General features: G+C 71.2%; 55 protein-coding genes. 29 read left to right on the top strand and 26 right to left on the bottom strand.

Annotation, left to right across the window (positions count from 1 at the left end; translation table 11 throughout):
• Nucleotides 1-619 precede the first annotated feature (619 nt).
• A complete protein-coding gene (locus ACIG5F_RS10670; protein WP_396517254.1) occupies nucleotides 620-1753 on the bottom strand; it encodes a DUF4192 domain-containing protein in 1134 nt (377 codons plus the stop codon).
• A 126-nt stretch (nucleotides 1754-1879) separates the two neighbouring features.
• Complete coding sequence (locus tag ACIG5F_RS10675) at nucleotides 1880-2329, bottom strand: NUDIX domain-containing protein (protein ID WP_396517256.1); 450 nt, start codon at nucleotides 2327-2329, stop codon at nucleotides 1880-1882.
• 139 nt (nucleotides 2330-2468) lie between these two features.
• Here ACIG5F_RS10675 and ACIG5F_RS10680 point away from each other — a divergent pair, with 139 nt between their 5' ends.
• From ACIG5F_RS10680 to add, 4 genes are read left to right on the top strand one after another with little or no spacing between them, the layout of a single operon-like run.
• The gene (locus ACIG5F_RS10680) at nucleotides 2469-2957 is read left to right on the top strand and encodes a hypothetical protein (RefSeq protein WP_396517258.1); all 489 of its coding nucleotides are present in this window, start codon (nucleotides 2469-2471) and stop codon (nucleotides 2955-2957) included.
• Nucleotides 2958-2977: 20 nt separating this feature from the next.
• Complete coding sequence (locus ACIG5F_RS10685; RefSeq protein ID WP_396517259.1) at nucleotides 2978-4153, top strand: sensor histidine kinase; 1176 nt, start codon at nucleotides 2978-2980, stop codon at nucleotides 4151-4153.
• A complete protein-coding gene (locus tag ACIG5F_RS10690) occupies nucleotides 4150-4803 on the top strand; it encodes a response regulator (protein WP_396517260.1) in 654 nt (217 codons plus the stop codon). Before ACIG5F_RS10685 ends, ACIG5F_RS10690 begins: the two co-directional genes overlap by 4 nt.
• A complete protein-coding gene (gene add / locus ACIG5F_RS10695) occupies nucleotides 4804-5820 on the top strand; it encodes an adenosine deaminase (protein ID WP_396517262.1) in 1017 nt (338 codons plus the stop codon).
• Here the strand turns inward: add and ACIG5F_RS10700 are convergent.
• Together ACIG5F_RS10700 and ACIG5F_RS10705 are read right to left on the bottom strand one after the other, a co-directional pair.
• Nucleotides 5808-6398 (bottom strand): DedA family protein, encoded by a 591-nt coding sequence (locus ACIG5F_RS10700; RefSeq protein ID WP_396517264.1) that lies wholly within the window; start codon nucleotides 6396-6398, stop codon nucleotides 5808-5810. The genes add and ACIG5F_RS10700 overlap by 13 nt on opposite strands.
• The gene (locus ACIG5F_RS10705) at nucleotides 6388-6999 is read right to left on the bottom strand and encodes a class I SAM-dependent methyltransferase (protein ID WP_396517266.1); all 612 of its coding nucleotides are present in this window, start codon (nucleotides 6997-6999) and stop codon (nucleotides 6388-6390) included. The genes ACIG5F_RS10700 and ACIG5F_RS10705 overlap by 11 nt, the downstream gene beginning before the upstream one ends.
• Nucleotides 7000-7135: 136 nt before the next feature.
• On the opposite strand from ACIG5F_RS10705, the gene ACIG5F_RS10710 reads away from it, so the two are divergent.
• On the top strand, nucleotides 7136-7891 hold the full coding sequence (locus tag ACIG5F_RS10710; RefSeq protein ID WP_396517267.1) for an SDR family oxidoreductase: 756 nt from the start codon (nucleotides 7136-7138) through the stop codon (nucleotides 7889-7891).
• On the opposite strand, the gene ACIG5F_RS10715 is transcribed toward ACIG5F_RS10710, so the two are convergent.
• Complete coding sequence (locus tag ACIG5F_RS10715) at nucleotides 7867-8655, bottom strand: alpha/beta hydrolase family protein (RefSeq protein WP_396517269.1); 789 nt, start codon at nucleotides 8653-8655, stop codon at nucleotides 7867-7869. The genes ACIG5F_RS10710 and ACIG5F_RS10715 overlap by 25 nt on opposite strands.
• Before the next feature lie 179 nt (nucleotides 8656-8834).
• On the opposite strand from ACIG5F_RS10715, the gene ACIG5F_RS10720 reads away from it, so the two are divergent.
• Nucleotides 8835-9755, top strand: coding sequence for a serine hydrolase (locus ACIG5F_RS10720; protein ID WP_396517271.1), 921 nt, complete (start codon nucleotides 8835-8837; stop codon nucleotides 9753-9755).
• Here ACIG5F_RS10720 and ACIG5F_RS10725 read toward each other — a convergent pair.
• The 6 genes from ACIG5F_RS10725 to ACIG5F_RS10750 all read right to left on the bottom strand — a co-directional run bounded on the left by ACIG5F_RS10725 (nucleotide 9745) and on the right by ACIG5F_RS10750 (nucleotide 15981).
• Complete coding sequence (locus ACIG5F_RS10725; protein ID WP_396517273.1) at nucleotides 9745-10557, bottom strand: ATP-binding cassette domain-containing protein; 813 nt, start codon at nucleotides 10555-10557, stop codon at nucleotides 9745-9747. The genes ACIG5F_RS10720 and ACIG5F_RS10725 overlap by 11 nt on opposite strands.
• Nucleotides 10554-11510, bottom strand: a complete 957-nt coding sequence (locus ACIG5F_RS10730) for an ABC transporter ATP-binding protein (RefSeq protein ID WP_396517274.1) — start codon at nucleotides 11508-11510, stop codon at nucleotides 10554-10556. Before ACIG5F_RS10730 ends, ACIG5F_RS10725 begins: the two co-directional genes overlap by 4 nt.
• On the bottom strand, nucleotides 11497-12312 hold the full coding sequence (locus tag ACIG5F_RS10735) for an ABC transporter permease (protein WP_396517276.1): 816 nt from the start codon (nucleotides 12310-12312) through the stop codon (nucleotides 11497-11499). Before ACIG5F_RS10735 ends, ACIG5F_RS10730 begins: the two co-directional genes overlap by 14 nt.
• Nucleotides 12309-13250 carry an ABC transporter permease gene (locus tag ACIG5F_RS10740; RefSeq protein ID WP_396517278.1) on the bottom strand — a complete coding sequence of 314 codons (942 nt, stop codon included), beginning with the start codon at nucleotides 13248-13250 and terminating at the stop codon, nucleotides 12309-12311. The genes ACIG5F_RS10735 and ACIG5F_RS10740 overlap by 4 nt, the downstream gene beginning before the upstream one ends.
• A gap of 55 nt (nucleotides 13251-13305) precedes the next feature.
• The gene (locus ACIG5F_RS10745; protein WP_396517366.1) at nucleotides 13306-14808 is read right to left on the bottom strand and encodes an ABC transporter substrate-binding protein; all 1503 of its coding nucleotides are present in this window, start codon (nucleotides 14806-14808) and stop codon (nucleotides 13306-13308) included.
• A 156-nt stretch (nucleotides 14809-14964) separates the two neighbouring features.
• Nucleotides 14965-15981, bottom strand: a complete 1017-nt coding sequence (locus ACIG5F_RS10750) for a LacI family DNA-binding transcriptional regulator (protein WP_396517280.1) — start codon at nucleotides 15979-15981, stop codon at nucleotides 14965-14967.
• Nucleotides 15982-16326: 345 nt separating this feature from the next.
• Between ACIG5F_RS10750 and ACIG5F_RS10755 the strand changes: the two genes are divergently transcribed.
• The 4 genes from ACIG5F_RS10755 to ACIG5F_RS10770 all read left to right on the top strand — a co-directional run bounded on the left by ACIG5F_RS10755 (nucleotide 16327) and on the right by ACIG5F_RS10770 (nucleotide 20774).
• Entirely contained in the window at nucleotides 16327-17529 is a 1203-nt protein-coding gene (locus ACIG5F_RS10755; protein WP_396517282.1) for an extracellular solute-binding protein, read from the top strand.
• Entirely contained in the window at nucleotides 17526-18374 is an 849-nt protein-coding gene (locus ACIG5F_RS10760; RefSeq protein WP_396517284.1) for a carbohydrate ABC transporter permease, read from the top strand. Before ACIG5F_RS10755 ends, ACIG5F_RS10760 begins: the two co-directional genes overlap by 4 nt.
• Before the next feature lie 80 nt (nucleotides 18375-18454).
• Nucleotides 18455-19261 (top strand): carbohydrate ABC transporter permease, encoded by an 807-nt coding sequence (locus ACIG5F_RS10765; RefSeq protein WP_396517285.1) that lies wholly within the window; start codon nucleotides 18455-18457, stop codon nucleotides 19259-19261.
• A 7-nt stretch (nucleotides 19262-19268) separates the two neighbouring features.
• A complete protein-coding gene (locus ACIG5F_RS10770) occupies nucleotides 19269-20774 on the top strand; it encodes an alpha-N-arabinofuranosidase (RefSeq protein ID WP_396517287.1) in 1506 nt (501 codons plus the stop codon).
• Here the strand turns inward: ACIG5F_RS10770 and ACIG5F_RS10775 are convergent.
• Both ACIG5F_RS10775 and ACIG5F_RS10780 read right to left on the bottom strand, forming a co-directional pair.
• Nucleotides 20749-21588: an aminoglycoside phosphotransferase family protein gene (locus ACIG5F_RS10775; RefSeq protein ID WP_396517289.1), complete on the bottom strand. Its 840-nt coding sequence runs from the start codon at nucleotides 21586-21588 to the stop codon at nucleotides 20749-20751. The genes ACIG5F_RS10770 and ACIG5F_RS10775 overlap by 26 nt on opposite strands.
• A complete protein-coding gene (locus ACIG5F_RS10780) occupies nucleotides 21585-22499 on the bottom strand; it encodes an amidohydrolase family protein (protein WP_396517291.1) in 915 nt (304 codons plus the stop codon). Before ACIG5F_RS10780 ends, ACIG5F_RS10775 begins: the two co-directional genes overlap by 4 nt.
• 47 nt (nucleotides 22500-22546) lie before the next feature.
• Here ACIG5F_RS10780 and ACIG5F_RS10785 point away from each other — a divergent pair, with 47 nt between their 5' ends.
• A complete protein-coding gene (locus ACIG5F_RS10785; protein WP_396517293.1) occupies nucleotides 22547-22984 on the top strand; it encodes a MarR family winged helix-turn-helix transcriptional regulator in 438 nt (145 codons plus the stop codon).
• 39 nt (nucleotides 22985-23023) lie between these two features.
• Entirely contained in the window at nucleotides 23024-23935 is a 912-nt protein-coding gene (locus tag ACIG5F_RS10790) for a nitrilase-related carbon-nitrogen hydrolase (RefSeq protein WP_396517295.1), read from the top strand.
• 199 nt (nucleotides 23936-24134) lie between these two features.
• On the opposite strand, the gene ACIG5F_RS10795 is transcribed toward ACIG5F_RS10790, so the two are convergent.
• Nucleotides 24135-25379, bottom strand: coding sequence for a class I SAM-dependent methyltransferase (locus ACIG5F_RS10795; RefSeq protein WP_396517297.1), 1245 nt, complete (start codon nucleotides 25377-25379; stop codon nucleotides 24135-24137).
• A gap of 34 nt (nucleotides 25380-25413) precedes the next feature.
• Entirely contained in the window at nucleotides 25414-26799 is a 1386-nt protein-coding gene (locus ACIG5F_RS10800; RefSeq protein WP_396517299.1) for an FAD-dependent oxidoreductase, read from the bottom strand.
• Nucleotides 26800-26926: 127 nt separating this feature from the next.
• On the opposite strand from ACIG5F_RS10800, the gene ACIG5F_RS10805 reads away from it, so the two are divergent.
• From ACIG5F_RS10805 to ACIG5F_RS10825, 5 genes are all read left to right on the top strand, one after another.
• The gene (locus ACIG5F_RS10805; RefSeq protein WP_396517301.1) at nucleotides 26927-27409 is read left to right on the top strand and encodes a pyridoxamine 5'-phosphate oxidase family protein; all 483 of its coding nucleotides are present in this window, start codon (nucleotides 26927-26929) and stop codon (nucleotides 27407-27409) included.
• On the top strand, nucleotides 27397-27873 hold the full coding sequence (locus ACIG5F_RS10810) for a DUF3558 family protein (protein WP_396517302.1): 477 nt from the start codon (nucleotides 27397-27399) through the stop codon (nucleotides 27871-27873). Before ACIG5F_RS10805 ends, ACIG5F_RS10810 begins: the two co-directional genes overlap by 13 nt.
• A 27-nt stretch (nucleotides 27874-27900) precedes the next feature.
• Nucleotides 27901-28614 (top strand): hypothetical protein, encoded by a 714-nt coding sequence (locus ACIG5F_RS10815; RefSeq protein WP_396517303.1) that lies wholly within the window; start codon nucleotides 27901-27903, stop codon nucleotides 28612-28614.
• Nucleotides 28615-28755: 141 nt separating this feature from the next.
• Nucleotides 28756-29676 (top strand): thiopeptide-type bacteriocin biosynthesis protein, encoded by a 921-nt coding sequence (locus tag ACIG5F_RS10820; protein WP_396517305.1) that lies wholly within the window; start codon nucleotides 28756-28758, stop codon nucleotides 29674-29676.
• Nucleotides 29666-32152 (top strand): hypothetical protein, encoded by a 2487-nt coding sequence (locus ACIG5F_RS10825; protein ID WP_396517306.1) that lies wholly within the window; start codon nucleotides 29666-29668, stop codon nucleotides 32150-32152. The genes ACIG5F_RS10820 and ACIG5F_RS10825 overlap by 11 nt, the downstream gene beginning before the upstream one ends.
• Nucleotides 32153-32606: 454 nt before the next feature.
• On the opposite strand, the gene ACIG5F_RS10830 is transcribed toward ACIG5F_RS10825, so the two are convergent.
• Complete coding sequence (locus ACIG5F_RS10830; RefSeq protein WP_396517308.1) at nucleotides 32607-33884, bottom strand: diguanylate cyclase; 1278 nt, start codon at nucleotides 33882-33884, stop codon at nucleotides 32607-32609.
• A 260-nt stretch (nucleotides 33885-34144) separates the two neighbouring features.
• Between ACIG5F_RS10830 and ACIG5F_RS10835 the strand changes: the two genes are divergently transcribed.
• Entirely contained in the window at nucleotides 34145-34585 is a 441-nt protein-coding gene (locus ACIG5F_RS10835; protein ID WP_396517310.1) for a winged helix-turn-helix transcriptional regulator, read from the top strand.
• Between the two features lie 4 nt (nucleotides 34586-34589).
• Nucleotides 34590-35492: an LLM class flavin-dependent oxidoreductase gene (locus tag ACIG5F_RS10840; protein ID WP_396517312.1), complete on the top strand. Its 903-nt coding sequence runs from the start codon at nucleotides 34590-34592 to the stop codon at nucleotides 35490-35492.
• A gap of 163 nt (nucleotides 35493-35655) precedes the next feature.
• Here the strand turns inward: ACIG5F_RS10840 and ACIG5F_RS10845 are convergent, their stop codons facing one another.
• Together ACIG5F_RS10845 and ACIG5F_RS10850 are read right to left on the bottom strand one after the other, a co-directional pair.
• On the bottom strand, nucleotides 35656-36771 hold the full coding sequence (locus ACIG5F_RS10845; protein WP_396517314.1) for a CaiB/BaiF CoA transferase family protein: 1116 nt from the start codon (nucleotides 36769-36771) through the stop codon (nucleotides 35656-35658).
• On the bottom strand, nucleotides 36768-37892 hold the full coding sequence (locus tag ACIG5F_RS10850) for an acyl-CoA dehydrogenase family protein (RefSeq protein ID WP_396517368.1): 1125 nt from the start codon (nucleotides 37890-37892) through the stop codon (nucleotides 36768-36770). Before ACIG5F_RS10850 ends, ACIG5F_RS10845 begins: the two co-directional genes overlap by 4 nt.
• A gap of 101 nt (nucleotides 37893-37993) precedes the next feature.
• Here ACIG5F_RS10850 and ACIG5F_RS10855 point away from each other — a divergent pair, with 101 nt between their 5' ends.
• Nucleotides 37994-38602 carry a TetR/AcrR family transcriptional regulator gene (locus ACIG5F_RS10855; RefSeq protein ID WP_396517370.1) on the top strand — a complete coding sequence of 203 codons (609 nt, stop codon included), beginning with the start codon at nucleotides 37994-37996 and terminating at the stop codon, nucleotides 38600-38602.
• On the opposite strand, the gene ACIG5F_RS10860 is transcribed toward ACIG5F_RS10855, so the two are convergent.
• The 4 genes from ACIG5F_RS10860 to ACIG5F_RS10875 all read right to left on the bottom strand — a co-directional run bounded on the left by ACIG5F_RS10860 (nucleotide 38583) and on the right by ACIG5F_RS10875 (nucleotide 43126).
• Nucleotides 38583-39527, bottom strand: a complete 945-nt coding sequence (locus tag ACIG5F_RS10860; RefSeq protein WP_396517316.1) for an oxidoreductase — start codon at nucleotides 39525-39527, stop codon at nucleotides 38583-38585. The genes ACIG5F_RS10855 and ACIG5F_RS10860 overlap by 20 nt on opposite strands.
• 38 nt (nucleotides 39528-39565) lie before the next feature.
• Nucleotides 39566-40816, bottom strand: coding sequence for a hypothetical protein (locus tag ACIG5F_RS10865; protein ID WP_396517318.1), 1251 nt, complete (start codon nucleotides 40814-40816; stop codon nucleotides 39566-39568).
• Nucleotides 40817-40855: 39 nt separating this feature from the next.
• Entirely contained in the window at nucleotides 40856-41572 is a 717-nt protein-coding gene (locus ACIG5F_RS10870; RefSeq protein ID WP_396517320.1) for a hypothetical protein, read from the bottom strand.
• Nucleotides 41573-41701: 129 nt separating this feature from the next.
• The gene (locus ACIG5F_RS10875; RefSeq protein ID WP_396517322.1) at nucleotides 41702-43126 is read right to left on the bottom strand and encodes a PLP-dependent aminotransferase family protein; all 1425 of its coding nucleotides are present in this window, start codon (nucleotides 43124-43126) and stop codon (nucleotides 41702-41704) included.
• A gap of 128 nt (nucleotides 43127-43254) precedes the next feature.
• On the opposite strand from ACIG5F_RS10875, the gene ACIG5F_RS10880 reads away from it, so the two are divergent.
• The 3 genes from ACIG5F_RS10880 to ACIG5F_RS10890 all read left to right on the top strand — a co-directional run bounded on the left by ACIG5F_RS10880 (nucleotide 43255) and on the right by ACIG5F_RS10890 (nucleotide 46070).
• Complete coding sequence (locus ACIG5F_RS10880; RefSeq protein WP_396517324.1) at nucleotides 43255-43836, top strand: bifunctional DNA primase/polymerase; 582 nt, start codon at nucleotides 43255-43257, stop codon at nucleotides 43834-43836.
• Nucleotides 43837-44162: 326 nt separating this feature from the next.
• The gene (locus ACIG5F_RS10885; RefSeq protein ID WP_396517326.1) at nucleotides 44163-45428 is read left to right on the top strand and encodes a nitric oxide synthase oxygenase; all 1266 of its coding nucleotides are present in this window, start codon (nucleotides 44163-44165) and stop codon (nucleotides 45426-45428) included.
• A gap of 198 nt (nucleotides 45429-45626) precedes the next feature.
• Nucleotides 45627-46070, top strand: a complete 444-nt coding sequence (locus ACIG5F_RS10890) for an ANTAR domain-containing protein (RefSeq protein WP_396517328.1) — start codon at nucleotides 45627-45629, stop codon at nucleotides 46068-46070.
• On the opposite strand, the gene ACIG5F_RS10895 is transcribed toward ACIG5F_RS10890, so the two are convergent.
• The 4 genes from ACIG5F_RS10895 to ACIG5F_RS10910 are packed head-to-tail and all read right to left on the bottom strand — an operon-like array spanning nucleotide 46067 to nucleotide 50023.
• The gene (locus tag ACIG5F_RS10895; protein ID WP_396517330.1) at nucleotides 46067-46882 is read right to left on the bottom strand and encodes a serine protease; all 816 of its coding nucleotides are present in this window, start codon (nucleotides 46880-46882) and stop codon (nucleotides 46067-46069) included. The two genes, ACIG5F_RS10890 and ACIG5F_RS10895, sit on opposite strands and share 4 nt — an antisense overlap.
• Before the next feature lie 54 nt (nucleotides 46883-46936).
• Nucleotides 46937-47758, bottom strand: coding sequence for a serine hydrolase domain-containing protein (locus ACIG5F_RS10900; protein ID WP_396517332.1), 822 nt, complete (start codon nucleotides 47756-47758; stop codon nucleotides 46937-46939).
• A 31-nt stretch (nucleotides 47759-47789) separates the two neighbouring features.
• Nucleotides 47790-48449 (bottom strand): response regulator, encoded by a 660-nt coding sequence (locus tag ACIG5F_RS10905; RefSeq protein ID WP_396517334.1) that lies wholly within the window; start codon nucleotides 48447-48449, stop codon nucleotides 47790-47792.
• Entirely contained in the window at nucleotides 48446-50023 is a 1578-nt protein-coding gene (locus ACIG5F_RS10910) for an ATP-binding protein (RefSeq protein ID WP_396517336.1), read from the bottom strand. Before ACIG5F_RS10910 ends, ACIG5F_RS10905 begins: the two co-directional genes overlap by 4 nt.
• Nucleotides 50024-50166: 143 nt before the next feature.
• Between ACIG5F_RS10910 and ACIG5F_RS10915 the strand changes: the two genes are divergently transcribed.
• From ACIG5F_RS10915 to ACIG5F_RS10940, 6 genes are all read left to right on the top strand, one after another.
• Nucleotides 50167-50976 carry an ABC transporter ATP-binding protein gene (locus ACIG5F_RS10915; protein ID WP_396517338.1) on the top strand — a complete coding sequence of 270 codons (810 nt, stop codon included), beginning with the start codon at nucleotides 50167-50169 and terminating at the stop codon, nucleotides 50974-50976.
• A complete protein-coding gene (locus tag ACIG5F_RS10920) occupies nucleotides 50948-51814 on the top strand; it encodes an ABC transporter permease (RefSeq protein WP_396517340.1) in 867 nt (288 codons plus the stop codon). Before ACIG5F_RS10915 ends, ACIG5F_RS10920 begins: the two co-directional genes overlap by 29 nt.
• Nucleotides 51811-52845, top strand: coding sequence for an ABC transporter substrate-binding protein (locus tag ACIG5F_RS10925; protein WP_396517342.1), 1035 nt, complete (start codon nucleotides 51811-51813; stop codon nucleotides 52843-52845). Before ACIG5F_RS10920 ends, ACIG5F_RS10925 begins: the two co-directional genes overlap by 4 nt.
• 113 nt (nucleotides 52846-52958) lie before the next feature.
• Nucleotides 52959-53315 (top strand): hypothetical protein, encoded by a 357-nt coding sequence (locus ACIG5F_RS10930; RefSeq protein ID WP_396517344.1) that lies wholly within the window; start codon nucleotides 52959-52961, stop codon nucleotides 53313-53315.
• A 52-nt stretch (nucleotides 53316-53367) separates the two neighbouring features.
• Nucleotides 53368-54453, top strand: coding sequence for a GNAT family N-acetyltransferase (locus ACIG5F_RS10935; RefSeq protein WP_396517345.1), 1086 nt, complete (start codon nucleotides 53368-53370; stop codon nucleotides 54451-54453).
• 48 nt (nucleotides 54454-54501) lie between these two features.
• On the top strand, nucleotides 54502-55530 hold the full coding sequence (locus ACIG5F_RS10940; protein WP_396517346.1) for a LacI family DNA-binding transcriptional regulator: 1029 nt from the start codon (nucleotides 54502-54504) through the stop codon (nucleotides 55528-55530).
• The last annotated feature ends 162 nt before the right edge of the window (nucleotides 55531-55692 follow it).

The following is a 55692-nucleotide window of genomic DNA, read 5'->3' on the forward strand; positions in this document are numbered from 1 at the left end:
ACACCGTGTGCCAGACCTGGTGGCAGACAACGGCTATAGCCCGGTTCGGTCGTCAGCAGGCGATGAGCTGCCCTGACCGCGACCGGTGGATCCACCGACAGACGGTGATCCGAGGGCTGGGCAGGCGATCCGAGTGTCGATCGCCTTGGGTGGAACCTAGTCGGGCTGGACCGGTGGGCTGAACCGGTGGGCTGGGGCCCGCCTGACCAGGGCGGGTCCCAGCCCGGCCCCGCCCCCGGACGCGCCGGTGAGGGGTTGCGACGCGAGGGGGCGCGGCCACTTCTGCCGTATCCGATCGGCAGAAGGCATGGCGGCCGGACGACGAAGGTGGTGCGGGCAAGCCGATCGTCCGGCCATCCGGGTTCGGGGCCGGGACCCGGGCTGCGGGGCGGGTCCCGGCCGGCCCCGTGCCGTTCGCGCGACAGCGGGATGTCGCGGCGGGCGCGGCTCGGGGCGGCGCCTGCCGGGGGCCGTCCGGCAGGAGGTTCACCGGCCTCAGGTGGACATGTCGTGCTCCTTGCCTGTGTGGTCTCGTTCCTCGGGCGGGCCGGCGGATTTCGCCGCTACACCACCGAGTTCGCGTGCCGGGCTGGCAGGACCGCCCGCCAGCGGGGACAGGTCAGGCCGAGGGATCGTCGGCCGGCGCGCCATCGGACCCGGCCGCCTCGGCAGGTTCTCCCGAGGAATCGGCCGGCTGGTCCGAAGGACGGGCCGGGGCGGCCGTGTCAGTGGCCTCGTCGACCGTCCCGTTGCGCTCGGTGGCGATGTCGATCTGCGCGTCGACGGCGGCGTCCGTAAGGGCTTGATGGATCTGGGCGAGGGGCATGCCGTACTCGATGGCGCCCTGGAGCAGACCCGTGAGGTTGTGGTCGGCCTGCGAGTTGCGGGCCTGTTCGAGGGCGACGTTGGCCAGGGCGCCGTCGCCCCGCAGGTAGGCGGAGGCGGCGAGCAGGGAGGCGGCCTCGGCGCGTTCGGGCGGAGGAAGGTGGCGGGTGAGCTGGAGCCAGAGTTTCTCGGCGGCGGGCATGGTCGCGGGGTCGAGAGTGAAGCCGAGGCACGCGTCGCGGACCCGCGGGTCGGACAGGGCGAGGGCGAGCCGGACGAACTCCTCGTCGGCGGACGGTCGGGCGCCGGCCTCGACGGTGGCGCGAACGACGGCGAGGTGTTCGGCGCTGAGCGCGCGGCCAGCCTGGCTGGTGACGTCGAGCAGGCTGCTGAGCCTGATCATGCGCTCGGGCTCGGGCGGTTCGAGGAGCCGGGCGAGGTCGTCTCGGCTCTCGTAGGTGACGTGTCCGGCAAGCGTCATCGCGGCGGCGCACTCGGTCCCGGCCGGATCGGGCACCTCGCCCTGACAGTCCGAATGCAGGTAGCAGCGCCAGGGCGCACCGCCGATGGCGGCGGGTGTCCACAGGGCGTGCAGCACGAGTATGCCGGCGGCGGTCATGGCGGCGACCGTCCGACGCACGAGGGCCCGGTGCGCCGGATCGCGATCGGCGCACACCACCAGAAGCACCACGTGCTCGGCCTGAGCCTGCCGTACCGGCCGCATGAGGCGTCCGACGACCGCGGCGTGGATTTCGGGCGGCGGCACGTCCACTCGCACGGTGTGGCTGACGATGCTGTTCCTCAGCGACACGACGAGGAACGAGTTGGCGGGGTGGAAGCCCAACAGCGACGGGGTCGCGGCGATCAGCGCGCCGGCGTCGGCGAGCTTGACGACCTGGTCCTGGTTGGGGCGTGCGGCGGTGTCCATGCCGCCACACTGCTCGCACGCCGGACCGCGACCGGGGCCGTGAAGATCGAGATGTGGACAACTCGGGCCCTGTGGACAACTCGGCCGTTTCCGGTCGTTTTCCGCCGGGGCCGGCCGGGATGTGTGCTAATGGCCGAGGTGACCCGTGGACGGCCGGGATCTGTGCAGCTCAAGGCCGGTGTCGACGAGGTCGACCCTGGCCAGCGCGGCCACCTCCGACAGCGGAATCCAGGCCGCTTTGTCGGTCGAGCCGTCGATCTCGTCACGGAGCTCGCCACCGACGATCCGGGCCTCGTAGACGACGCGCAGGGCGTGGAAATCCGTCTCGCCGCCGAACCTGCGGGCATACCGGCGGCGCATGGTGTGCACGCCGAGCAGGCTCTGCACCTCGGCCTGGTAGCCGGTCTCCTCCTCGACCTCGCGGCGCACCGCGTGGAACGGGTCCTCACCGTGCTCGATGCCGCCGCCGGGCAACGTCCACAGCTTGCCCTCCGGCCCCACCCACCGGGCCAGCAGCACCGCGCCGTCCCGCACGCAGACCGCGTACGCGGCGACCCTCAACCGCTCGTTGGCCATCCAGCCCTCCTGTCCTCCACCCACGGGTTGATACCGCATTCAACCCCGCTCCCACCTGGGGACCGACGAAATCCGCGCCGCGCGGGACGAGTCTTGGACCCGTGCCGGAGCGGCACAAGGAGATCGAGGAGAAGGCGAAATGTCCACGCTGGTGTTCATCCTGATCGGCGCGCTGGTGGTGCTGCGGGTCCTCGGCAAGCAGCTGGTGGGGTCGGTGGTCACGGCACGGTCGCTCGTGCTGATGCCGGCGATCCTGATCGTGCTCGGACTGGGCTCGGCGGCCTCCGCGATCGGCCTCGCCCGCCCCGGCGAGATCCTGTTCTTCCTGTTCGACGCGGTGCTCGTGGTGGGCCTCGGCCTGGCCCGGGGCGCCTCCACCCGGCTCAGCCTGCGGGACGGCGCGCTGTTCCAGAAGGGCACCGCGCTGACCCTGGTGCTGTGGCTGGCGACGATCGGCGTGCGGGTCGGCGCCGCCTTCCTCGGCCAGTCCCTGGGCGTCGAGGGCACGCTGACCTCGGCGACGATCCTGCTGCTGTTCGGCGCCACCATCGCCGCCCAGAACGCGGTGATCTACCTCCGGGCGCAGCAGCAGCGGCTGCCGCTCGCGGTGGCCGCGCCGCGCCGCTAGAACCTGCGATGATGACGACCATGTTCGACGAACAGGGCTTCGTGCCGCCCGACCGGGCGCACGGGGCCTTTTCGGCGATCCGGCTGCTGCCCGCGGTGCTGGTGGTGACGCTGTTCCTGCCGCACCGGCTGGTTCTCGGCGGCGAGCCCATCCCGTCGGACGAGTTGCCGCTGCTGATCGTGCTGGCGGCGGTCGTCATCATCGGCAACGTCACGCTGCTGCCGCTGCGCTGGCCGGTGCGGATGCCGCCGGTGGCGTCGCAGATCGGCCTGGTCGCGATGGCCGCCGCAGCCGTCGGAATCCTGCTGCTGCACTCGAACGGTCTGGTCTACGGGCTGCCGTTCTGGACGGCCCGGATGGCCGTCCGCTATCGCGGCCCGGCCCCGCTCGGCTACGTCGTGATCGGACTGTCGCTGGTGGCCGCGGCGCTGCCGATGCTGTTGCAGAGCTTCAACTGGCTGGCCGCGCTGGGTCTGACGCTCGGTGTGCTGGCTCTGGTGCTGCTCACGGTCAACCGGCAGGGGCGCGAGGAACGCCTGGAGCAGGCGGAACTGCTGCTGGCCCGCCGGCAGCAGGTGGTCGAGGAGCACGCGCGCGCGGCGGCGCTGGCGGAGCGGGCGCGGATCGCCCGCGAGGTGCACGACGTGCTGGCGCACTCGCTGGCCGGCTTGTCCCTGACGTTGCAGGGCACACGGCTGATGTTGCAGCGGGACAACGCGTCGCAGGAGGTCATCGATCAGGTGACCAAGGCACAGAAGCTGGCCGCGGACGGCCTCGCCGAGGCGCGCCGGGCAGTCGCGGCGCTGCGTGATGACAAGGTGCCGGACGCACGGGCGATCGCCGACCTGGTCACCGCGTTCCGGCTGGAGACAGGCGCGCCCGCGGACCTGACCATCAACGGCGAGCCGCGCGACCTGCCGGCGGACGCGGCGTCGGCGCTGTACCGCACGGCGCAGGAGGCGCTCACCAACGCGCGCAAGCACGCCCCGGGCGCGCGGGTGGACGCGGTGCTGGACTTCAAGGACGGGCGCACGGTGCTGACCGTCACCGATCATCCGGGCAAGCCGCCCGCGCACGCCACCAGCGGCGGCTACGGTCTGCTGGGGATGCGTGAACGCGCCGAGCTGATCGGCGGAGAACTGGAGACGGGGCCGATGGAAGACGGGTGGCGCGTGCGCCTCGTGGTGCCGGCGTGAGTGCTTTGCGAGTGGTGCTCGCGGACGACCAGACGGTGGTGCGCGAGGGCCTGGTGACACTGTTGAAGCTGCTGCCGGGCGTGGAGGTCGTGGGGGCGGCGGCGGACGGGGAGCAGGCGGTGGCGCTGGTGGCGGCGCACCGACCGGACGTGCTGCTGGTGGACCTGCGTATGCCGAGGTGTGACGGGGTGGAGGCGACTCGGCGCGTGCGGGCGGAGTACCCGGACACCGAGGTCGTGGTGCTCACGACGTACACCGACGACGACAGTGTGCTGTCGGCGTTGCAGGCGGGCGCGCGGGGATTCCTCACCAAGGACGCGGACGCCGAGGCGATCGCACGGGCCCTGCACGCCGCGGCAGCGGGGCAGTCGACAGTGGACGGTGAGATACAGCGGCGGCTGGTGGCGGCGGCGATGGGCGGCGGCCAGCCGCCCAAGGTGGCGGAGCCGGTGGACGGGCTGACGCCGCGTGAGATCGACGTGCTGCGGCTGATCGCGGCGGGCCTGTCGAACACGGAGATCGCCCGCAAGCTCGTGGTGAGCGAGGCGACGGTGAAGACTCACGTGAACCACCTGTTCGCCAAGGCCAACCTGCGGGACCGGGCGCAGGCGGTGGCGTACGCGTACAAGACGGGGCTGGTGACGGACTGAATGGACATCGAGGCCTTCGTCGCCGCCCTGCCCAAGGCCGAGTTGCACGTCCACCTCGTCGGGGCGGCGTCGCTGGACACGGTGCTGGAGCTGTCCCGCCGTCATCCCGAGCGGCACGTGCCGACCGAGCGGGCCGAACTGGAGCAGTACTACGAGTTCCGCGACTTCCCGCACTTCATCACCGTCTACAGCGCGGTGAACAAGCTGGTGACCACGCCCGAGGACGTGCGGACGCTGCTGCTGGGACTCGCACGGGACCTCGCGGCCAACAACGTGCGGTATGCCGAGGTGACCGTGTCGGCGATTGCGCACTTCCCGTACGGCGTCTCCCCGGAGATGCTGTCCGAAGCCCTGGTCGCAGGCCGGCGGCAGGCCCTCGACGAGCACGGCGTCGAGCTGGCGTGGATCTTCGACGTGCCGATGCCGTCGGACCACCGCGACGGCTACAGCACCCTCGACTACGTGCTCGACCAGCGGCCCGAGGGCACCGTGGCCCTTGGCCTGGCGGGCTTGGAGGCGCCGTTCCCGCGCGCCGGCTTCAGGGCCGCGTTCCAGGGCGCGATCGCCGCCGGGCTGCACAGCGTGCCGCACGCCGGCGAGACCACCGGCCCCGAGGAGATCTGGGCGGCGCTGCATGATCTGGGCGCGGAGCGCCTCGGGCACGCCGTCAGCGCCGCCAGCGACGAGAAGCTCCTCAAGCACCTCGCGGAGACCGGGATCCCCGTAGAGGTGTCGCTGACGTCGAACCTCCGCACCCGCGCAGTGCCATCGCTGGCCGAGCACCCGCTGCCGCGGCTGCTGGACGCCGGCGTGACCGTCACGCTCAACACCGACGACCCGGGCATGTTCGGCACCACCCTCAACCACGAATACCTGCTGTGCCACCAGGCGTTCGGCCTCGGCCCGGCCGACCTGGCCGAGCTGGCCCGCAACGCCGCCCGAGCGGCCTTCTGCTCGGAGCAGACCCGCTCACGCCTGCTCGCCGACATCGACGTGGTCGCCGGTCACGCCTCCTGAAGGGCGTCGACACGGTCGAGAGCGCGGCGACCGAGCATCACGAGGACGGCCAGCAGGGCGACGGCGGCCACGACGGCGACCCAGGACCACTGTTGGTACGCCTCGCTCGCGCCATAGCCGACGGCGACCCACACCAGGCCCCACGCCGCCGCGGACGGCAGGTTCCACGGTAAGAACCGGCGGTAGGACAGGCCGGCAGCGGCGGCGAAGCGGGGAGTGAGGGTGCGTGCCCCGACGACCCACTGCCCGATGAGCACGGCGGAGCCGCCGGAGCGGCTCAGCACGGCCCGAGCGCGCCTCCCCTTGGCCCCAGCGAGCCAGCGGCTGCTGAGGGCCCCAGGGCGGTACCGGCCGGCGGCGAACGACAGGTTGCTGCCGGCCAGTGCGGCGACGGTGCCGGCGGCGAGCGCCACCGGCAGCGACACCACGCCGTTGTCGGAGAAGACGCCGAGGGTCAGCAGGGCGCTGGAGCCGGGCAGCACGACACCTATGACCAGGGCGGCCTCGGCGACCACCAGGACGGCGATGGCCAGCACGACCAGCGGCCCGGGCAGGCCGGTGAGCAGGTCAGCCAGCATCATCGCCCATGGTGGGCCGCCGGCAGACGTAGCTGATCGCGGGCGGCACGTTGGCCCACACCACCCGGGACACGATGACCTCGTCGAAGCTGCGGTCCAGCAGCGCCCGGAACTGCCGCGCCTGCCTCATGCCCAGGGCGTGCACGTACGCGAACGTGGTGAACGCCCCCGCCGGGGTCAGCACCGCGCCGACCTGGCGCAGGATGGCGCGCTGCAGGTCCGGCGGGAACAGCGCCCAGGGCAGGCCGCTGATCACCGCGTCGACCTCCTCGACGCCGCGGTCGGCGAGCAGTTTGCCCAGCTCGGAGGCGTCTCCGTGGATCACGTCCAGCCGCGGGTAGCTGGACCGCAGGTGCTCGACCAGGGTGCTGTCGAGCTCCACGGCCAGGTGCCGGCCACCGGCCGGGATCCGCCGCTGCACGGCCCTCGTCGCCGAGCCGGTGCCCGGCCCCAGTTCCACCACGGTCGGCGCGCCGGTGCTGGGCACCACGGTGGCCAGCAGCCCGGCGAGGGCCGGCCCGCTGGGGGCGATCGCGCCGACGGCGGCCGGCTGGCGGCGGACGGCCCCGAGGAAGACCCGAAGGTCGTGGAACGTGGTCATGCCGCCCATGGTGCCCGGTCCGGTGCTGCGCTCGCGTCAAACCCCGGTCGCTCGTCGGATGGGCTGAGATCATCCTCAGGTTCGACCCCGGGAAAACCGTTCGCCACGACGCCGCGCGGTGATCCAGATTGGTCCCATGACCACACGGGGAACAGCGCTGGTGACAGGGGTCGGGCGCACGGTGGGAATCGGCGCGACGGTGGCCGTCGACCTGGCCCGGGCCGGGTGGGACGTCGCGATCAGCCACTGGAGCCCCTACGACGAGAAGATGCCGTGGGGCGCCGAGCCGGACGCGCAGCGAGAACTGGCCGATCGGATGACCGGGCTCGGCGCGCGGACGACGGCGATCGAGGCCGACCTGAGCGACCCCGCCGTCCCGGCCCGGCTGTTCGACGAGGCCGAACGCGCGCTCGGCGCCGTCACCGCGCTGGTGATGTGCCACTGCGAGGGCGTGGACTCGGGGCTGCTCGACACTTCAGTTGTGAGTTTCGACCTCCATTTCGCGGTCAACGCCAGGGCGACCTGGCTGCTGGTCAAGGAGTTCGGGCAGCGGTTCCGCGGTGATCACGGCAGTGGCCGGATCCTCGCGTTCACCAGCGACCACACCGTCGGCAACATGCCCTACGGGTCCAGCAAGGGCGCGCTGGACCGGATCACCCTCGCCGCGACCCACGAGCTGGCCCATCTGGGCGTGACGGCCAACGTGATCAATCCGGGCCCGATCGACACCGGTTGGATGACCCCGGAGCAGCGCAGTGGCGTCGAGCGGGACACGCCGCTCGGTCGGATGGGCACGCCTCAGGACTGCGCGAACCTGGTGACGTTCCTGTGCTCGCCGGAGGGCGGCTGGATCAACGGCCAGCTGCTCTACAGCAACGGCGGAATCAAGTGACGGCGGAACCAGTCGCTGAACGCCGCGTCCACGCGCGTGGCGTCGATCTCGGCGGCTAACGAGTGCTCCATGCCGGGGACGTCGACCAACTCGGCGTCCAGCGCCCGGGCGAGCGCGCCGAGCGGTTCGCGGAACTCAGGCTCGTCCCGGTCGCCGCGGACGAGCAGCAGGGCGAGGTCAGGATGCCGCTTGGCGAGCTCGCCGGCCCGGGCCACGAAGTCCAGGCGCGCCGCGGCGGCACGGGACTGGGCGGTCCACGGATACGGCGTGCCGAACCACTTCGAGGCGCCGTCGGCGACCTTCTCCAGCTGGGCCACCGGATTGACCAGGGCCGCCGCGGTCACGTCGACGTCCTGCTCGGTGAGCACCTGCAACGCCACCGCGCCGCCCGCGGAGCCACCGAACAGGCCGAGCGGCCCGTCGGTCTCCAGCCGCGAGCGCAAGGCGTGCAGCACGACCGGGAACTCGCCGGACGCGGCGCTGACGACGGGGTCGATCAGCTTGAGCACATAGTCCTCGGCGGCCCGACGCGTGATCTCCTGCTGCCCGCCGGCCGGCGCGCGTTCGCCGTGCTCGGGCAGCCCCAGGTAGACCCGCCAGGCCGGCACGGCGGCCATCGGCACCGCGGCCGCCATCGCCGCCTCGCTGCGCGGCGGATCCATCATGTGCCAGCCGAGCACCAGCGGCGTCGTCGAGGTCGCTCGTTCGGGCGGACGGGCCAGGAACGGCACTCCGGCGGCCGTGCCGCGAATCATCTCGTTCATGCCCCCACCCTCGCAGAGGGGTCTGACAATCCCGGCGCGACGGCCTCCCGGGCGTGCTTCCTGAGAGCATCGTGAAGGGAATCTGTCGGCGAGCAATCGACTCTAAGAGCTTCGTGAAATGACTCTGTCGGTTCCCAATCGACGGGGATGCCCGCCGGTCACACCCCGTTTGACCAGGCATGAAGCGTCTTCCGGCCACCTTGGCCCTGCTGTCGGCGACCGTCGCGGTCGGCGTCGTCCTGCTGGCCTCGACGCCGGTCACGGCGACGCTGGCCGCCGAGCGCGAACCGATCCCCTCGGCCACGACGAGCAGCCCGACACCCACCACGACAACGCCGTCGACCACCACGACGACACCCACGCCGACGGTGCCGCCGGAGGAGATCGGGCAGCTCGTGCTCAAGGCGGTGGACAGCATCGCGCCGGGCAGCGAGGTCGGTGTGCTGGCCGTCGACACCCAGACCGGCCAGCCCGTCGCGAGCTACAACGCCGACGATCCGATGTACACGGCGTCCGTGGTGAAGCTGCTCATCGCCATCGACCTGCTGCACAGCCAGAACTGGACGCCGGACGCGGCCACCTCCGCCGAGCTGGAGCGGATGATCTCCTACAGCGATGACAACATCGCCAACTCGCTGTGGGTCAAGGACGGCGGCAACTCGATCGTCAGCCGCGCCGCGTCGCTGATCGGGCTGACCGGCACGCAGCCGCCGGACGACCCGTCGCAGTGGGGCGAGACGACGATGTCCGCGCAGGACGTCGTCACCACCTACCAGTACATCCAGGACGACGTCCCGGCGCAGGCGCAGGACGTGCTGCTGACCGGCATGAGCGACGCCGCGTCCACCGCCGCCGACGGGTTCCAGCAGTACTTCGGCATCCCCGACGGCCTGCCCGGGACCAGCTGGGCGATCAAACAGGGCTGGATGCTGCTGCGGTCGACGACGGTGCTCAACACCACCGGCATGGTCGGTCTGGGCCCGACGATGCCCTACGCGGTGGCGATCATGACCGAGTTGCCGGCGGGAACCTCGTGGACGACCGGGAGCAAGGCGGTCACTGCTGCCGCTGCCGCACTCAAGGCCGCCTTCACTGCGTGATGAGATCCGCCGCCGTGACGCCGGACAGCGCGCCGCGCAGCGTCGGGGCGGCCCGCACCAGCTGACGCGTGTACGGGTGCTCCGGCGTGCGGTAAACCCGTTCCACATCACCGATTTCGACCAGCTCGCCGCTGCGCAGCACGGCCACCGTGTCGCAGACGTGCCGGATCACCGACAGGTCGTGGGACACGAACACCAGCGTCAGCGCGAACTGCTCGACCAGGTCCGCCAGCAGGTTGAGGATCTGCGCCCGCACCGAGACGTCCAGCGCGCTGACGGGCTCGTCGGCCACCAGGACCTTGGGCCGAGGCGCCAGGGCCCGGGCCAGCGAGATGCGCTGCCGCTGCCCGCCGGAGAACTGGTGCGGGAACCGACGCCCGGCGTCGGCCGGCAGCCCGACCGCCGCGAGCACCTCGGCGACCCGCTCGCTCCGGCCGGGGATCCGTTGCGCCACCAGCGGTTCGGCGATGATGTCGCGCACCCGCATGCGCGGGTCCAGCGAGCCCATGGGGTCCTGGAACACGACCTGGAGATCGCGCCGCAGGAACGACAGCTGCCGCTCGGGGCGACCGTCCACCCGCTGCCCGTCGAAGGTGACCGTGCCGGTGGTCGGCTGGTCCAGGCCGGCGATCAGCCGCACCAACGTCGACTTGCCGGAACCGGACTCTCCGACGACGCCGAACCGCCGGCCGGCCTCGACCTCGAACGACACGTCCCGCAGCGCGTGCACCTCGGCCCGCGGGCCGAACGGCGAGGTCCGCGACCGGTGGTAGACGCGGCCGAGGTTCTCGATCCTGATCATTCCTCACCTCCGACCGGATGCCAGCACGCGTGCCCGCGGGCGGGTTCGCCGAACCAGGGCGGTTGCTCGCCGCACCGGTCGTCGGCACGGGAGCAGCGGGTGCGGAACACGCAGCCGCCGGGGAACTGTCCCGCCGCCGGAACAGCGCCGGGGATGGCGTGCAGGCGGCCGCTCTCGTCCGCGGACTCCAGGTCTGAGGCGTCGAGCAAACCCTTGGTGTAGCGGTGTTTCGGCGCGGTCAGCACCTCGGCCACCGGTCCCGACTCCACGATCCGCCCGCCGTACATCACCAGCACTCGGTCGCACACCGTTGCCACCACGGCGAGATCGTGCGTGATGAACAGCAGCGCGGCGTCCCTTTCCTTTACTCCCTTGACAATCAGGTCCAGCAGCTGAGCCTGGACCGTCACGTCGAGAGCAGTGGTAGGCTCGTCGCAGATGAGCACGTCCGGGTCATTGGCGAGAGCGATGGCCAACAGCACGCGTTGCCGTTGCCCGCCGGAAAGTTGGTGTGGATAGGCCTTTCCCAGTTCAGCGACATCACGCAGGCGCACCTGTTCCAACAGCCGCAAGGCATCCCGGCGCGCGGCGGCCCGATCCACGGCCGCGCGGTGGATCAGCCGGGCTTCCGCGACCTGGTCGATGACCCGCATCGAGGGGTTCAGCGCGGTCATCGGCTCCTGGAACACCATCGCCAGTCGCGAGCCACGCAGCCGCGACAGCACGCTCTCCGGGGCCCCGACCAGGTCCTCCCGCACACCGTCGAGCCGAACCGAGCCGGCCGCGGTGACGTCGTCGGGCAGCAGCCCGAACACCGCCGACGCGGTCAGCGACTTGCCGGAGCCCGATTCCCCGATCAGGCCGACGCGTTCGCCGCCGCCCACCGTGAAGGAGACATCACTGACCAATGGCAGGTCGCCCGCCGCGACACGCAGACCGTCAACCTTGAGCACGGCGGCCCTCCAACCGGGGGTCGAGGCGATCGCGTAGACCGTCGCCCAGCAACGTGAAGCCGAGCACCGCGACCGCGATCGCCACGCCCGGCACGATCAACAGCCTCGGCTGCACGGCCAGGAGTTCCTGTGACTCCTGGAGCATGCGCCCCCAGGACGGCGTCGGCGGTTGCGTGCCGAGGCCCAGGTAGGACAACGCGGCCTCGGCCAGCACGGCGATGCCGAACGACACCGAGCACTGCACGATCACCAGCCCGGCGATGTTGGGCAGCACGTGTCGCACCGAGATGGCCAGCCCGGTGCGGCCGGCCGAGCGGGCCGCCAGCACGTACTCCGTGCTCAGCACCTGCAACGCGGTGGCCCGCGCGAGCCGGGCGAAGGACGGCACGGTGGCGATGCCGATGGCGATCATGGCGGTGAGCGTGCTCGCGCCGAACGCGGCGCCGAACATGATCGCCAGCAGCAGCGCCGGGAAGGCCAGCACGATGTCGTTGGCGCGCAACACGATCTCGCCCAACCAGCGCGGGCCGGCGGCCGCGAACACGCCGAGCGGCGTGCCGACGAGCGCGGCCACGCCGACCGCGACGATGCCGACGTAGAGCGTGGTCCGCGCGCCGACCATGAGCTGACTGACCAGGTCGCGGCCGAACCGGTCCGTGCCCAGCCAGTGGGCCCCGCTCGGGCCCTGCAACCGCAGCGCCGCGTCGACCTGCGTCGGGTCGAACGGCGTCCACAGGAAGGAGACCAGCGCCGCCAGCACGATCAGACCGACCAGCACGGCCCCGATCACGAGGTTCCTCACCGCGCCCTCCGCAGCCTCGGGTCGATGACCGTGTACAGCACATCGACGAGGAGGTTGACCACCAGCACCGCCGCCACCAGCACCATCACCACGTCCTGCACCACGATCAGGTCGCGGCTGCCGACGGCGTCGAGCAGCATGCTGCCCAGGCCGGGGATGACAAACACCCGCTCCACCACGACCGCGCCGATCAGCAGGGTCGCCAACTGGAGGCCGAGCACCGTCACCACGGGCACCGCGGCGTTGCGAAGTCCGTGCCGTATCAGGGCTTGCGCGGGCTTGAGACCCTTGGCCCGCGCGGTGCGCAGGTAGTCCTCGCGCAGGACCTCCAGCACCGCCGAGCGGACATAGCGGGTCAGCACCGCGGCCTGCACGAGGCCGAGCGACAGGGCCGGCAACACCAGGCCTTTCAGGAACGCCACCGGATCCGCGTCCGGAGGTGTCCACCCACCGGACGGAAGGATGCGTAGCGACACAGCGAATATCTCCACCAGCACGATGCCGGCCAGGAAGGCGGGAATCGCCGCGCCGAGCTGGCTGAGGCCGGTCACGACCGTGCCGGACGCCTTGCGGTGCCTGGCCGCGGCCAGCGCGCCGAGCGGCACCGCGACCAGCACCGCCACCACGGTGGCCGCGCCGACCAGCCACAGCGTGACCTCGAACCGGTCGACCAACTGCGGTCCGATCGCGTCGCCGGTCACGTAGGACCGGCCGAAGTCCCCGGTGAACAGGCCGCCCATCCAGTCGAGGTACTGCACCGGCAGCGGCCGGTCGATGCCGAACGCGTGCCGGGTCTGGGCCAGCAGCTCGGGCGTGGCGTTGACGCCCAGGGCGACCTGGGCCGGATCACCGGGCAGCACGGCCATGAACGCGAACACGACACAGGAGGCGACCGCCACTGTGAGCAGAAAGACGCCGGCCTTGCGCAGCAGCGCCATCACGACCTCCCGATGGTCGGGGACATGAGGACACCGACCTTGGCCGACGATCCCATCAGGACCTCCCCAGGGCCGACAGGTCGAAGGACTCGCCGACCTGGTTCGGCGGAATGCCGGTGATGCCCTTCTTGACGACGATCAGGTTGGGCAGCAGGAAAAGCCAGTCGGCGGCGGCGTCGGCGTTGATCGTGCGGGCGACCTGCTTCATGTCCGCGATCTGCTGCTCGGGCGTGCCGGTGTCGGCGGCGGCCAGCAGCTGGGTGACGGCGGGATTGTCGTAGCCCCAGTAGTACTTGGGATTGCCGAAGGTCGCGATGTCGCGGGCCTCGACGTGGGCGACGATCGACATGTCGAAGTCGTGGCCGGTGAAGACCTGCTTGAGCCAGACCGCGGGGAAGTCCAGTTCCTCGATGATGACCGTGACACCGATCGCGGCCAGCTGGGAGCGGATCACCTGGGCGGAGTCGACGGCGTACGGGAGAGTGGGAATGCGCAGACGGAGAGTGAGGTGTTGCTGGCCGGCGTCGGCGAGGAGCTGTCGCGCCTTGGCCGGGTCGTAGGGATAGACCGTGGAGAGGTCCTCGTACCAGGGATCCGACGGCGGCACCATGCTGCCGATCAGCAGGCCCTTGCCGGCCCAGGCCGTGTCCAGCAGGGCGCGGCGGTCGATGCCGTAGGTCAGCGCCTGGCGGACCCGCTTGTCGTTGAGCGGGGCCTTGGCGTCGTTGAAGGACAGCACGACCTCGGCCGTGGTGGTGCCCTGGATGGTGGTGAACCGCTCGTCGCTGGCGAACTGGGCCAGCGCGTCCGGCGCCTGCACGGAGCTGATCACGTCGATTCCGTTGCTCAGCAAGGCGTTGTTGAGCGCGGTCGGGTCCTGGAAGTACTTGAGGACCACGCGGGCGTAGGCCGGTTTCGGGCCCCAGTAGCCGGGGTTGGCCTTCAGCACGATGGAGTCGCCGCGGTTGAAGCGGTCGAGCTGGTACGGGCCGGTGCCGACCGGCGTGGTCGCCAGGTTGCCGACGCCGTCGGGGGCGAACATCGCTCCGACGCGGCCGGCCATGGAGAACAGCCAGCCGTTGCTGGGCTGCTTGAGCACCACACGGGCGTGCGTCGGCGAGACGGCCTCGACGTGGTCGACGACAGCCATCGCGGACTTCAGCGAGATGGTCCAGTTCGTGCTGACCCGGTCGATGCTGAACTTGACCGTGTCGGCGGTGAACGCCTCGCCGTCGGTGAACGTCACGCCGGGGCGGAGCTGGAAGTCGTAGGTGCGGCGGTCCGGGCTGACCGTCCACGAGGTGGCCAGCTGGGGCACGATCGCGCCGTTGGCGTCGAGGCGCACCAGGCCCTGGTAGACGTTGTCGAGCAGGGCCTGCGGAATCGCCGCGCCGTCGGTTCGGGTGAAGTCCAGGTTGGCCGGCGGGGCCGTGAAGCCGATGGTGATCGAGTCCGCGCTCGGCGACGAGTACGCCGTCGAGCCCGCCGAACAGCCGGCGAGGGAGGCGACCAGCACCAGGGCGAGCAGCGCGCGGACCACGGTGATCACCCTAGCCAGGCGCACGCCGCGGTGTCCCACCATGTGGGTGGCGGGTGTCGTGTTCCCGCCACGATGCCGCCGCCGGCGATGAACTCCGCCGGGTCGACCGAGGCCGAGTTGGCCAGGGCCGGGTCGGCGGGCTGGCCATGCGGGGCTTCGCTAGACGGGGCTTCGCTAGGCGGGGTTGGTGGGGGCGGTGCTTTCCCGAACCACGAGGGTATGGCGGGCGGTCACCTCGCGGGGCGGGCAGTCCAGGCCGTTGATGCGTTCCAGCAGCATGGCGACGGCCACGGCGGCGATCTGGGCCTTGTCGGGGGCGACGGTGGTGAGGGTGGGGGTGCTGAAGCGGCCGTCCTCGATGTCGTCTACGCCGACTATGGCGACGTCGTGGGGGACGCGGAGGCCGGCGGCGAGGAGGGTGCGCAGGGCGCCGAGGGCCAGCAGGTCGTTGAAGCAGAAGACGGCGTCGGGCGGCTCGTCGAGGGACAGCAGCAGGCGCATGGCGGCGGCGCCGTCGGGGCGGTGGTAGGACTCGGCGGGCACGACGAGGTCGGGGTCGTAGCCGATGCCGGCGGCGGTGAGGGCGTCGCGGTAGCCGCGCAGGCGGACGTTGGCGGTGCCGGCGGCGGAGACGCGCTGGTCGCCGATGGCGGCGATGCGGCGGCGGCCGAGGGCGATCAGGTGCTCGGTGGCTTCCCGGGCGGCGGTGACGTTGTCGATGGCGATCAGGTCGGCGGTGCCCGGCCCGACCTGCTCCCCCAGCAGCACCAGGGGCAGGTCGGCGCGCAGCCCGGCGAGGTACTCGGCGTCCAGGGCCAGCGGGCTGATGATCAGGCCGTCGATGGTCCGGGACCGGGCCCCGGACGAGGTGAGCCGCTCCCGGTCGCCGCGGCCGTCGGTCTGGTCGATCAGCACCGACCAGGACTCCCGCTCGGCGGCCCCGATGACCTGCTCGGCCAGCTCGGCGAAGTACGGGATGCCCAATTCGGGCAGGGCCAGCCCGACGATGCCGGAGCGGCCGTAGCGCAGGTGCCGGGCGGTCAGGTTGGGCTGGTAGCCGAGCTGGTCGATGGCCTGCCGGACGCGGCTGCGGGTGGCCTCGCTGACGTGTTGGTAGTCGTTGACCACGTTCGAGACCGTCTTGACCGAGACCCCAGCCAGTCTGGCCACGTCCTTCAGGCTGGCGCCCACCCGCACCTCCTTCTGCCATCGCCATCTTCCCTGGCACCCGACTGTACGGCTACTCTCGCGACAGCCCGGTTTACAACGTTGAAAACCGGGCGGCGGGAACAGCACGCAGAACACCAGGAACAGAGCGCCACAACTGGAATCGGGAACACCGACGAGTGCCGAGGCCCCCGGAGGGTCGGGGGACCACCGGGTGCCGAGGCACCAGCGGAACCGAGAACGGCGCGGTCGCCGAAGGACGCCACCCGAATCGGGAAGGGCCGTCGAGGCACCGAAGGCGAAGGGCAGCGCTGGGAGACCGAAGGGCGAAGGACCGGGAACGAGGGGCAGAGCACCGGGGAGGCCGTCGTGGACCGTCGGAGGTTCCTGCTGGCCGGCGCGGCGTTGGCGGCGGCGGGTGGGGTGGGCAGCGGCTGTTCGGGGCCGGCGGGGCTGGCCTACTGGAACCTGTTCAGCGGGGGCGACGGGGCCAGGATGACGGAGATGGTCGGGGCGATCGGCACCCGGCTGGAGGCGGTGACGCTGGCCTGGGGGACGCCGTACTACACGAAGCTGGCGATGGCGGCGGCGGGCGGGAGGGCGCCGGATCTGGCGGTCATGCATCTGTCGCGGTTGCCGGGGTTCGCGCCGTTGGGGCTGCTGGATCCGTTCGATGACGATCAGTTGGCGGAGCACGGCCTGAGCCAGGATCGGTTCCCGGGGGCGGTGTGGAGCAGGGCGAGGCACGACGGCCGGACGTATGCGGTGCCGTTGGACACGCATCCGCTGGTCCTGTTCTACAACACGGAACTGTGCGGCAAGGCGGGGCTGTTGCAGGACGGCAAGCTGAAGCCGATGAGGGGCGAGCGCGAGCTGCTGGAGGCGTTCGGCAAGGCGGGGCTGGCGTTGGCGGCGGCGCGGGACGTGAACCCGTGGCGGCTGTTCTGGACGTTGTACCGACAGCAGAACGGCCAGGGTCTGCTCGACGACGGCAAGGCGCTGACGGCGTTGCGGCTGCTGGAGAAGATCGGCACCACGGCGAGGTTCACGGACAACAGCGCGGCGGTGGCGTTGTTCGGCAGCGGGCAGGCGGGCTTGTTCTGGAACGGAGAGTGGGAGCTGCCGACGTTCCAGGAGCAGCGCACGCCGTTCGACGTGGCGCCGTTCCCGCAGGTCTATGACCGGCCGGCGGTGCACGCCGACTCGCACTCGTTCGTCCTGCCGCACCAGCGGGAGCGAGATCCGGCGCGGACGGCCCGAACGGTGGCGGCGATCGCGGAGCTGGTCGGCCAGAGCCTGACCTGGGCCCGCGGCGGGCACATTCCGGCGTACCAGCCGGTGGCGACCTCGTCGGCATACCTGAACCTGTTGCCACAGGCCAATTACCGGTCAGCGGGGGCGGAGGCGGAGCTGGATCCGCCGGTGTGGTTCGCCGGAGCGGCCTCGGACCTGCAGAGCTCGGCGGGTGCCACGATCGGCGCGGTGTTGGGCGGCACGACGACGCCGGAGGCGGCGTTGGGTGAGCTCAAGACGACCCTGGCACGCCTGCAGAACACGCCGAGTCCGTCATGAAGCGGTCGGGATTCTGGTTCGTGGCGCCGTTCCTGGTGCTCTACGCCGCCTTCCTGATCGTGCCGATGGTGATCGGGCTGGGCGCGAGCGTCACCGACGAGGGCATCACCGGGCACGCCGACTTCGTCGGGGCGGCCAACTACGTCGAGCTGTTCGGGGACCCGGCGGTGTGGAGTTCCCTGGGCCACACGCTGATCTTCACGGTGGTCAGCACACCGGCGATCGTGCTGGTCGGCCTGGCCATGGCGTTGCTGGCCAACCGGGCGACGCCGGAGCGCTGGCTGTGCCGGCTGGCGTTCTTCGCGCCGTACCTGCTGCCGGTGTCGGTGGTGGTGCTGATCTGGAGCTGGCTCTACCAACCGGGTTTCGGCCTGATCAACGACCTGCTCACCCGGCTGGGCCTGGGCGAGGTGGGCTGGCTGTCCACCGACGGCATGGCGATGACGTCGATCGTCATCACGACCGTGTGGTGGACCGCCGGCTTCGGGTTCCTGCTGTACCTGGCGGCATTGCAGGAAATTCCGCGCCAGCTCTACGAGGCGTCGGCGCTGGACGGGGCGACGCCGTTCCAGCAGCTGCGCCGGATCACGCTGCCGTTGCTGTCACGCACCCACCAGTTGGTGATCGTGTTGCAGGTGCTGGCGTCGCTGAAGGTGTTCGACCAGATCTACCTGCTCAGCGGGCAGGGCGGCATCCCCGGGGTGCGCAGCATCGTGCAGTACATCTACGAGAGCGGCTTCACGCGGTTCCGGATCGGCTACGCCTCGGCCATCTCCTACGTGTTCTTCGCGCTGATCGCCGCGGTAGCGCTGCTGCATTTCCGGCTGACGAAGGCGGAGCGATGAAGGGGGCGGCCACGGCGCAGCGGGTCCAGGGCGGCCGGAGGGTGAGGGCTGGGGCAGGCAAAGCAGTCGGAGCGACGGCAGTGGGGGTAGATCGGGGAAGCGCGGCGACGAGGGTGGTCGCGGCGCTGCTGGCGGTGATCTGGCTGGTGCCGCTGGCCTGGGCGCTCGACACCGCCCTGAAGCCCGAGTCGGAAACCACGCGGATCCCGGTGAGCTGGGTCGTGCCGGGCATGGGCCTGGACGCATTCGGACGGGCCTTTGCCGATGGGACTCTGGTGGCGTGGTTGGGAAACAGCCTGCTGGTGGGGGTCGCGGTGACGGTGTTGACGGTGGCGGTGACGAGCCTGGCGGCGTACGGCCTGTCCCGGACGCGGTTCCGGGGGCGGGGCGTTGTGATGGCCTTGCTGATCGCGGGCATCGTGATCCCGCCGCAGGTGCTAATCGTGCCGCTGTTCGCCGAGATCGTGGGGCTGGGCCTGGCCGACACGTACTGGGCGCTGATCCTCCCGCAGGTGGTGCTGCCGGCGATGGTGTACGTGTTGAAGAAGTTCTTCGACGGCGTGCCCAGGGAACTGGAGGAGGCGGCGGTGGTGGACGGCGCGGGACGGCTGCGGGTGTACTGGAGCCTGATGCTGCCGCTGGCCCGGCCGGCGCTGGCGGCGGTGGCGATCTTCACCTTCGTCACGACGTGGAACAACTTCCTGTGGCCGTTCGTGGCCGTCAGCGACCCGCACCTGATGACCTTCCCGGTGGGCCTGGCGACCGTGCAGAGTTCCTACGGAGTCCGCTACGCCCAGGTGCTGGCGGCCGCGTTGCTGGGCGGGCTGCCGCTGGTGGCCCTGTTCCTGGCGTTCCAGCGGCAGCTGGTGACCGCGATCAAAGGATGACAACACGGTGCGACAGGCACGACTGACGCTCGACCCGGGCTTCGCCGTCGGCGACGTGGACCCGCGGCTGTTCGGCTCGTTCGTGGAGCACATGGGCCGCTGCGTCTACACCGGCGTGTACGAGCCGGGGCACCCGGCCGCCGACGAGGACGGTTTCCGCGCCGACGTGCTGGAACTGGTGCGGGAGCTGGGCGTGACGGTGGTCCGCTATCCCGGCGGCAACTTCGTGTCGGGCTACCGCTGGGAGGACGGCGTCGGCCCGCGCGGCGAGCGGCCGAGCCGGTTCGACCTGGCGTGGCGGCAGATCGAGACCAACGAGTTCGGCCTGAACGAGTTCGCGCAGTGGTCACGCAAGGCCGGGGTGGCGCCGATGATGGCCGTCAACCTGGGCACGCGGGGCGTGCGGGAGGCGGCGGACCTGGTCGAGTACTGCAACTTCCCCGGCGGCACAATGCTTTCCGACCTGCGGGCCAAGCACGGCCATCCGGAGCCGCACGGAATCTCGTTGTGGTGCCTCGGAAACGAGCTGGACGGCCCGTGGCAGACCGGCCACAAGACGGCGCACGAGTACGGGCGACTGGCCAACGAGACGGCGAAGGCCATGCGCATGGTGGACCCGAGCATCGAACTGGTGGCCTGCGGGAGTTCGCACAGCGGCATGCCGACGTTCGGCGCGTGGGAGGCGACGGTCCTCGAACACACCTACGACAACGTCGACTACATCTCGCTGCACGCCTACTACGAGGAGCGCGATGGCGATCTCGGCAGTTTCCTGGCCAGCGCGGTGGACATGGACCGGTTCATCGACGCCGTGGTGGCCACGAGCGACCATGTCGGCGCGAAGCTACGCAACCGCAAGCGGATCCGGCTGTCGTTCGACGAGTGGAACGTCTGGTACATGAGCCGGTTCGTCGGCGAGAGGAACCTGGCCGCCGAGCGGGTGCCCAGGCTGATCGAGGACAACTACCACGTGGCCGACGCCGTGGTGGTCGGCTCGCTGCTGATCACCTTGCTGCGCCACGCCGATCGAGTCGGCGTGGCCTGCCAGGCCCAGCTGGCCAACGTGATCGCGCCGATCCTCACCGAGCCGGGCGGCGGCTCGTGCCGTCAGACCATCTTCTATCCCTTCGCCCACGCCGCCAAGCACGCGCGGGGACGGGTGCTGCGGGTGGAACCAGATTCGCCGCGCTACGACACGGCCCGGTTCGGCGATGTGCCGCTGCTGGAGGCCGTGGCCACGCAGGACGGCGACGACGTCACGCTGTTCGCGGTGAACCGTTCGGTCGAGGATTCGTTGGGGCTCACGGCGAATCTCCGCGCTCTACAAGAGTTCCAGGTGATCGAGCACGTGGCGCTGGCCGAGGACGACCGGTCGCTGACCAACACCGTCGCCGAGCCGGACCGGGTGCGGCCGCGACGGATCGACGGCGCGTCCATTGTGGACGGCGAGCTGACGGCCGAACTGCCGGCCCTGTCGTGGAACATGATCAGGCTGGGCCGAGCTCCGCGATGATCTGGTCGGTGGCCCGGACGAGCCAGTCCGGGTCACCGCCGTCGCGGCCCCACAGGGCCGACTGGTGGGCACGCAGCAGGGACCACCGGCGGGCACGCTCGCGGTCGATGCCGGCTGCTTCGCAGTAGAAGTCCAGCCACCACAAGTGATTGGGCGCCAAAATCAGGCGTGGACCATGGATGACGGTGAACGCGTCGTAGGCGGGATCGCCGGCGCAGCCCTTGGGATCGATGGCCAGCCAGGGTTCACGCGAGCCGGCCAAAACGTTGGCGTCCCACAGATCTCCGTGCACGACGGTGTCGCGCTGGTCGAGTTCCCGAACGGCGTCGAGGACCCGAACCGGCCGCCCGGCCGCGAGGAACTCGGCCTCCCACAACGGAAACTGGTCGACCAGCCGCGGCAGGCCGGCCGGGGCGGGGACGGCGAGGCGGCGGGAGAGCTCGCCGAGGATGCCGACGGCCCGCTCGTCGTCGGCGACGCAGGCGAGGGTGTCGGGCCCGGCGCGTTCCAGCAGCATGGCGAACTGATCGTCGTCACGGGCGAGGAGTCGAACGGCGCCACGGCCCTGCCAGGCGGCGAAGGCGTCGGGCTGGTCGACGTTGCCGGGATGGGGAAAGGAAACCTTGATGACCGCCGAGGGCCGAACCGGCAGCACCAGGCCGACGCTGCCATGGGTGGCCGGCCCGTCGGGCGCCAACGACCACTGGCGCAGCAACGATTCGACGATGGCCGGCAGCGACGCGATCCAGGCCCGGCCGGCCTCGCCCTCGCGGCGGATGATGGCCTGGGCGAAGCCGGTCGGAACCGTGATCATGCCCCGACGGTGGCGAAACGGGGGAAAAGCGCCTCGGCGTTGCCGCGGTTGACGGCGTCGAGGTCGAGATCGGCGGTGTCCAGCAGGCCGTTGAAGTAGGCGCTGCCGGCGCCGGCGGAATAGGGCCAGTCGCTGCCGTAGAGCACGTGGCCGGGCGCGGCGAATCCGGTGAGCAGCTTGAGCGTGTCGTGGCCGGTGGACAGGGCCGTGTCGAAGTAGAAACGCTTGAAGTCGGCCATGATGTCCTCCGCCGCGAGCGGCGAGCCGAGCATCGGGATGCCGGTGGCGAAGCGTTGCGCGGCGTAGGGCAGGAACCCGCCGGCGTGGGACAGGATGATCCGAACCTGCTGGTGCCGCCGGAGCACGCCGTTGACGGCCAGGTCGACGGCGGTGCGTGTGGTGTCGGCGGGGAAATCGACCACGGCGGGGTTGACGCCGTCCAAGGGTGACATCGCGGTGACCGTGGGGTGGATGAACACGACGGCGCGACGCCGGTCGAGCTCGGCCCAGACGGGTTCCCAGCGCGGATCGCCGAGGTAGACGCCACGGCTGTTGGACATCATCACGACGCCGTCGGCGCCGAGGGTGTCGAAGGCGTGGCCGATCTCGTCGAGCACGCTCGCGGCGTCGTGGTCGGCCATCGGCAGGCTGGCGAACAGCCCGAACCGGCCGGGGTGGTCCTTGACCAGCTCGGCGGTGAACTCGTTGAGCTCGCGGGCCAGCCGGGGACCGCCGCCCTCGGCGACGGTGGGAATGCCGGGCGACGACACCGACAGCACCGCCGTGGCGACCTGGTGGTCGTCCATCCAGGCCAGGGAGGCCGCGGCCGACCAGGCCGGCCGGGGCGTGGCGGCGAAGGGCTCGAAGGCCGCCGGGATCAGGTGATGGTGCACGTCAAGCCGTGTGGACATCGTCCAACTCCTTAGCTTGCTAACCTTTGTGATGCTAATATACTCACATGAGCGAACCCGATGTCGAGGAGCTGGCCGCGGCGGCGGACGCCCTCTACGCGGCCATGCGCCGCGGCCGCACCGCCGCCGTCGGGGAGGGCGCGCTGACCCTGGCCCAGGCCGACCTGCTCGATCCCCTGCTGGACCAGGAGTCCCTGCCGGTCAGCCAGCTGGCCCGGCTGGCCGGCGTCAGCCATCCGACCGCGACCCGGATGATCAAGCAGCTGGAGACCCGGGACCTCGTGCTCCGCCGCCGCGGCACCGAGGACGAGCGGCTGGTCCTGGTCGCCCTGACCGAGACCGGACGGGAGCAGCTGCGCGCCGCCCGGCGCCGGCTGCGTGAGATGCAGAGCCGCACCCTGGGGCAGCTCTCCCCCGCCGACCGCCGACGCATCGCCGCCGACATCCGCCGCCTGACCAAGCTGGTCCGAGGCGAGTCGCTCTGACCGTCCACAAACGGGCAAGATCGTACTAGCGTCGTCGGCATGCCCACCGTGAAAGCGGCCGTCGTCCAGGCCTCGGCCCCGCTGTTCGACACGCCGGCGGCGTTATCCCGGGCCAAGGACCTGATCCGGCAGGCCCACGCGGACGTGGTCGTGCTGCCGGAGGCGTTCCTCGGCGGCTACCCCAAGGCCCTGGACTTCGACATCACGGTCGGCCGGCGCACCGACGCCGGCCGCGAGCTGTTCCGCCGCTACCACGCGGCGGCGATCGACGTGCCGGGGCCGGAGGTGGAGTCCCTCGCCGCGCTGACCCGGGAACTGGGCTGTCACGCCGTGGTCGGCGCGGTCGAGCGGCAGGGCGGAACCCTGTACTGCGTGGCGTTGTTCTTCGGCCCCACCGGCTATCTCGGCCTGCACCGCAAGCTGATGCCGACCGCCGCGGAACGGTACCTGTGGGGCCAGGGCGACGGCTCCACGCTCCCGGTGATCGACACCGGCGCGGCCCGGATCGGCGCGGCGATCTGCTGGGAGAACTACATGCCGCTGTTCCGGACCACCATGTACGCCAAGGGCGTCGACCTGTGGTGTGCGCCCACCGTGGACGACCGCGACCAGTGGCAGGCCAGCATGCGGCACATCGCGCTGGAGGGGCGGTGCTTCGTGTTGAGCGCCAACCAGTTCCTGCGCCGCGACGACCTGCCGCCCGACCTGCGGGTGGACGCCATGGACCCGGTGCTGATCGGCGGCGGCTCGGTCATCGTGTCCCCGCTGGGCCAGGTGCTGGCCGGGCCGCTGCGGGACACCGAGGGCATTCTCGCCGCCCAGCTCGACCTCGACGACCTGGCCCGCGCCCGCTTCGACTTCGACGCCGTCGGCCACTACGCCCGCTCGGACATCTTCACCCTGCACGTCAACGAGTCCGCCCACACCGCGGTGACCGGGCTGACCCCATGATCGAAATGAGCAGCCCCCCAAATCAATCCAAGCAGATCAACCTGGCAGGCGGCGCTCCGATAAGCCACATGCGCTTCCCACTTGGCATCGGAGCCCAAGTGGGAAGCGCATGTGGCAATCACGGCGGGGCTTTCGCCACATGCGCTTCCTATGTGGCATCAGGGCCCAAGTGGGAAGCGCATGTGGCGAAAAGCGGGTGCTACGACTGCGGCGGCTCGAAGTCGGGGCGCAGGGGCATGTGCGAGGTGGTGCCGTCCAGCTTCACGCCGAGGATCTGGTGCAGCTGGATGTTGTTGACGTCGAAGCCCCACTGGCAGGCGGCCAGGTAGAGGCGCCAGATGCGGGCCTTGGGCAGGCCGACCTCCTCGACGGCCTCGTCCCAGTGCTCGTCGAGGTTGGCGCACCAGCCGCCGAGGGTCTTGGCGTAGTGCTCCCGGATGTTCTCGGAGTGCCGGATCTCGAAGCCGGCGTCGTTCATCCGGGACATCAGGTAGCCGGGCCCCTCCAGCTCCCCGTCGGGGAAGATGTAGCGGGTGATGAAGCCGCCGGCCTTGAACGGGAACTTGTCGCTCGGCCGGGTGATGCAGTGGTTGAGCAGCCGGCCGCCGTCGCGGAGCTTGCCGTACAGGGCCGAGAAGTACGACGGCAGGTTGGCCCCGCCGATGTGCTCGGTCAGGCCGATGGAGCTGACGGCGTCGAACCCGGTCTCGGGCACGTCGCGGTAGTCCATGAACCGCACCTCGGCCAGGTCCTGCAGCCCCCGCTCGACGATGGCCTTCTGCGCCCACTCGGCCTGCGACCGCGACAGGGTGACGCCCAGGGCCTTGACGCCGTAGTGCTCGGCGGCGTGCATGACCATGCCGCCCCAGCCGCAGCCCACATCCAGCAGCCGCATGCCCTCGGTCAGCCCGAGCTTGCGGGCGACCAGGTCGTGCTTGGTGAACTGGGCGGTCTCCAGCGACGCGTCGTCGGTCGGGTACACCGCGCAGGTGTAGGCCATGGACGGCCCGAGCACCCACTCGTAGAACCGGTTGGACACGTCGTAGTGGTGCGAGATGGCCTGCGCGTCCCGGCCCTTGGAGTGCCGCCAGCCCTTGGGCCGCGCCTCCTGCGGCGGCGGGCTGACCGGCCACCAGAAGCGGTGCTTGGCCAGCAGGCCGAGCAGCTCCACCTTGGTCTTGTTGTCCAGCTCCCCCAGCTCGATGTCGCCGAGCAGGTGGAAGGCGTGGTGCAGGTCGCCGACGACCTCGATGTGCCCGGTCACGTAGGCCCGGGCCAGCCCGAGCTCGCCGGGCGCCGACGCCAGGTAGGACAGCGCGAACGGGGACCGGATCTCGATGCGGACCTCGGCGTCGCCGGGCCCGGTGCGGCTGCCGTCGTAGGCGACGAACTCGATCCGGTCGTCCGCCTTGAGCGTCCGGCTGAACAGCTCCGCTAGCCGCATGCGCGGCCCCCTCTCTTCGTTACCCCCGCGGGTGCTAGCGCCCTCGGACACACTTGTCATACAGGTCGGGCAGGCGGCCCGCAGGGTCGTAGTCCCGCTTCAGCCGTCCGTACGAATCCCCGTTGTAGAACTGCCAGAACTCCTCCGGCGAGTAGAACGAGTCGGAGTACAGGGACTTGTGCCCGCCCAGCTCGGCGACCACCCGCTCGATGCGGCGGTTGTAGACGCCCTCCTCCTCGCCGAAACCGAGCCGCACTCCCGACCAGAAGCCCACGTTGACGTACAGCGTCTTGGGGTCCAGCGGGTACAGCGGCCACGGCCGGTCGTCGACGACCTGGAGCGGGCACAGCCACACCGGGCTGATGCCGATCTCCTTGTCGAAGAAGTCCAGGAACTCGGGCAGCCGGTCGACCGGCACCTCGATGTCCTGGATCACCGGCTCGCTCGGGTAGCCGGTCAGCAGCGTCTCGACCCGACGGCTCAGGCCGTAGCGGCGGTCGAGCGCGACGATCTTGCGGTAGACGTCGGAGCGCAGGTACCGGCGGGGCACCAGCCGGCGCACCCACGGGTCCTGCACGCCCAGCGCCTGGGAGCACCAGAACCAGTCGGTGTCCCAGCGCCACAGGTAGTCCCGCACGGTCAGGTGGTCGACCTGCTTGAACGGAATCGACTTGTAGTAGATCTGCTGGCCGGTGTAGTCGCTGGTGTGCGGAGCGCTGTCGACGAACCGGCCCAGGGTCAGGAACATCGCGCCCCGGCTGAACACCGTGCCGTCGATGAAGTCCACGGCCTCGTCCTCGTACGCCCGGTCGGCGCAGATGCGGGCGATGGCGGCGGCGCAGTCGTGGGCGTTGCCGAAGCGCACGTGCCGCAGCCGCACGAACGGCTTGACCGGCTGGAGGTCGATCTCCAGCCGCAGCGAGTAGCCGAGGGTGCCGTAGGAGTTGGGGAAACCGGAGAACAGGGCCGAGTGCTCGTTGTCGGCCCTGGCCACCACCACCCGGCCGTCGCCGGTGAGGATCTCCATCTCCCGCACGGACTCGTGCGGCAGGCCGTTGCGGAAGGACGAGGACTCGATGCCCAGGCCGGACACGGCGCCGCCGAGCGTGATGGTCTTGAGCTGGGGCACCACGTGCGGCATGAGGCCGTGCCGCAGGGTCGCGTCGGCCAGGTCCTCGTAGGTGGTCATGCCGCCGACCTGGGCGGTGCGGGCCACCGGGTCCACGCTGAGCACCTTGTTGAACCGGCTGACGTCCAGGCCGGGGTGGGCGTTGGCGTCGCGGAAGCGGAACAGGTTGGAGGTCGGCTTGGCCAGCCGGACCGGGGTGCCGGGCGGTAGCGCGGCGTACTGCGCCCTCAGCGCCGCCACCTCGGCGTCGTGCTCCCTGGAAACGGCCGTCCCACCTGCTTGGTTGCCCACGGCAACCGACTCTATTGGGCCGGGTGCCCCGCGTCACGTCGGAATATCCCGATCCATTGTCATCCTCGACACACGGTGACCGTCGCGTCTCCCGCTTGCCGGGACGAGGACTGCGATACTCGGTCACATGCTTGCGCTCAGTGAGATCGCCCCGACATTCGTGGAGATGGCTCACCGGATCGTGTGGTGCACGGTGTCGACGGTGGACGGTGACAACCGGCCCCGCTCGCGGGTGCTGCATCCGTTCTGGGAGTGGGACGGCGCCGCCCTGACCGGCTGGATCGCCACCATGCGGACGGGGCAGAAGAAGGCTCAGCTGGAGCACAGCGCGTTCACCGCCTGCAACTACTGGGCGCCCAACCATGACACCTGTCTGGCTGAATGCCGGGCGGTCTGGGAGCAGGACCCGGCGGTCAGGGAGCGGGTGTGGCGGCTGTTCGCCGACGCCCCGGAGCCGCTCGGCTACGACCCGGGCGGCATCGGCGTTCCGGGCTGGGACGGCCCTTCGTCGCCGGCCTTCTCCGTGCTACGCCTGGATCCGTGGCGAGTGCGCGTGCTGACCGGCGAGCAGCTGGTGACCGGCAAGAAGGCCGTGGCGTGGCGGGAGTGAGAGTTCCGCTGCTGGTCGGCCTAGCGGCCCTTGCGCTGGCCGGCTGTTCGTCCACCTCGGACGCCAATCCGCCGCCGGTGAAACTGGACGAGCTCGACCTGACCCACTACATGTCCAAGCCGTGCTCGTTGTTCGACGCGGACCAGCTGTCCGATCTCGGCATGAGCCGGGCCGCGGTCGGGTCGATCCAGCCCGACCTCTCGATGTGCGTGCTGTCGGCCGCCGGCTCGAACGTCATCGTCCACCTGGCGACCAACTCGCCGTTCCCGAAGGCCGACGCCGGCCGGCAGGTGGCCGGCTTCCCGGCGCACGAGGTGGCCGGCAAGGACACCAGCTGCGCCGTCTGGGTGGTCGTCGCGGACACGCAGCGGATCTCGGCCAGTTCAACCGGCGGTGACGGCTGCCATTTGGCTGAAAACGTTGCGACATCGGCCATTGCCACGATCAAACGGCTGAGCCCGTGACCGCGTGTGGGGGATGATGGGACCGCTGTGGAGCCTCGACCGGAAGACCTCAACGCCTGGGTGAACGCGGGATTCGCCCGGGGGGAGGCGGCCGTCTGGCGCCGCTGGGGCTTCACGGTCGCGACCGCGCGGGCCTGGATCTCGGCCGGCGTGACCACCGGACTGACGGCGGCGCAGTGGGCGATCGCCGGGGTCACGCCGAGCACGATCTCCGGCTGGCGCGACGCCGGCATCAGCCCGGCCGACGCGGTGCGCTGGCACGAGTTCGGCGTGGGACTGAAGGCCGCCGCCGAGTTCAAGGCCCGCGGCGTCAGCCCCGAGCAGGCGTGGTCGCAGCGCACCCACGGCACCGACAACCCGGCCGATCTCGACGTGGTGCGGCGGTTCCGCGAGGCCGGCGTGGCCGGACCGGTGCTCAGCTCGTACCTGCTGCGGCAGTGGCTGGACGAGCAGGCGCTGGAGTGGGCCCGGCAGGGCGTGGACGCGGCCGACGCGATGGGCTGGCGGGAGCTGGGCCTGAGCGCGGCCGAGGGTGGCGAGCTGGCCCGGGCCGGCCGGCGGCCGGTGACCGAGCTGCGCGAGTGGTGGCGGGTCGGCATCCCGTTCGAGGAGGTCGCCGACTGGCTGGGCGCGGGGCTGGGGCCGGACGAGGCGGCCGGGCACCGGGCCAACGGGGTGACCGTCGAGCAGGCCGCACGGCTGCGCGACCAACGCCGCCGACGCCGAGAACCGGACGAATGACCGGGACCCGTAACGGGGACACGGGCGAATACGGGTCACCCTGCGAGTGAGTGCCCGGCAACTCTTTCGACTGACGGACCCACCCCATCCAGCGCCCATCACTTACCGTCATCACGGGGTGACGAGAAAGGTGATGTGCGGGTGGGGTCGATCGAACCCATGGTATCGGTGGCCGGCCGGCGCGTGCCGCTGGCCGAGTTCGTCGCCGACTGCCTCGATCCCGCCGGGGACGAGGAGCTGATCGCGGCCCGGCTGACCTTCCTGGCCGGCGGGCTGGACGCGCTGCGCACCGCGGGCGCGCCGCGCTGGACCCAGGTGGGCCTGGCCGGCGTCGACACGGGCCTGTATCCGGCGCTGCGGGACGCCGTGGCGCAGCTGCTCGCCGACGGCGAGATCACCGATTTCCTGTTCACGCACGGGTCGCCGGGCATGCGGGTGCGGTTCGCCGCCGCGCCGGGCCGGGCCACCCAGGTGCGGGCCGAGGTGCGCCGGCTGGCCGCGCGCTGGCGGCGGCGCGGGCTGGTGGCCGAGGCGGTGCCCGGCGTGTACGAGCCGGAGGCGCACCTGTTCGGCGGGCCGGACTCGATGCGCCACGCCTACCAGCTGTTCACCGTGGACTCGGTGATCTGGCTGCGCCACCACAGCGACATGGGCGACGGGACGCCGGCCTGGGTGGTGTCGCTGCGCATGCTGCGGGACGTCTTCGACGGCCTCCAGATCACCGGCTGGGAGGACCTCGACGTCTGGGCCCGCGTGCGGGACATCGCCGGCGGCGGCGAGCCGGGCCCGGTCTCGGCCGAGCTGGAGGGCTGGTGGACCGGCGACGAGGAGCTGCTGTCCCGGCTGCCGGAGCCGACGCGGGAGCTGCTGGAGCTGCACCGGGCGCGGGTCACGCCGGTGCTGGAACGGTGGCGGGCCGAGTACTTCGCCACCGACCAGGCCCGGGTCGGGCCGCGCGAGGCGGCGGCGTACCACGTGGTGCAGCACTGGAACCGAGCGATGCTCGGTCCGGCGGAGCGGGCGCTGGTCCTGGACACCCTGGTCGGTCGCCGTGCCGGATGAGGCCTTGACCATCGGGGCCGGCGGCCTGCTGCGGATCGCCGGCCTGCCGGCCCGGCTGTGGACCGCGGCCGGCAACCCGGAGCTGTTCACGCTGCTACGGGAGCGCACGTGTGAGCAGTCCTCGTACGCCCGCTTCGCCGACACGCTGGCCGGCCGGCTGGGGGCGGAGCTGGTGCCGCATCCGTATCTGGAGCCCGAGGAGCGGGCGGAGCTGCTGGCCGTGCGCCGGCTGCTGCACCGCGGCGAGCCGGCGCCGGAGCGGGACTGCTACCGGGTGGCCGGCGCGGTCGCCGGCCTGAACGCCGAGCTGGCCGACGACCTCATGCACGCCGGCGACTGGTCCACGGCGATGGTGGCCCGGCAGCTGGCGGCCGAGCAGGCGCTGGCGGCCGAACGTGAGCGTCTGTCCGATCTGCCGTGGCGGCTGGTGAACTCCTCGGAATTCGCCATGCGGGCGGTCACCGAGGCCGCGCCGGGCATGGTGGACGACATCAAGCGCCGCCTGTCGTTCGGCGAGACGTGGGACAGCAAGCGCTTGCGGCACCGGTCCGACTACCTGCTGCGGGTGTTGGCCCGCGGCGCGGCCAAGCCGACGCCCCGGGACTGGCTCGGCCACGTGGCGCTGCTCGGCGTCGGCCGACGGGCCGGCGCGTGGACGGCCGTCGGCGAGTCCGCGGCCAACCGGGTCACCGCCGTGCGCGGGGATCGCGCGCTGCCCGACCTGATCGGCGCGACCGTGGCCCTGACCGGCCTGAACTGGATCGACGGCGATCACCTGTGCTGCTGGGTGGTCGACGCCGTGGACGCCGGGGCCATGCGGCGGGTGAAGGTCCGGCGCACGCCGGCGTTGGACGCCATCCGGCGCACCCTGTCGGCCGGCGCGATGGAGGCCGACGAGCTGGTGATGCGGCTGTCCTCGGACGCGCCGGACGTGCTGCGCGGCTACCTGCGGCACCTGGCCGGCCTCGGCGTGCTGGTGGTGTCCGCGCCGCCGAGCAGCGAGCTGACCGGCTGGGGTCCGACCGCGGCCGCGCCGCCCCGGCCCGGCTTCGTCGACGTGTACCGCAAGGCCGGCGGCACCATGCCGACCGAGGCCGCGACCCGGCTGGAGAACCTGCTGGCCCAGGCCGGACGGGTCGGCGCGGTGCTGACCGCGGCGGCCGGGCCCGCGCCGGAGCACCCGATCCTGGCCCTGGTCGGGCCGCAGCCGCGACCGGTGACCGAGGTGCTGGCCGAGTTCCTCGGCCGACGGGAGGATTCCCGCGACCCGGCCCTGCACGCGTGGGACAGCGGCGTGCCGACGCAGCGGCCGGGCTGGCCGGCTCCGCCGTCCGATGTGGACACTCCCTACGGGCGGTTGCTGGCGCTGCTGGACACCGACGCGGACCAGGTCACGTTGACGCCGCAACTGTTGGACGCGATCGGCGCGCCGCCGGTGGCCACTTCGGCGTGGCCGGTGGACTGCCTGGTGCGGCCGATCGGCGTCGGCGGCGGTCACGGAGCGGTGCTGGAGGGGGCGGCGCCGGCCGGCGTGGTCGACGCCCGGTTCGTCGAAGCGCTTCGACACCTGCACGGCGAACTTCCCCACGTGGCGGCGTATCGGGCGTTTCTGGACGAGCTCGGCCGGCGGTGCGGGGCCGAGACGGTGGAGATCCTGGTGCCGCCGCAGGACCCGCAGGCGGCGGGCGCGGTGCGCAGGCCCCGGTACTGTCCGATGTGGACCGGCGACGGCGACTCGTCCGGCTACCAGCCGGCCGGCGGGCGGCACCTGCCGCTGGACCGGATCACCGTGCGCCGGGTCGGCGACCGGATCGTGGCCGAGGACACCGACGGGCCCGATGGCCTTGCCCTGTGGCCGATGTACCACTCGGCCCGAGCACCGCTCGCCCCGTGGGGCTTACTCGTGACCCTGCTGACCGCGGCCTCCCCGCTGCGCCGCCTGGCCGGGCCGGTGGCGCTGGGCAACCCGTTGGCCGCGCTGCCCGGCCGCACTCGATTGCCACGCCTGGTTCTCGCCGGCGGCCTGGTGCTGTCCGGCGCGCAGTGGCGCATCGCCCGCGAGCAGCTGCCGGCGGCGGACTTGCCGGCGGGGGAACGGATCCGGGCCATCGCCGCGCTGCGCATCGGCACCGGGATCCCGCGCTGGGTCTTCGCCCGCTCGCAGGGCGGCCACCAGCCGCGGCCGGTGGACCTGGACTGCCTGTCGGCGGTGCGGGCGCTGGACAAGCTGCTGGCCGACGATCCGGAATCGGGGCTGGTGTTCGAGGAGATGCTGCCGGACCCGCATCACCTGCCGCTGCGCGACGCCGACGGCCAGCCGGTGGCCGGTCAGCTGCTGGCCCGGCTGCCGGTGGAGGCCACGCCGGGACGGCTGGCGGCACGGGCGATGCTGGCGTGGAACGGGGTCGTCAATGCCGAACAGGAACGGGCACTCCCCCGACAGCGTGACAACGTGGACAGCGCGGTCCCGGTGTGACCGCCGCGACGGTCGTTCACATTCAACAGCCATCCGGGCGAAACATGTCTCATCTCCAGGCGGAACCGCCTGGTCAGAACGTAGAGACGGGCAACAAGTCGCAACACTTTCGGCGGTTGGGGTTTCAGCCGGCGACAAAGTAACGTAGAGTCGTAATCGGTGCGGTTCTAGTAACAACGATCATGTACTAACCTTGGGACCGGAACGTCGCACCGACAACCACAGACCAGATCTACCGCAGGCCCCCCGCTACTCCTCCCCCCGGTAGCGGGTTTCGCGAGACCCCCGTCCACCTCCCCCCTCTGGGACGGGGGTCTCGCCCTGTCCGGACCCGGTCACGTTTCGGTGCGGAGCCCCGGGTGTTGTGCACTCCGTGTGAGCTTCTTTCGGTGCGGTGCGGAGTTCTGCCGAATACGCGGCGGTTTACGTCCACCGCGGTACGGAGATACGGCGGTCACGCCGGCCGAGCGCCGAGTTGGCCGACGGCCAGGCAGGTCCGGTTCCGGCCGCCGCGCTTGGCCGCGTAGAGCGCGGTGTCCGCGGTGCGCAACAAGTCGTCCAGGCTGTGGCCGTGCTCCGGGTACAACGCGGCCCCGACCGACGCCGTCACCCGCACCACCGCCGTGTCGCCCTCGTCCCCGGTCACGGTCACGGCGAGCCGCTCGACCGTGCGCCGGATCCGATCACCGGTGTGCAGCAACGAGGTCTGGCTGTGCACGCCCGGCACCAGGATGCTGAACTCCTCGCCGCCGAAGCGGGCCACGAAGTCGAAGTCCGGCACCTCGGCCCGCAGCGCGTCGGCGACCGCCCGCAGCACGTCGTCGCCGGCGAGATGGCCGTAGCGGTCGTTCAGGTTCTTGAAGTGGTCCAGGTCGATGATCAGCAGTCCGACGCCCTCGTCGCGGCGGCCGGCCACCGCCAGCTCCTTGCGGGCCGCCTGCCGCCAGTGCACGGTGTTGGCCAGGCCGGTCTTCGCGTCCTGGCGGGCGTCGTTCTCGAACTGGCGGACCAGGATCGCCCGGTGCAGCACCACCGCCACCGGCACGCCGAACAGGATCACCAGCGGCGCGTGGGTCAGCACGACGGAGACCAGCACGCCCAGGCACACCGTGGCCACGTCGATGGCGTTCAGCTCAAGATCGCCGACCAGGTCCACCAACCGGGGCCGCGACGTGGTCAGCCCGATCGCGCCGCCGATCAGCACCACCTGCGCCACCCAGTAGGCGATGCTCGCCGTCGCCAGCACCGCCAGCTCGGCCAGCGACCCCGGCACATCGGTCAGCGGCGGCGGCCGGTGCCCCAACACCAGCAGCAGCCCGCTCGCCGCGCAGGCCGCCAGCGTGATCGACGCCGCCGAGAACACGTTCCGGTGCGCCGGGCGGTCGAAGGCCAGCCAGCGCTGGCCCCGGGTCAGCACCACCATGCCCAGCACCAACAGCGGCGGCAGGCAGCACACCGCCGCCACCAGCCAGATCGAGGTCAGGTCGACCTGCGGGCCGCCCGTGGTCACCCGGCGTACGCGCTCGATCCGCCTCGACGCCTGTAGGTGCACCACCGCGCACGCCGCCAGCACCCCGAACGCCAGCAGGTCCGCCCGCGTCACCGGGGCCGCCGCCAGCACCGCCAGCGCCGCCGCCACGGCCGCCGTCTCCACCGTGAGCACATAGGCCACCGCCGGCGTCGGCAGCTGCCACAGCGGCCAGGATCGAACCCGCCACCAGCCGTCGCCCATCCCGCACACCGCCCCCAGTCGTGGTCCGGCCCGCACCCCCGACGCTAGCCCCGTGCGCCTGGCAGGACCCCAGATCTGGCGAAGGGTGGCCGCGCGCTCGGTCAACCAAGGCACCTTCGCGCACCGCCATCACCCATCCGCACCACCACCCGATGCTTGGAAGGGGGCTTTCCTCCACTCGGAGTGGAGGAAAGCCCCCTTCCAAGCGTTGGCGGCGGCGGAGTGGGTTGGAAAAGGGGACTTAGGGGTAGGGTGGGGGCATGGCCGCGCGGGAGTGTTCGATCGCCAACGCCCTGGAGGTGATCGGCGAGCGCTGGACGCTGCTGGCGCTGCGCGAGGTGCTGCTGGGCAACCGGCGGTTCGACCAGATCGTGCGGCAGACCGGGGCCAGTCGGGACATCCTGGCCACCCGGCTGCGCAAGCTGGTGGAGGTGGGGCTGCTGGAGCGCCGGCAGTACGAGATGCACCCGCCGCGCTACGAGTACCACCCGACGGACGCCGGCAAGAGCCTGCACACGGTGCTGCTGACGCTGATGGAGTGGGGCGACCAGCACATGACCCAGGGCCCGCCGCCCACGGTCATGGAGCACAGCTGCGGCGAGGCCCTCCATCCCAAAGTTGTGTGTGCGCACTGTGACAAGCCGGTAGAACTGGGGGACAGCCGAGTGGTGCGGCTCGGCGGCCGACCCGTCGAGAGGTGACCCCATGCGTTTCGCCATCGCCACCCCGCAGTTCGCGGTCGACCCGGCCGAGGTGCGCCGGTTCCTGGTCCGGGCCGAGGAGCTGGGGTTCATCGGGGCGTGGACGCAGGAGCAGATCCTCGGCACCAAGCCGGTCATCAGCCCGCTGGAGCTGATGGCCTACGCGGCGGCCTGCACGGAGCGGATCCGGCTGGGCTGCGCGGTGTTCGTGACGCCGCTGCGCAACCCCGTGCACCTGGCCAAGAGCATCACCTCGCTGGACCAGCTCAGCGGCGGGCGGATCGACGTCGGCGTGGGGGTCGGCGGCCGGTTCCGGCCGTTCGCGGCGTTCGACTCCGGCCCCGAGCACCTGGTCACCCGGTTCACCGAGGGCCTGGACCTGATGAAGCGGCTGTGGACCGAGCCCTCGGTCACCTTCGACGGCCAGTTCTGGCAGCTCAAGGACGCCGGCATGGAACCGAAGCCGGTGCAGCGGCCGCACCCGCCGGTGTGGTTCGGGGCCAACCACCCCAAGGCCCTGCGCCGCGCGGTCCGGCTCGGCGACGGCTTCATCGGCGCCGGCTCGTCCACCACCGAGAAGTTCGTCGACCAGGTGAAGCTGGTCCGGGCGGCGACGGCCGAGCTCGGCCGGCCCGACTTCCGCATCGCCAAGCGCGTGTACCTGGCCGTCGACGACAGCGCCGAGCGGGCCAAGGCCCGCATCGGCGAGGCGCTCGGCCAGCTCTACGCCCACTTCGGCCTCGGCGACCTGACCTCGGTCGCCGTCTACGGCACGCCCGACGACGTGGTCCGCGGCCTGCGCGAGGTGCGCGACGCCGGCGCGGAGTGGATCCTGCTCAACCCCATGTTCGACGAGCACGAGCAGATGGAGCGCCTGGCCGCCGAGGTTATCCCACAGCTCAGCTGAGCCGCCCTCTTTTTGCCACATGCGCTTCCCACTTGCGCCCAGATGCCAAGTAGGAAGCGCATGTGGCATAACCGGGGCGGGTGCGCCACATGCGCTTCCCATGTGGGCCCAGATGCCAAATGGGAAGCGCATGTGGCGTAAGAGGGGGTGCGGCGGGGGTGGCTCAGGTAAGCTCGGCGAGCTGCTCGGCCGTCAAACCCAGCTCTGCCAACACTTCCCGGGTGTGCTCGCCGGAAAACGCCGGCGGGCCGGGGATTTGCGAGGGGGTGCGGTCGAAGCGGGGGGCGGGGGCGGGTTGCACGACGCCGGCCAGTTCGACGAAGTTCTCGCGGGCCTTGTTGTGCGGGTGGTGGGCGGCCTCGTCGGGGGCGAGCACGGGGGCCAGGCAGGCGTCGCCGCCGACGGCCAGGGCGGCCCACTCGTCACGGGTGCGGCGGCGCACGGCGTCGGCGATCAGCGTCCGAAGTCCCGGCCAGTTGGCGGGATCGTGGCGGTTGGCGGGCAGCAGGGCCGGGTCGAGTTCCAGGAGGACGACGAGTTCGGCGTAGAACTTCTCCTCCAGGGCGCCGATGGCGACGAACTTGTCGTCGGCGGTGGTGTAGGTGTCGTAGTACGGCGCGCCGCCGTCGAGGAGATTTCCGCCGCGGGGCACGGAAAGCGCGCCGGCGGCCTTGAGGCCGTAGAGGAAGGTCGAGACCAGGGCGGCCCCGTCGACCATGGCGGCGTCGATCACCTGCCCGAGGCCGGAGCGCTCGCGTTCGTACAGGGCGGCGAGGATTCCGGTGGCCATCAGCAGCCCGCCGCCGGCGAAGTCGCCGACGAGGTTGAGCGGCGGCACGGGCCGATCACCGTTGCGGCCGATGGGTTCCAGCGCGCCGGCGATGGCGATGTAGTCGATGTCGTGCCCGGCGGCGTCGGCCAGCGGCCCGTGCTGGCCCCAGCCGGTCATCCGCGCGTAGATCAGCCGCGGGTTGCGGGCCTGGCAGTCGGCGGGCCCGAGGCCGAGCCTTTCCGTGACGCCGGGCCGAAATCCCTCGACCAGCACGTCGCTGCGTTCGACCAGCCGCAGCACGGCGTCGATCGCGGCCGGCTTCTTCAGGTCCAGCGACACGGAGCGACGGCCCCGGGTCAGCGGATCGTTGGGCACCGGCGGCGGCGCGCCGGGCCGGTCGACGCGGATGACCTCCGCGCCCATGTCGGCCAACACCATGCAGCCGAACGGACCGGGGGCCAGGCCGGCGAGTTCGATGACGCGAAGTCCGGCGAGGGGGCCGCTCACAGCGACCGCCCGATGATTTCCTTCATGATCTCGTTGGCGCCGCCGTAGATCTTCTGCACCCGGGCGTCGGCCCAGATCCGCGCGATCGGGTACTCCTTCATGTAGCCGTAGCCGCCGAACAGCTGGAGGCAGCGGTCGGCGACCCGGCACAGCCGTTCGGTGGCCCACAGCTTGGCCATCGCGGCGGTCGGCACGTCCAGCTGGCCCAGCAGGTGCTGCTGCACGCACTGGTCGACGAAGGCCCGGGTGACCGCTACCTCGGTGGCGCACTCGGCCAGCTCGAACTTGGTGTTCTGGAACTTGATCAGCTCCCGGCCGAAGGCCTGCCGCTGCTTGACGTAGTCCAGGGTCAGCTCGAGAGCCGTCTGCATGCCGGCGATGGCGGACACGGCGATGATCAGCCGCTCCTGCGGGAGCTGCTGCATGAGCTGGACGAAGCCCTGCCCCTCCTGCCCGCCGAGCAGGTTGCCGGCCGGCACCCGCACGTCGTCGAAGAACAGCTCGGAGGTGTCCTGCCCCTCCAGCCCCAGCTTGTCCAGCACCCGGCCGCGGCGGAAGCCCTCGACCTGCTGGGTCTCCACGACGATCAGCGAGATGCCGCGCGCGCCCTGGTCGGCGTCGGTCTTGGCGACCACGATGATCAGCTCGGCCTGGGCCCCGTTGGTGATGAAGGTCTTGGCCCCGTTGATCACGTACTCGTCGCCGCTGCGCACCGCCCGGGTCCGCACCGCCTGGAGGTCGGAGCCGGCCCCGGGCTCGCTCATCGCCACCGCGGCGACCAGCTCGCCGCTGGCCAGCCGGGGCAGCCACCGGCTCTTCTGCTCCTCGGTGCCGTAGTTGAGCAGGTAGTGGGCGACGATGCCGCTGTGCACGGAGTTGCCCCACGAGCTGTCCAGGGCCCGGGCCTGCTCCTCGATCAGCACGGCCTCGTGGGCGAAGGTGCCGCCCCCGCCGCCGTACTGCTCGGGAATGCTGATGCAGACCAGCCCGAGCTCGCCGAACCGCCGCCACAGGTCGCGGTCGATCGCGTGCTGGGCGGCGAAGCGCTCCTGGTGCGGAGTCAGCTCCTTGGCGAACACGTCACGGGCCAGCCGGCGCAGCTGGTCCAGGTCCTCGGTCATCCAGGCGGAGCGGTGCGGAGCCACACGACCTCCCAAAGAAACAATCAGGTCTGCCGGTAAACTTACCGGCAGCCTGGATTGTTTGTGAAGACCTCGCTAGGATCAGCCTGGTGACCAGGCCGAGACTGACCCAGCAGGAGCGCACCGAGCGCACCCGCGAGCTGCTGTTGGACGCCACCGTCGACTGCCTGGTCGAACTCGGCTACGCCCGCACCTCGACCAACGAGATCTGCCGGCGGGCCGGGGTCTCCCGAGGCGCGCAGCAGCACCACTTCGCCACCAAGGCGGACCTGATGGCGCACGCCATCGAGCACCTGGTGTCCAAGCTGGTGGCCAGCATGAGCGAGTACCCGTCGGTGTCGCTGCCCGGCCCGGACCGGGTCGCCATGGGCATCGACCTGCTGTGGCAGGGCTACTCGGGCTCGCTGTCCACGGCCGTGATGGAACTGTGGGTGGCCGCCCGCACCGACCCGGAGCTACGGGCGGCGATGCACCCCATCGACAAGGCCCTGGCCCGCCGCACCGGGGAGCTGTTCCACGAGGTGCTCGGCGACCACGCGCCCCCGGACCAGCCCGACGTGCCGCTGTGGCTGACGGTGAACCTGATCCGGGGGCTGGCCCTGGACGCCATGCTCGGCGGCGACCCGACCCGCCGCGACCAGCTCCTTCAGGAGTGGAAGACGATCGCGGTCAAGACGTACGGGACGTGAGGTCGTAGCTGACGCCGGTCAGCCGCTCGGACTCCGCCCACAGCCGGCGCTGCGCCGCCTCGTCGTGCGAACGGGCGCTGGACTGGACCAGCTCGGGATAGCCGGCCCGCTCCCCCGGCCCGCCCGGTCCGTAGTACTGCCCGCCCCGCACGGCCGGGTCGGTCGCCGCCCGCAGCGTCGGCAGCGCCCCCTTCTCCGCGCCCTGCCCCATGAACCGCATCATCAGCCCGGCGATCGGCCCCAGCGGGCCCGGCATGTGCCGGCCGAGCTCGGTCCGCGAGATGCCCGGATGCACGGCCACCGCGATGGTCTCGACCCCGGCGCCGGCCAGCCGGCGCTGGAGCTCGTAGGTGAACAGCAGGTTGGCCAGCTTGGACTGGGCATAGGCCCGCAGCCGGCCGTATCCCCGCTCCGACTGGAGATCATCGAAGTTGATCACGCCGGGCCGGTGCCCGTTGCTGCTGACGGTGACGATCCGCGAGCCCGGCACCGCGGTGAGATGGTCGAGCAGCAGGCCGGTCAGCGCGAAGTGGCCGAGGTGGTTGACGCCGAACTGGAGCTCGAAGCCGTCCTCGGTGCGGCCAAGCGGCGGCATCATCAGCCCGGCGTTGTTGATCAGCAGGTCGATCCGCGGGTGGTCGGCCCCGAGCTGCTCGGCCGCCGCCCGCACCGAGGCCAGCGAGGCCAGGTCCAGGTGCGCGGTGCGGACGTCGGCCGCCGGGGTGTCGGCCCGGATCCGGTCGGCGGCCTGGTCGGCCAGGTCGAGGCGGCGGCAGGCGAGCACGACCGTGGCGCCCCGCCCGGCCAGCACTTTCGCCGCCTCGAAGCCGATCCCGGTGTTGGCGCCGGTGATGACCGCCGTCCGGCCGTGCTGATCCGGCACGGCCGCCGCGGTCCACCGGCCGCCGGAGTTGTCGTTGCCCATCGGATCCTCCATCCGACGCGGAACGGGACGCGGACAATCTACGGGCAGCGGTGACGCGGCGTCTTCAGGGTCGTGAGCAGCCGGGCGAGCACGTTCTCGTTGCCCGGAAGGGAGAAGTGGTCGATGCCGGGATTGTCGTCGAGCACGTAGCTATGGCACCTCATCGCCGACCACACCCGGTTGGCGTTGTTGGTGATGTCCTCCTGGTTGCTGTCCCCGCTGGCCAGGATGAACTGGCTCTGGTCGACCAGCTGTCCGACCTTCAGGCTCGGCAGGGTCGCGCCGACGATGGTCGGCAGCCCGGAGCCCTTCTCCGCGGTCACGTCGACGTTCGGGAAGTACCGCGGCGTGCTGAACTTGACGAAGCCGATGTAGTAGCGGGCGATCTGCTGTTCGGCGGTCAGCCCTGCGTCCTTGAGCAGCTGCGGCCAGTCCCGCGGCGTGTAGGCGCGGCCGGTCGAGGTGTCCCGGACGACGGTCTCGCGGTCGCCGAACACCGCCGGGTCGGAGGCGCTCATGTAGGTCGACGGCGCGGTGAGGTACATCCGAGCGCTGCTCACGGCGTTGTCGACCGTGGTGGGATAGCCGAAGTCGCGCACGTTCAAGCCGGTGAACAGCATCGAGTAGAGCAGGCCCTGGCCGGGGAAGTTGCCGGCCAGCGGCGTGAAGCCGTGGATGTAGGTGTCCCGCCAGGCCTGGCTGGTGTGGGTGAGCAGGTACTGCGCGTACAGGGGCCCGTTGGAGTGCCCGACCAGCTGCACGGGCGTGTTGCCGTTGTCGCGGTAGGTCCGCTCCACCAACTGCTTGGCCCGGGCCAGGAATCCGCCCTGGTCGGGGGTCAGCCGCGCGTCGTAGCCGGCCACCCGGATGTTCTTGTCACGCTGGTAGCCGGCCGATTCCAGCGTCCTGTAGAGCGTTTCGTAGAACGGGGCGCTGTCGGTCCGGCCGTAGTCGATCACGCTGACCGTGACGCCGGGCTGCTCGGCGAACCGCAGCGGCATCGGCTTGGCCGGGTTCGCGTCGTAGCGCAGGGTCTCCAGCTCGTCCTGGCACACCTGGCTGAACGCGCTGGTCTGCGGGTTCTGGTACCAGTCCTGAAAACTGCCCGAACTCGGGCAGTTCGGGTCGGTCTTCTGGTCGTGCACCGTCACCTGGAGCTTGGTGAGGTGGAACGCCGGGAACAACACCACCGGCGTCCGATGAGGTGAGGATGCCTCGGCTGTGCCCGCAAGCACGCCGAGAGCCACAACGGCGGCCACTGCCGCGCGAGTCAGGAACCTGGCGTTCATGCCGGCCAACATAGCGCCGGCCGGCATGGCCGGCGAGGTTCACTTGACGACGGTGTACGAGGCCTTGCCGGCGCCGAGCACGTTCGGGCTGTTCGGGTCGGGCGTGACGACCGCGGCGACCACGCCGCCGGTGCCGTTGCCCATGGTCTTGGCGTCGTAGGCGAAGCGGTAGCGGATGGTCACGGACTTGCCCTTGGGCATCGGCTGCTGGTCGAAGAACTGGCCCAGGTAGCCCGGGTCGTTGCCGACGTGCGGGTACTGCTGGGTGACCCACTGGCCCTTCTCGTAGCGCTGCACGGCGCCCTCGGCGATGTGCAGCGGCGCGGGCGCGGCGCTGCCGCGGTCCAGCGCGAACACGAACCCGGCCTGCGGGTAGTCGACCGGCGAGTCGTTGCAGAAGGTCACGTCGACCTCGATCGGCGTCCCGGCCACCCGCACGGTCGCCGGCGCCGGGCTGAGGCTGACCTGCATCTGGTCGGCCTTCGGCACCCACTGGTACGGGTCGGCGGTGGGCACCGCGGCGGTGGCCGGGTTGACCTTGCAGCCGTTGCCCGTGTCGGCCGCCGGCGTGCCCTTGGGGGCCGACGAGGTGGTCGTCGTGGTCGGAGCCGGCGCGCTGGAGGCGGTGGTGGACAGCACCGGCGCGGTGGTGCTCGGGGCCGGGGCGGCGGCCGGCGTGGTGGCCGGCGAGCACGCCGCCAAGGCGGCGATGCCCATTCCGACGATGGGAACGGCGATGAGGGCGCGCTTGCGCATGACTATTTCCCCCTGCTGAACTGTGAATTCCCCGTGGTGTGGCCTACACCGGGAAAGACGTGCCCACCGGGTGGCGGTTGCACACCGTTCCGAAGATCTTTTCGGGACAATTCCTTGAACGGCAGGGAATTAGCGGAGCCTCCTTCTCCCGCGCCACACCGTCGCCAGCCGCTGCACGCCCTCCAGCACCGTGTCCGGCCCGGCGGCGAACGACACCCGCACCCGGTCCAGCTGGCCGTCGGTCGCGGAGAACACCGAGCCCGGCGTGATCAGCACGCCGCCGCGGCGCGCGGCCTCGGCCACGGCCAGCGCGTTGCCCTCGGGCAGCCGCACCCACAGCGACGCGCCGCCGTCCGGCTCCACCCACGTCCAGTCGGGCAGGTGCCGGGCCAGCAGTTCCGAGGTCCACTCGTAGCCGGCGCGCAGCTGGCTGGCCCGCGCTCGACGAGCCCGCGGCACGTAGTCCAGCAGCCGCAGGGCGGCCAGCTGGCTCGGCACCGAGCTGCCCATGTCGGCCGAGGAGCGGTAGGTGGCCAGCTGCTTGACGAAGTCCACAGTGGACCGGATCCAGCCGACCCTGATGCCGCCCCAGAACAGCTTGGACAGCGAGCCGATGGCCAGCACCGGGGCGTCCGGCGCGAGCGCGGCGATGGTGGCCGGCGGCGGCCCGGCGAACATCGTGTCCACAGAGGACAGGTCCTCGACCAGGGTGGTGCCGGTCTCGGCCACCGCGCTGGCGATCAGCTTGGCCGCCGCCGGGCGCACGGTCACGCCGACCGGATTGTGCACGGTCGGCACCAGGTACAGCAGCCGTGGCCGGCGACTGCGCAGCAGCCGCACCAACACGTCCACGTCCACGCCGTCCTCGCGCAGCGGGATCGTGCGCAGCCGCGCGCCCCGGTCCCGGAAGGCGTCCAGTGCGCCCCAATTGGTCGGATCCTCCACCAGCACCTCGTCGCCGGGCGCGAGCATCGCGGTGGCGATCAGTTGCAGCGCCTGCTGCGAGCCGCTGGTCACCAACAGCTGATCCGGTTGCGAGACCAGGCCGTCCTCGGTGCAGTGCCGGGCCAGCGCGGCGCGCAGCGCCGGCAGGCCGGCGGGATGGTAGCCGTGGCCCCGAACCCAGTGCCGCAGATCGGCCGGGCTGACCGAGCCGACCACTTCGGCGACCCAGTCCTGCCCGGGCAGGGCCGCACTGGAAAGATCGGCGACGGTGCTGTCCGCCGTGCCGCTCAACGGATTGAGCCGGGTGGCGGAGCCAGGCAGCCGGGGCTGGGACACGCCGCGCACGCGGGTTCCGCTGCCCTGCCGTGAATCCAGTAAACCGAGCGAGCGCAGGGTGGTGTAGGCCGTGACGAGTGTGCCGCGGCTGACCGCGAGTGTGCTTGCCAGCGCCCGTTCCGAGGGCAGCAGCGTGCCCGGCGGCAGTTCGCCGGAGGAGATCAGGGCGGTCAGCGCGGCGGCGAGCTGCCGGTGCAGCGACTCGCGGGCGTCGGTGCACCAGCCGTCGAGCAGCCGGGCCAACGCGGCCTCGCCGATTCTGGGGTTGTCCACGAACGTCGTCCACTTTCACCGAATTGGACTCACCCAGGCGGCCGGTATCGGGCGAGTCTTGACCATGACCGTATCGCTGACCCGAAGGAGATGATCATGGAGTACGCCGGTCCCGCTGAGACCGGGTCGTGAGCGGGTCCCGGCTGCGGCCGGCCGATCCCGGACAGCAGCGGACTCTCAGGCAGGCCGCGTTGGGCTACGCGGCGCACGGATGGCCGGTTGTGCCGGCCGCTTTTTTCGATGGCACACGGTACGCCTGTGTGCAAGCGGACTGCGTCGAGGACGGTCCGCATCCGGTGTGGCGGCTCTGGCAGGGCCGCGCCAGCACCGACCCCGACGTCGTGGCCAGCTGGTACCGGCTGTTCTCGTTCGCCGTGGCACTGCCCACGGGCACGGTCTTCGACGTGGTGGAGATTCCCGAGCCGACCGCCGTCCGCGTGCAGGGCGCACTGGTCGAACACCGCACGCCAACGCCGATCGCGATGTGGCGCGAACGCGGCGTGCGATTGTTCTGGGTCAGCACCGGTTTTCCCTTGGACGACCGGCTGACCGCGGTGAACGGTCGCGTGCGCGGCGAGGGAAACTGGGTGCCCGCGCCGCCGACGCCGACCAGACGCGGGCCGATGGACTGGGCCCTGCCGCCGGAGCACGCGGACTGGGGCGTACTCGCGCACGAGGACATGCTCAAGGCCCTGGACGCGGTGAACTGAGAGCCACGGGAGGTGCTCGGCCCCGCCTGCGCCTGGACTGTCGCCGGATTTCGGTCGCCGCCACCCAACGCAACCCACCACCCGAACCGATGCGGCGGGCGAAGTCCGGCTGAGGAAGGCACCGGTCACGAGGGGCCGAGCCGCGCACGGAACGTGCGCAATAGACACTGTCAACTACACGATTCAGTGCTTAAGTGTGCCGAAGGTGCGGCCGATGCCGAGCACGTGCGGTGACTGAACCCCCGATCGAATGACCTCGTGGCATCGAATTGGTAACCGTTCTGGCGGTGCTTTTCGACCGTGACCGGGCCGTAGGTTCACACGCCATGACCGCCCCCACCGGATGCCCTGTCGCCCACGGCCGCGCCCCCGAGCCGGCGCCCGTGGGCGACATCAGGGCCGAGGCCGAACAGTTCCTGCGGCTGTTCCACGGCGAGCACCCGAAGACCGGACCGGTGCAGCCGCGGCTGGCCCAGGTGCTGGCCGAGATCGACGAGACGGGCACCTACCGGCATACGGAGGGCGAGCTGGCGTTCGGCGCGCGGGTGGCGTGGCGCAACAGCGCGCGCTGCATCGGCCGGCTGTACTGGCAGAGCCTGCGGGTGCGGGACATGCGCAAGGTCCGCGACGCCGGCACGGTGGCCGCGCAGTGCGCCGAGCATCTTCGGTCGGCCACCAACGGCGGCCGGATCCGCCCCACCGTCACGGTTTTCGCGCCGGAGGCGCCGGGAAGGCCGGCGCCGCGGATCTGGAACGAGCAGCTGATCCGGTACGCCGGCTACTGGGACGCCGAGACCGGGGCCGTCATCGGCGACCCGCGGTACCTGGACTTCACCGAGGAGGTGATGCGGCTGGGCTGGCAGCCGCCGGCCACCCGGGGCCGGTTCGACGTGCTGCCGCTGGTGGTCGAGACGGCCGAGGAGGGCGTCACCCTGCACGAGCTGCCGCGGGCGGTGATCCACGAGGTCGAGCTGAGCCATCCCGAGCACAACTGGTTCGCCGGCCTGGGCCTGCGCTGGCACGCGGTGCCGGCGATCAGCCACATGCGGCTGTCCATCGGCGGCGTGTCCTATCCGGCCGCCCCGTTCAACGGCTGGTACATGGGCACCGAGATCGGCGCGCGCAACCTGGCCGACCGGGACCGCTACGACCTGATCGGCCCGGTGGCCGAGCGGCTGGGGCTGGACACCTCGCACGACCAGACGCTGTGGCGGGACCGGGCCCTGGTCGAGCTGAACCGGGCGGTGCTGCACTCGTTCAACCGGGCCGAGGTGACGATCACCGACCACCACACCGAGTCCGCCCGCTTCCTGACCCACCTGCGCAAGGAGGAGGACGCCGGCCGCAAGTGCCCGGCCGACTGGAGCTGGATCGTGCCGCCGATGTCCGGCGCGCTCACGCCGGTGTTCCACCGCTACTACGACACCGACCAGCTGACCCCCGAGTTCGTGCTGGACCCCGACGCCGCCCGGCGCGGCACCACCGGCGCGCCCCGGGCCTTCCCCGAGCCGGCGGCCGCCGAGCCGAAGAAGCTGCCGCGGATCCGCCGGCTGAACTGGTTCACCCGCCGCGCCCCGGTCCCCGTGCCCTGAGTTGTGCTCCGGCCGCCGATGTCACTACCGTGATCGTCATCGCGGTTGAGAACCCAGCCGCAAGCTCCACGCGAGGCGCGGAAACGCGCCCGGGCTTGCTCGCTGGCGGCCGTTTCCTGTCCTCGCGCTGTGCTGACGACGGCGAGAGGTGCTGGACATGGCGGCTGCCTTGCGGCAGAGACCGACAGCGGGGCGGGCGTGACCTTCGCCCCGCCTTCCGATTCCGACCGGCTGCGGGCCCGGATCAGCGAGCTGGAGAGCGAGCTCGACGGCCTGCGCCGCGCGCTGCGCACCCGCACGGTGATCGCCCAGGCCACCGGCCTGCTCGCGGCCGTCGGCGAGCAGGCCCCACAGCAGGGCTTCCGGCTGCTGGTCGAGCTTTCCCAGCAGTACAACGTCAAACTGCACACGCTCGCGCAGCAGGTGGTGGACCTGGCCGCCGAACTGGGGCCCCGCCGGGCCGCCGCGCTGGTCGGGGCCGGGCAGGGCCAGGAGCTGCTGGACGCCACCGGCTTACTCGTGCAGGCGCACCGCGACCTGGTCGCCGCCGAGGGCACGCCGGAGTGGGAGCGCCGCCGCGACGACGTGGTGACGGCCAGCAGACAGCTGTGCGAGCGCCTGCTGGCCGCCGAGGACGACTAGGGTTTCGGCAGCGCGCAGCCCGCCTTGTTCAGGTTGATGGTGTTGCCGGTGTCGACGCAGGTGTTGATCAGGTACGTCTCCTCGGCGTAGCCGACGTTCGGGTGCACGGTGACGGCGCCGCTGGCGTCGACCTCGCACGGGTTGTCCAGGGTGCAGCGCTGGCCGCTCTCGTTGATGGTGTTGTTGACCGCCACCACCGCCCCGGTGGACGCGTCGATCACCGGCGAGCCCGAGGTGCCGCCGATCACCTGGCAGCCGGGCTCGGTGTAGCGCACCGAGTCCTTCCACACCCAGTCGCTCTCGTGCAGCTCGTGCACAAAACCGTCCACGGCGCAGGAGTAGATCTTCTTCCAGTAGCCGGAGACCACCCGGATCGAGGCGCCCTGCGTGGGGTGGGTGGCCGACAGCGTCAGCGGCTTGATCCCGTACTGGGACTGGATCTGGGCGTACGTGCTGGTCAGCTGGTACAGCGTGATGTCGGTGTCGGTCATGGTGGCGTAGGCCAGCTTGCTGGCCCGCAGCGTGGCCACGGTGCTCTGGCCGTTGGCCGAGAGCAGGCTGAAGGTGCGGGTGGAGGACTGGTTGACCAGGACCTCGCCCGGGTCGAGGAAGCCGCCCTCGTAGCAGTGGCCGTTGGACAGCACCAGGGCCTTGTCGTTGACGCCGGCCGAGGGCGGCTTGACCACCGAGCCGGAGCAGTTGCTGAGTTTCACCGTGCCCGTGAAGTCGACCGTCGCGGCCGGCGCCGCCTGCGCGGACGCCGGCAGCAGGGCCGTCACGGCTATCGCGACGGCGGCGAGGTGCTTGAGCATGGAGGTTCCTCTCTCGCAGGGAACTCCACTTCAGCGTGCCCTGAGCGAGCCTCGCTACCGTCGATCGGAGGTTTCCGCCAGGATCGCGTCGGTGAACGGCGGCCACACCTCGGTGGCCCACTGGTCGAACGGGCGGTCGGTGAGCGCGACCGCGGCCAGTCGGCGGTCCGGGTCCACCCAGAGGAACGTGCCGGCCGCGCCGAAATGGCCGTAGGTGGCCGGGGAATTGCCGTTCCCGGTCCAGTGCGGGCATTTGCGGGAGCGGATCTCGAAACCGAGGCCCCAGTCGTTGGGCCGCTGGTTGCCGAATCCGGGCAGCACGCCGTCCAGTCCGGGGAAGGCCACGCCGGTCGCCTCGGCCAGCGTTTCCGCGGCGACCAGCGTCGGGGCCTGAAGTTCGGTCGCGAACCGGATCAGGTCGGCGCAGCTGGCCTGCGCGCCGGAGCCGGCCGGGCCGGTGAGGGCGGCCGTGGCCATGCCCAGCGGCTCGAACACCGCTTCCTTGAGGTACTGGGGAAAGGCGATGCCGCTGGCCTTCTCGATCTCGTCGGCCAGCACCTCGAAGCCGGCGCTGGAGTACACCCGTCGGGTCCCCGGGGCCGCGACCGTCTGGTGGTCGTCGAAGGCCAGGCCCGAGGTGTGGGCCAGCAGGTGCCGGATCGTCGCGCCGGGCGGGCCGGCCGGCTGGTCCAGCTCCACCGCCCCCTCCTCGATCGCGATCAGCGCCGCGTAGGCCACCAGCGGCTTGGTCACCGAGGCCAGCGCGAACACGTGCTCCATCGGCCCGTACGTGCCCAGCACCGTGCCGTCGGCGGCGATCACGGCGACCGCCGCGTGCTCGGCCGACCAGGTGTCGATCATCGCCAGCGACTTCATGACCGCGAGGGTACTGGGCCTTTGCCGGCGGCTAGCCGCGCCATTCGTACTGGTGCTCGGGGCGGCCGGTCAGGCCGTAGCGCAGGCTCATGGTGGCCGCGCCCTCCTGGGCCAGGGCGGCGAGGTAGCGCTGCGCGGTGGCGCGGGCGATGCCCAGCCCGGCGGCGATCTCGGCGGCCGAGCAGGGACCGTCGGCGGCGCGCAGGGCGTCGGAGACGAGCTTGACGGTGACCGGCGACTGGCCCTTCGGGGCGTGGGGGTGGTCGCCGTCGTGCAGGGTCCGCGCGGCCCGGTCGATGTCCTCCTGGGTGAGGGCGCGATCGGCGGGCGAAAGCTGGTTGTGGAAACGGGAGTACGCCGCCAAACGCTCCCCCAGCTGCTCCGCGGTGAACGGCTTGACCAGGTAGTTCAACGCGCCGGCGGCAAACGCGGCGCGGACCGACGCGGCGTCGGAGACGGCGGTCAGCATGATCGTGTCGACGGAGATCTCGGCCAGCAGCTCCAGGCCGGAGCGGTCCGGGAGATAGGTGTCCAGCAGTACCAGGTCCGGTCTCAGCTCAACGATCATGGCCGAGGCCTCGGCGGCGGTGCGGGCCGAGCCGACGACGGCGAAGCCGGCCACCCGCTCGGTGAACGCGGCATGCACCTGGGCGACCCGGAAATCGTCCTCCACCACCAGAACACGGATCACGCCAGCACCTCCGGCAGGGTCGCGGCGAACACGGCGCCATGGTCGGGACCGCCCGGGCTGGCCAGCCGCACGTCGCCGCCGAGGGCGAGCGCGGCCTGCCGGGTCAGGGCCAGGCCGATGCCGTGGCCCGGTCCATCCTTTGTGGACACACCTTCGAGGAACACGCTGTCCCGCAGGAGTTCCGACACCCCGTCGCCGCTGTCGGCCACCGACACGTGCAGGGTCGACCCGTCGGCCACCAGGTCGATCTCGACCCGGGCCGGCCGCCGCGCGCCCAGCCGGGCCGCCTCCACGGCGTTGTCCACGAGGTTGCCCAGCACGGTGGTGACCTGCACCGGGGCGATCACCTTGGTCGGCACCCAGCTGGCCTCGCCGACCTCCAGCGTCACGCCTTTCTCGGCCGCCGCGACGGCTTTCGCCGACACGAAGGCCTGAAGGTAGGGATCGGGCACCCCGCTCGGGCCCAGCGGCACCACCGGCGTGTCGGACAGGGCCTGGAGGTAGTCGACGGCTTCGTTGTGATGTCCGGTCTGCAACAGGCCGGACAGGGTGTGCAGGCGGTTGGCGAACTCGTGTTGCTGCGCCCGCAAGGCATCGGTCAGCCGGTGCACGGAATCCAGCTCGCGGGTCAGCGTCTCCAGATCGGTCCGGTCCCGCAGGGTCAGCACCGTGCCCAGGTCGATCTCGTCCCTGCGCACGGGCCGACAGGTCGCCACCAACACCCGATCCCCGGCCACGGCAATGAGGTTGTCCACCGCCGCGCCGTCCGACACCGCCTCGCCGATACGCGTCGGCAGGTCCAAAGTGGACACCGGAGTGCCCGGAGACGGGGCGCTGCCAAGGAGACGGGCCGCCTCGTCATTGCAGACGGACACGCGGCCGGCCGGATCCACCGCCAGCACACCCTCGCCGATGCCGTGCAGCACGGCCTCCCGCTGCTGCACCAACTCCGACAGCTCGTGCGGCTCCAGGCCGAGAGTTCGCCGCTTCAGCAACCGGTTCAGCAGCGCCGATCCGGCCACGCCCAGGGCCAGCGCGCCGATCAACCCCAGCACGCACCACCCCAGCGCCGTCAGCAGGGAAACCCAGATGCTGCTGGCGTCGAAGCCGACACTGACCTCGCCGACGATGGCCCCGGTGTGGTCGCGCAGCGACACCTTGCCCCGGGCCGAGTAGCCGAGCGTGCCGGTGTCCATGTTCCAGACCTCGGCGCCGGCGATGGTCTGGCTGAAGTCGGTGCTGACCAGTTCGCCCACCTCGTCCGGATTGGGGTGCGCGTAGCGAATGCCCTTACGGTCCGTGACCACGACAAACAGCGCGCCGGTGCGGATGCGCACCGCCTCGGCGCGGATCTGCACCAGGCCGCTGGAGTCGGCCGCCGCCACCGCGTCGCCGATGTCCGGGTTGGCCGCGACGGCGCGGGCGACCGACAGCGCCCGCTGCTCGTACTGGTCGGTCAGGTTCGAGTTCAGCAGCCACCCGACCAAGGCGAACCCCACTCCGACGACCAGCACGATCACGCCGATCTGAAGCAGCAGCACCTGCCGGGCGAACCGCATCCGGGGCGGCGCCATGGGCGGACCCTACGCCGCGAACCCCCCGTGAGCAGAACGTGCGAAACACGGGAAACGCGCGATGGGCGAACAAGCGCGACAAGGGTTCGCAAGATACGCCTGCCACCTTACGGTCCTGCGCCAACGACGTAAGGAGCTGGCCAATGACGACCGGACCCGTCATCGAGTTACGCGCGGCGACCAAACGGTTCCGCGGCGCGACCGGCGGCGTGCACACCGCCGTCCGCGAACTGACCATGTCCGTGCAGCCCGGGGAGTTCGTGGCCGTGGTCGGCCCGACCGGCTGCGGCAAGTCGACCACGCTGTCCCTGGTCTCCGGCCTCGAACCGCCGTCCAGCGGCATCGCGCTGGTCCGCGGCGAGCCGGTGCTGGGCATTCCCGACGGCATCGGCTACATGTTCCAGAACGACGCCGTGCAGCCCTGGCGCTCGGTGCTGGACAACGTGGCCGCCGGCCCGCGCTACCGCGGCGCGTCCAAGGCCCAGGCCCGCGCGAAGGCCCGGGTCTGGGTCGACAAGGTGGGGTTGGGCAAGTTCGCGAGCTACTACCCGCACCAGCTGTCCGGCGGCATGCGCAAGCGCGTCGCCCTGGCCGCGACCCTCGTCAACGATCCGTCGATCCTGTTGATGGACGAGCCGTTCAGCGCCCTGGACGTGCAGACCCGGGCCCTCATGCAGGACGAGCTCCTGCGCCTGTGGTCGGGATCCAACGCGGCGGTCATCTTCGTGACCCACGACCTCGACGAGGCGATTGCCTTGGCCGACAAGGTGATCGTCATGACCGCCAGCCCGGCGACCGTGAAGGCCAGCTTCGAGGTGAAGCTGCCGCGGCCGCGGCTGGTCGAGGAGATCCGGATGACGCCGGAGTTCCAGTCCGTGTACCGGGAGATCTGGGAATCACTGCGGGAAGAGGTGGACAAGGCCCGTGAGCGCAGCAGTGACATTGCCAGCTGACGTCGTGCCGGCCCGGGAGCTGAGCAGCGCGGCCCGGGCGCAGCGCAACCGCAAGCTCAAGGTGTGGTCCATCCGGGCCGCGCTGGTGGTGGCCTGGCTGGCCAGCTGGGAGATCGCCGCCACCTACTGGATCGACCCGTTCTTCTACTCCAAGCCCAGCCAGGTGTGGCTGAAGCTGGTCGACTGGTTCACCGTCGGCACCAGCCAGGGCTCGATCTGGACGAACATCGCCGCCACCATGCAGGAGGCCGTGATCGGCTTCCTGATCGGCGCGGCCGCCGGCATCGTGCTCGGCGTGCTGCTGGGCCGCAGCCCGCTGCTGTCGGACATCTGCGCGCCGTTCATCAAGGCCGTCAACGCCGTGCCCCGCATCGTGCTGGCGTCGCTGTTCGTGATCTGGTTCGGCCTCGGCATGCAGTCCAAGATCGCGACGGCGTTCATCCTGGTGTTCTTCGCCGTGTTCTTCAACGCCTTCCAGGGCGCCCGCGAGGTGGACCGCAACCTCATCAACAACGCCCGGGTGCTCGGGGCCAGCCGGTTGCAGGTGCTGACCACCATCGTGCTGCCCAGCGCCACCTCCTGGATCCTGGCCTCCCTGCACTCCGCGTTCGGCTTCGCCCTGATCGGCGCCGTGGTCGGCGAGGTCGTCGGCGCGGAGACCGGCCTCGGCCTGCTGATCGCCCGCTCCCAGGGCAACTTCGACACCCCCGGCATCTACGCCGGCATGATCGTCATCACCGTGCTGGCCCTGCTGGCCGAGGCCATCCTCACCGCACTGGAGAAGCGGCTGCTCAAGTGGCGGCCGGCGGCGGCGCACGAGCAAGGAGCCCAGATATGAGCCTGCGTACCCCTGTCACGCTGGTCATCGCGGCGGCGACCGTGCTGAGCCTGGCCGCCTGCCGCGACTCCCGGACCGACGCCGCCACCGCCGACCACCTGCGGATCATGGTCAGCGGCATCGACAAGGTCATCTACCTGCCGGCCAAGCTGGCCGACCAGCTGGGCTACTTCAAGGAACAGGGCCTGACCGTGGACCTGGCCACCCAGCAGGCCGGCGTGAACGCGGAGAACTCCCTGATCTCCGGCGACGTGCAGGGCGTGGTCGGCTTCTACGACCACACCATCGACCTCCAGACCAAGGGCAAGTGCCTGACGAGCGTGGTGCAGCTGGCCAACATCCCCGGCGAGGTGGAGATGGTGTCGCCGGCCCTGGCCGACACGATCAAGTCGGCGGCCGACTTCAAGGGGCGCAAGCTGGGCGTGACCGATCTCGGCTCCTCCACCGACTTCCTCACCCAGTACCTGGCCCAGCAGCAGGGCCTCAAGGCCGGCACCGATTTCACCGAGGTGAAGGCCGGGGCCGGGTCGACGTTTGTCGCCTCGCTGGAAAACGGCCAGATCGACGCGGGCATGACCACCGACCCGACCGTCGCCCAGCTGACCGCCACCGGCAAGGGCAAGGTGCTGCTGGACATGCGCACCGAGGAGGGCACCCGCAAGGCGCTGGGCGGGCTGTACCCGGCCAGCTCGCTGTACATGTCGTGCGACTACGTCAACGCGCACAAACCGACCGTGCAGAAGCTGGCCAACGCCCTGGTCAAGACGCTCAAGTTCATCTCGACGCACTCGGGGGCGCAGATCGCGGCCACGATGCCGGCCGACTACGCCGCCGGCAACAAGTCCCTGTACGAGAAGGCGATCGGGGACTCGAAGTCGATGTTCAACGCCGATGGCAAGATGCCGGCCGAGGGCGCTGCGAACGTTCTCACGGTGCTGAGCCAGTTCTCCCCCAACGTCAAGGGCCACAAGGACAGCGTCCGGCTGACTGAGACGTACACCACCGAGTTCGCGGACCAGGTCACCCCCTGATCCCTACAGCCCAGGGCTTGACCGGCCGACTAGCTTATTGGGAGTCGTGGCGTACCAGGCGGTAACTCCGCTCGGCGCACAGTCGGCTCAACCCTGGGGTGCAAGGAGGATCGGTGGTACGCGCGTTGATGGCTTCATCGGCCGTCGCGGTCGGTGCGTCGGCCATCGTCGGTGTGTTACTCGGCGCCTATCTGCACGAGCTCGACGCGAACGCGGCGACCCCGCCGCCCGCGGTCTCCTCCCTGCCGACCACGGTGAGCACCCAGGTGTCCACCGTGGTCGTCACGGTGACGCCGACGACCACGACGACTACCACCACCACGGCCACGCAGCCGGTGGACACCCACCAGCAGCCGACCACCACCAAGAACACCCAGACGGTCACGAAGACGACCCAGCCGCCGGCGCAGACCACCGAGCCCGCGCCGCCGCCCACGACCACCACGACGTGTTGGATCTTCTGCCACTGAGCCTCACGCGGCGGAAACCGGTCGGAAACAGCCGGCCGGCACGCTGGGTGACATGGGCACTTCGACTTGGCGACTGCGGGTGCAGCTGACCGACAGCCCGGGCGTGCTGGCCCGGCTGACGGTGCGGCTGGCCGACCAGTACTGCAACGTCCTCGCGCTCACCGTGCTGCCGGTGCCGGACGGGGTGGTCGACGAACTGGTGGTCGCCGCGCCGGACCGGTTGCGGCCGGCCGATCTCGTGGCGCTGCTGGAGGCCGAGGGCGGCCGTGAGGTCTCGATCGCCGCCGCCTCGATGCACGACCTCGTCGACGAGCGGGCGGCCGCGCTGCGGGCCGCCGGGCGGGCGCTGGCCGAGCCGGGCGAGCTGGCGGCGTCGCTGCGTTCGGTGATGGGCGCGGATTCCGTCACCCCGGTGCCGGCCGGGCCGGAATCAGCCGGCTGGGGCGTATCCGCGTTGGACGGTCACCAGTTCGTGGTCAACCTTCCGGGTGGCACTGCGCTTCTCGTGCGCCGAGCGTGGGCACCGTTCACCGATTCCGAGCTGGCGCGGGCGTTCGCGTTGCTGGAGGTGCTGGGCGCGGCCGGGCAGGACGTCACCGAGCCGCGGGCCGTGCTGACGACCGACGGGGCCGGCCTGGTGCTGCGGGTCGGGCGTCCCTCCGACGCCGATGACGTTGCCGCGCTGCACAAACGGTGTTCCATGCGAACGCTGTTCACCCGCTACCACGCCGGCGTGCGGACCGTGCCCCGGCGATGGCTGCACCGTCTGCTCAGCCCGCCGCGCGGACTCACCGTGCTGGCGATGGCCGGCCCCGAGGTCGTCGCCGTGGGGCAGCTGATCGGCATGTCCGCGCCGGGCCTGGCCGAGATCTCGCTGCTGGTGGAGGACAGCTGGCAGCGCCGCGGCGTGGGCACGGCGCTGCTGTCGCACCTGGCTTCGGTGGCCCGCGGCAGCGGCTACGAGGAGCTCATCGGCTGGTGCCTGCCGGCCGAGGACGCGTTGACCCGAACGGCCGCACGGGCCGGTCTGAGCACACGACAGCGTGTGGAGGACGGGTTGCTCAGAGTGGCGGTGTGCGCGATCCGAACCGGTTCAGTTGCGCGTGTGAGCGCTTCCACGAAGCACTACAAGCGTTAAGCTCCTTGCCGAAAGCTGCCATCGCATGGCGGCTCGTGAGGAGCAGACGTGGTCGTGCACCGTCCCAACGACCGGCCCACCCTGGAGGACGTGGCGGCGAGGGCCGGCGTATCCCGGGCGACCGCGTCCCGGGTGCTCAACGGCTCGCCCAAGGTGAGCCCGGCCGCGCTGGAGTCGGTCAACTCCGCGGTGCTCGAACTCGGCTACCAGCCCAACCAGGCCGCCCGGACGCTGGTCACCCGGCGCACCGGGGCCGTCGCCGTGCTCATCTCCGAGCCCCAACCCAAAATCTTCAACGATCCCCACTTCGCCGGGCTGGTCAAGTACGCCGCGATGGCCCTGGGCGCACGGGACTCGCAGATGGTGCTCGTGCTCGTGCACACGCCCGAGGATCAGCTGCGGGCCCAACGCTTCCTGGCCGGCGGGCACGTCGACGGCGCGCTGCTGTTCACCCCGCACCAGGACGACCCGCTGCCCCTGTCGGTGCGCAAGCTCTCGCTGCCCGTCGTGTTCGGCGGCCGGCCGTGGGGTTCGCTGCGCGGGCTGCACACCGTCGACAACGACAACGAGAACGGCGCCGCCATGGCCACCCGGTACCTCATGGAACGAGGCTGCCGCCGGGTCGTCAGCATCACCGGGCCCGCCGACGAACTCGCCGCCACCGATCGTCTCGCCGGCTTCCGCGCCGCCACCGGGGCGTCCGACACCGAGCTGGCCCGGATCACCGAGGGCGGCTTCTTCTCCCGCGAGGGCGGCGAACGCGCCGCCACCGCCCTGCTGTCCCGGGTCCCCGACCTCGACGGCGTCTTCGCCGCCAACGACCTCATGGCCGCCGGCGCCATGACCGCCCTGCGCGCCGCCGGCAAACGGGTCCCCCAGGACGTCGCCGTCGTCGGCTTCGACGACGACGAATCCGTCGCCCCCCACACCGACCCGCCGCTCACCTCCGTCCGCCAGGACACCGGCCGGCAGGTCCAGTCCATGGTCGACCGCCTTTTCGCGTTGATCCGTGGCGAGGAACCCCGTCAGCGGCACCAGCTGCTCCCGGTCGAACTGGTTCACCGCAATTCGGCCTGAGTGGTTGTGGCTTTGGTGTGATTGCGGCTTTGATGTGGTTGTGGTTCTGGTGCCCGCGCCGCGCGGTTGCCGGAGGGTGGGGTTTGCGGTGAGGGGTTGGGCGTTGTTCGGCTGAGGGGTGAGGTCTGCTTTGTGGGGTGGGAGTTGTTGTTCGGTTGGAGA

This window comes from Kutzneria sp. NPDC052558 (assembly GCF_044547355.1).
Taxonomy (GTDB): domain Bacteria; phylum Actinomycetota; class Actinomycetes; order Mycobacteriales; family Pseudonocardiaceae; genus Kutzneria.

Coding starts and splice junctions, on each gene's coding strand:
- ACIG5F_RS10670 (WP_396517254.1), bottom strand. CDS start 1,753: ATGGACACCGCCGCACGCCCCAACCAGGACCAGGTCGTCAAGCTCGCC.
- ACIG5F_RS10675 (WP_396517256.1), bottom strand. CDS start 2,329: ATGGCCAACGAGCGGTTGAGGGTCGCCGCGTACGCGGTCTGCGTGCGG.
- ACIG5F_RS10680 (WP_396517258.1), top strand. CDS start 2,469: ATGTCCACGCTGGTGTTCATCCTGATCGGCGCGCTGGTGGTGCTGCGG.
- ACIG5F_RS10685 (WP_396517259.1), top strand. CDS start 2,978: ATGTTCGACGAACAGGGCTTCGTGCCGCCCGACCGGGCGCACGGGGCC.
- add (WP_396517262.1), top strand. CDS start 4,804: ATGGACATCGAGGCCTTCGTCGCCGCCCTGCCCAAGGCCGAGTTGCAC.
- ACIG5F_RS10700 (WP_396517264.1), bottom strand. CDS start 6,398: ATGCTGGCTGACCTGCTCACCGGCCTGCCCGGGCCGCTGGTCGTGCTG.
- ACIG5F_RS10705 (WP_396517266.1), bottom strand. CDS start 6,999: ATGACCACGTTCCACGACCTTCGGGTCTTCCTCGGGGCCGTCCGCCGC.
- ACIG5F_RS10710 (WP_396517267.1), top strand. CDS start 7,136: ATGACCACACGGGGAACAGCGCTGGTGACAGGGGTCGGGCGCACGGTG.
- ACIG5F_RS10715 (WP_396517269.1), bottom strand. CDS start 8,655: ATGAACGAGATGATTCGCGGCACGGCCGCCGGAGTGCCGTTCCTGGCC.
- ACIG5F_RS10720 (WP_396517271.1), top strand. CDS start 8,835: ATGAAGCGTCTTCCGGCCACCTTGGCCCTGCTGTCGGCGACCGTCGCG.
- ACIG5F_RS10725 (WP_396517273.1), bottom strand. CDS start 10,557: ATGATCAGGATCGAGAACCTCGGCCGCGTCTACCACCGGTCGCGGACC.
- ACIG5F_RS10740 (WP_396517278.1), bottom strand. CDS start 13,250: ATGGCGCTGCTGCGCAAGGCCGGCGTCTTTCTGCTCACAGTGGCGGTC.
- ACIG5F_RS10760 (WP_396517284.1), top strand. CDS start 17,526: ATGAAGCGGTCGGGATTCTGGTTCGTGGCGCCGTTCCTGGTGCTCTAC.
- ACIG5F_RS10775 (WP_396517289.1), bottom strand. CDS start 21,588: ATGATCACGGTTCCGACCGGCTTCGCCCAGGCCATCATCCGCCGCGAG.
- ACIG5F_RS10780 (WP_396517291.1), bottom strand. CDS start 22,499: ATGTCCACACGGCTTGACGTGCACCATCACCTGATCCCGGCGGCCTTC.
- ACIG5F_RS10785 (WP_396517293.1), top strand. CDS start 22,547: ATGAGCGAACCCGATGTCGAGGAGCTGGCCGCGGCGGCGGACGCCCTC.
- ACIG5F_RS10790 (WP_396517295.1), top strand. CDS start 23,024: ATGCCCACCGTGAAAGCGGCCGTCGTCCAGGCCTCGGCCCCGCTGTTC.
- ACIG5F_RS10795 (WP_396517297.1), bottom strand. CDS start 25,379: ATGCGGCTAGCGGAGCTGTTCAGCCGGACGCTCAAGGCGGACGACCGG.
- ACIG5F_RS10805 (WP_396517301.1), top strand. CDS start 26,927: ATGCTTGCGCTCAGTGAGATCGCCCCGACATTCGTGGAGATGGCTCAC.
- ACIG5F_RS10830 (WP_396517308.1), bottom strand. CDS start 33,884: ATGGGCGACGGCTGGTGGCGGGTTCGATCCTGGCCGCTGTGGCAGCTG.
- ACIG5F_RS10835 (WP_396517310.1), top strand. CDS start 34,145: ATGGCCGCGCGGGAGTGTTCGATCGCCAACGCCCTGGAGGTGATCGGC.
- ACIG5F_RS10840 (WP_396517312.1), top strand. CDS start 34,590: ATGCGTTTCGCCATCGCCACCCCGCAGTTCGCGGTCGACCCGGCCGAG.
- ACIG5F_RS10850 (WP_396517368.1), bottom strand. CDS start 37,892: ATGACCGAGGACCTGGACCAGCTGCGCCGGCTGGCCCGTGACGTGTTC.
- ACIG5F_RS10860 (WP_396517316.1), bottom strand. CDS start 39,527: ATGGGCAACGACAACTCCGGCGGCCGGTGGACCGCGGCGGCCGTGCCG.
- ACIG5F_RS10865 (WP_396517318.1), bottom strand. CDS start 40,816: ATGAACGCCAGGTTCCTGACTCGCGCGGCAGTGGCCGCCGTTGTGGCT.
- ACIG5F_RS10870 (WP_396517320.1), bottom strand. CDS start 41,572: ATGCGCAAGCGCGCCCTCATCGCCGTTCCCATCGTCGGAATGGGCATC.
- ACIG5F_RS10885 (WP_396517326.1), top strand. CDS start 44,163: ATGACCGCCCCCACCGGATGCCCTGTCGCCCACGGCCGCGCCCCCGAG.
- ACIG5F_RS10895 (WP_396517330.1), bottom strand. CDS start 46,882: ATGCTCAAGCACCTCGCCGCCGTCGCGATAGCCGTGACGGCCCTGCTG.
- ACIG5F_RS10900 (WP_396517332.1), bottom strand. CDS start 47,758: ATGAAGTCGCTGGCGATGATCGACACCTGGTCGGCCGAGCACGCGGCG.
- ACIG5F_RS10910 (WP_396517336.1), bottom strand. CDS start 50,023: ATGGCGCCGCCCCGGATGCGGTTCGCCCGGCAGGTGCTGCTGCTTCAG.
- ACIG5F_RS10915 (WP_396517338.1), top strand. CDS start 50,167: ATGACGACCGGACCCGTCATCGAGTTACGCGCGGCGACCAAACGGTTC.
- ACIG5F_RS10925 (WP_396517342.1), top strand. CDS start 51,811: ATGAGCCTGCGTACCCCTGTCACGCTGGTCATCGCGGCGGCGACCGTG.
- ACIG5F_RS10935 (WP_396517345.1), top strand. CDS start 53,368: ATGGGCACTTCGACTTGGCGACTGCGGGTGCAGCTGACCGACAGCCCG.